Annotated in this window: 43 protein-coding genes and 5 tRNA genes (1 of these 48 cut by a window edge); 18 read left to right on the top strand and 30 right to left on the bottom strand. The window is 52.6% G+C overall.

Annotated elements, in window-relative coordinates:
* Position 1 precedes the first annotated feature (1 nt).
* The 10 genes from OGY15_RS02895 to nagB all read right to left on the bottom strand — a co-directional run bounded on the left by OGY15_RS02895 (position 2) and on the right by nagB (position 6,776).
* Positions 2-78, bottom strand: a tRNA-Met gene (locus OGY15_RS02895).
* Positions 79-98: 20 nt separating this feature from the next.
* Positions 99-173, bottom strand: a tRNA-Gln gene (locus OGY15_RS02890).
* A gap of 37 nt (positions 174-210) precedes the next feature.
* Positions 211-285: transfer RNA gene (locus OGY15_RS02885), tRNA-Gln, on the bottom strand.
* A 23-nt stretch (positions 286-308) separates the two neighbouring features.
* A tRNA-Leu gene (locus OGY15_RS02880) sits at positions 309-393 on the bottom strand.
* 8 nt (positions 394-401) lie between these two features.
* Positions 402-478, bottom strand: a tRNA-Met gene (locus OGY15_RS02875).
* Positions 479-701: 223 nt separating this feature from the next.
* Entirely contained in the window at positions 702-2,366 is a 1,665-nt protein-coding gene (gene asnB / locus OGY15_RS02870; RefSeq protein ID WP_286538146.1) for an asparagine synthase B, read from the bottom strand.
* A 252-nt stretch (positions 2,367-2,618) separates the two neighbouring features.
* Complete coding sequence (gene nagD, locus OGY15_RS02865; RefSeq protein WP_005121413.1) at positions 2,619-3,371, bottom strand: ribonucleotide monophosphatase NagD; 753 nt, start codon at positions 3,369-3,371, stop codon at positions 2,619-2,621.
* A 166-nt stretch (positions 3,372-3,537) separates the two neighbouring features.
* Positions 3,538-4,758 carry a DNA-binding transcriptional regulator NagC gene (gene nagC / locus OGY15_RS02860; RefSeq protein WP_151219518.1) on the bottom strand — a complete coding sequence of 407 codons (1,221 nt, stop codon included), beginning with the start codon at positions 4,756-4,758 and terminating at the stop codon, positions 3,538-3,540.
* An 8-nt stretch (positions 4,759-4,766) separates the two neighbouring features.
* Positions 4,767-5,915, bottom strand: a complete 1,149-nt coding sequence (gene nagA / locus OGY15_RS02855) for an N-acetylglucosamine-6-phosphate deacetylase (protein WP_151224925.1) — start codon at positions 5,913-5,915, stop codon at positions 4,767-4,769.
* 60 nt (positions 5,916-5,975) lie between these two features.
* On the bottom strand, positions 5,976-6,776 hold the full coding sequence (gene nagB, locus OGY15_RS02850) for a glucosamine-6-phosphate deaminase (protein ID WP_085047509.1): 801 nt from the start codon (positions 6,774-6,776) through the stop codon (positions 5,976-5,978).
* Positions 6,777-7,118: 342 nt separating this feature from the next.
* Here nagB and nagE point away from each other — a divergent pair, with 342 nt between their 5' ends.
* The 4 genes from nagE (at position 7,119) to OGY15_RS02830 (ending at position 13,142) form a co-directional block, all read left to right on the top strand.
* Entirely contained in the window at positions 7,119-9,068 is a 1,950-nt protein-coding gene (nagE, locus tag OGY15_RS02845) for a PTS N-acetyl glucosamine transporter subunit IIABC (protein WP_151219520.1), read from the top strand.
* Between the two features lie 187 nt (positions 9,069-9,255).
* A complete protein-coding gene (gene glnS / locus OGY15_RS02840) occupies positions 9,256-10,923 on the top strand; it encodes a glutamine--tRNA ligase (protein ID WP_210904821.1) in 1,668 nt (555 codons plus the stop codon).
* A gap of 430 nt (positions 10,924-11,353) precedes the next feature.
* On the top strand, positions 11,354-12,760 hold the full coding sequence (chiP, locus tag OGY15_RS02835; RefSeq protein ID WP_151219521.1) for a chitoporin ChiP: 1,407 nt from the start codon (positions 11,354-11,356) through the stop codon (positions 12,758-12,760).
* Positions 12,761-12,809: 49 nt separating this feature from the next.
* On the top strand, positions 12,810-13,142 hold the full coding sequence (locus OGY15_RS02830; RefSeq protein ID WP_003022817.1) for a ChiQ/YbfN family lipoprotein: 333 nt from the start codon (positions 12,810-12,812) through the stop codon (positions 13,140-13,142).
* Between the two features lie 51 nt (positions 13,143-13,193).
* Here the strand turns inward: OGY15_RS02830 and OGY15_RS02825 are convergent, their stop codons facing one another.
* The 9 genes from OGY15_RS02825 to ybfF all read right to left on the bottom strand — a co-directional run bounded on the left by OGY15_RS02825 (position 13,194) and on the right by ybfF (position 20,837).
* Positions 13,194-14,489, bottom strand: coding sequence for an MFS transporter (locus OGY15_RS02825; protein WP_187252810.1), 1,296 nt, complete (start codon positions 14,487-14,489; stop codon positions 13,194-13,196).
* 53 nt (positions 14,490-14,542) lie between these two features.
* Entirely contained in the window at positions 14,543-15,682 is a 1,140-nt protein-coding gene (tcuB, locus tag OGY15_RS02820) for a tricarballylate utilization 4Fe-4S protein TcuB (RefSeq protein ID WP_151219522.1), read from the bottom strand.
* Entirely contained in the window at positions 15,669-17,072 is a 1,404-nt protein-coding gene (gene tcuA, locus OGY15_RS02815; RefSeq protein ID WP_286538134.1) for an FAD-dependent tricarballylate dehydrogenase TcuA, read from the bottom strand. The genes tcuB and tcuA overlap by 14 nt, the downstream gene beginning before the upstream one ends.
* Positions 17,073-17,169: 97 nt before the next feature.
* Positions 17,170-18,096, bottom strand: coding sequence for a tricarballylate utilization LysR family transcriptional regulator TcuR (gene tcuR, locus OGY15_RS02810; RefSeq protein WP_151219523.1), 927 nt, complete (start codon positions 18,094-18,096; stop codon positions 17,170-17,172).
* Between the two features lie 129 nt (positions 18,097-18,225).
* Positions 18,226-18,672: a ferric iron uptake transcriptional regulator gene (fur, locus tag OGY15_RS02805; RefSeq protein WP_003022836.1), complete on the bottom strand. Its 447-nt coding sequence runs from the start codon at positions 18,670-18,672 to the stop codon at positions 18,226-18,228.
* A complete protein-coding gene (locus tag OGY15_RS02800) occupies positions 18,665-18,751 on the bottom strand; it encodes a ryhB-regulated fur leader peptide (protein ID WP_049259739.1) in 87 nt (28 codons plus the stop codon). The genes fur and OGY15_RS02800 overlap by 8 nt, the downstream gene beginning before the upstream one ends.
* Before the next feature lie 210 nt (positions 18,752-18,961).
* Positions 18,962-19,492 carry a flavodoxin FldA gene (gene fldA / locus OGY15_RS02795; protein ID WP_003022839.1) on the bottom strand — a complete coding sequence of 177 codons (531 nt, stop codon included), beginning with the start codon at positions 19,490-19,492 and terminating at the stop codon, positions 18,962-18,964.
* A gap of 155 nt (positions 19,493-19,647) precedes the next feature.
* Positions 19,648-19,935 (bottom strand): LexA regulated protein, encoded by a 288-nt coding sequence (gene ybfE / locus OGY15_RS02790; RefSeq protein WP_151225090.1) that lies wholly within the window; start codon positions 19,933-19,935, stop codon positions 19,648-19,650.
* Positions 19,936-20,063: 128 nt separating this feature from the next.
* Entirely contained in the window at positions 20,064-20,837 is a 774-nt protein-coding gene (gene ybfF / locus OGY15_RS02785; RefSeq protein WP_286538129.1) for an esterase, read from the bottom strand.
* A 193-nt stretch (positions 20,838-21,030) separates the two neighbouring features.
* Between ybfF and seqA the strand changes: the two genes are divergently transcribed.
* Positions 21,031-21,573, top strand: coding sequence for a replication initiation negative regulator SeqA (seqA, locus tag OGY15_RS02780; RefSeq protein ID WP_151219526.1), 543 nt, complete (start codon positions 21,031-21,033; stop codon positions 21,571-21,573).
* A 24-nt stretch (positions 21,574-21,597) separates the two neighbouring features.
* Positions 21,598-23,238 carry a phosphoglucomutase (alpha-D-glucose-1,6-bisphosphate-dependent) gene (gene pgm, locus OGY15_RS02775; protein WP_286538127.1) on the top strand — a complete coding sequence of 547 codons (1,641 nt, stop codon included), beginning with the start codon at positions 21,598-21,600 and terminating at the stop codon, positions 23,236-23,238.
* A gap of 69 nt (positions 23,239-23,307) precedes the next feature.
* On the opposite strand, the gene potE is transcribed toward pgm, so the two are convergent.
* The 9 genes from potE to kdpF form a co-directional block, all read right to left on the bottom strand.
* Positions 23,308-24,627, bottom strand: a complete 1,320-nt coding sequence (gene potE / locus OGY15_RS02770) for a putrescine-ornithine antiporter (RefSeq protein WP_151219527.1) — start codon at positions 24,625-24,627, stop codon at positions 23,308-23,310.
* Complete coding sequence (gene speF, locus OGY15_RS02765; protein ID WP_286538125.1) at positions 24,624-26,822, bottom strand: ornithine decarboxylase SpeF; 2,199 nt, start codon at positions 26,820-26,822, stop codon at positions 24,624-24,626. The genes potE and speF overlap by 4 nt, the downstream gene beginning before the upstream one ends.
* Before the next feature lie 380 nt (positions 26,823-27,202).
* Positions 27,203-27,307: a leader peptide SpeFL gene (speFL, locus tag OGY15_RS02760; protein WP_114149115.1), complete on the bottom strand. Its 105-nt coding sequence runs from the start codon at positions 27,305-27,307 to the stop codon at positions 27,203-27,205.
* A 277-nt stretch (positions 27,308-27,584) separates the two neighbouring features.
* Positions 27,585-28,262: a two-component system response regulator KdpE gene (gene kdpE / locus OGY15_RS02755; protein WP_005121396.1), complete on the bottom strand. Its 678-nt coding sequence runs from the start codon at positions 28,260-28,262 to the stop codon at positions 27,585-27,587.
* Complete coding sequence (gene kdpD / locus OGY15_RS02750) at positions 28,259-30,943, bottom strand: two-component system sensor histidine kinase KdpD (RefSeq protein WP_286538122.1); 2,685 nt, start codon at positions 30,941-30,943, stop codon at positions 28,259-28,261. The genes kdpE and kdpD overlap by 4 nt, the downstream gene beginning before the upstream one ends.
* A 10-nt stretch (positions 30,944-30,953) precedes the next feature.
* Positions 30,954-31,520 (bottom strand): potassium-transporting ATPase subunit KdpC, encoded by a 567-nt coding sequence (gene kdpC, locus OGY15_RS02745; RefSeq protein ID WP_187252804.1) that lies wholly within the window; start codon positions 31,518-31,520, stop codon positions 30,954-30,956.
* 8 nt (positions 31,521-31,528) lie between these two features.
* The gene (gene kdpB, locus OGY15_RS02740; RefSeq protein ID WP_151219531.1) at positions 31,529-33,577 is read right to left on the bottom strand and encodes a potassium-transporting ATPase subunit KdpB; all 2,049 of its coding nucleotides are present in this window, start codon (positions 33,575-33,577) and stop codon (positions 31,529-31,531) included.
* A gap of 20 nt (positions 33,578-33,597) precedes the next feature.
* The gene (kdpA, locus tag OGY15_RS02735; RefSeq protein WP_151219532.1) at positions 33,598-35,277 is read right to left on the bottom strand and encodes a potassium-transporting ATPase subunit KdpA; all 1,680 of its coding nucleotides are present in this window, start codon (positions 35,275-35,277) and stop codon (positions 33,598-33,600) included.
* Entirely contained in the window at positions 35,277-35,366 is a 90-nt protein-coding gene (gene kdpF / locus OGY15_RS02730; RefSeq protein ID WP_001670793.1) for a K(+)-transporting ATPase subunit F, read from the bottom strand. Before kdpF ends, kdpA begins: the two co-directional genes overlap by 1 nt.
* Positions 35,367-35,674: 308 nt before the next feature.
* Between kdpF and OGY15_RS02725 the strand changes: the two genes are divergently transcribed.
* The 3 genes from OGY15_RS02725 to OGY15_RS24780 all read left to right on the top strand — a co-directional run bounded on the left by OGY15_RS02725 (position 35,675) and on the right by OGY15_RS24780 (position 37,517).
* Positions 35,675-35,881: a YbfA family protein gene (locus OGY15_RS02725; RefSeq protein ID WP_151219533.1), complete on the top strand. Its 207-nt coding sequence runs from the start codon at positions 35,675-35,677 to the stop codon at positions 35,879-35,881.
* A gap of 125 nt (positions 35,882-36,006) precedes the next feature.
* Positions 36,007-37,425: a deoxyribodipyrimidine photo-lyase gene (gene phrB, locus OGY15_RS02720; RefSeq protein ID WP_286538110.1), complete on the top strand. Its 1,419-nt coding sequence runs from the start codon at positions 36,007-36,009 to the stop codon at positions 37,423-37,425.
* A gap of 8 nt (positions 37,426-37,433) precedes the next feature.
* Positions 37,434-37,517: an Rpn/YhgA-type helix-turn-helix domain-containing protein gene (locus tag OGY15_RS24780; RefSeq protein ID WP_497496740.1), complete on the top strand. Its 84-nt coding sequence runs from the start codon at positions 37,434-37,436 to the stop codon at positions 37,515-37,517.
* 48 nt (positions 37,518-37,565) lie between these two features.
* On the opposite strand, the gene dtpD is transcribed toward OGY15_RS24780, so the two are convergent.
* Complete coding sequence (dtpD, locus tag OGY15_RS02715; protein ID WP_151219535.1) at positions 37,566-39,047, bottom strand: dipeptide permease DtpD; 1,482 nt, start codon at positions 39,045-39,047, stop codon at positions 37,566-37,568.
* A 289-nt stretch (positions 39,048-39,336) separates the two neighbouring features.
* Between dtpD and ybgI the strand changes: the two genes are divergently transcribed.
* The 8 genes from ybgI to nei are packed head-to-tail and all read left to right on the top strand — an operon-like array spanning position 39,337 to position 45,630.
* Positions 39,337-40,080: a radiation resistance protein YbgI gene (gene ybgI / locus OGY15_RS02710; RefSeq protein ID WP_071696195.1), complete on the top strand. Its 744-nt coding sequence runs from the start codon at positions 39,337-39,339 to the stop codon at positions 40,078-40,080.
* A gap of 15 nt (positions 40,081-40,095) precedes the next feature.
* Complete coding sequence (gene pxpB, locus OGY15_RS02705; protein WP_286538105.1) at positions 40,096-40,752, top strand: 5-oxoprolinase subunit PxpB; 657 nt, start codon at positions 40,096-40,098, stop codon at positions 40,750-40,752.
* Positions 40,746-41,678 (top strand): 5-oxoprolinase subunit PxpC, encoded by a 933-nt coding sequence (gene pxpC / locus OGY15_RS02700; RefSeq protein WP_151219537.1) that lies wholly within the window; start codon positions 40,746-40,748, stop codon positions 41,676-41,678. The genes pxpB and pxpC overlap by 7 nt, the downstream gene beginning before the upstream one ends.
* Positions 41,668-42,402: a 5-oxoprolinase subunit PxpA gene (gene pxpA / locus OGY15_RS02695; protein ID WP_187252802.1), complete on the top strand. Its 735-nt coding sequence runs from the start codon at positions 41,668-41,670 to the stop codon at positions 42,400-42,402. Before pxpC ends, pxpA begins: the two co-directional genes overlap by 11 nt.
* A 53-nt stretch (positions 42,403-42,455) precedes the next feature.
* Positions 42,456-43,178 (top strand): DUF969 domain-containing protein, encoded by a 723-nt coding sequence (locus tag OGY15_RS02690; RefSeq protein WP_151219539.1) that lies wholly within the window; start codon positions 42,456-42,458, stop codon positions 43,176-43,178.
* A complete protein-coding gene (locus OGY15_RS02685; RefSeq protein WP_187259439.1) occupies positions 43,175-44,170 on the top strand; it encodes a DUF979 domain-containing protein in 996 nt (331 codons plus the stop codon). Before OGY15_RS02690 ends, OGY15_RS02685 begins: the two co-directional genes overlap by 4 nt.
* A gap of 9 nt (positions 44,171-44,179) precedes the next feature.
* Positions 44,180-44,824, top strand: coding sequence for a pyroglutamyl-peptidase I (pcp, locus tag OGY15_RS02680; protein WP_286538099.1), 645 nt, complete (start codon positions 44,180-44,182; stop codon positions 44,822-44,824).
* Between the two features lie 14 nt (positions 44,825-44,838).
* A complete protein-coding gene (gene nei, locus OGY15_RS02675) occupies positions 44,839-45,630 on the top strand; it encodes an endonuclease VIII (RefSeq protein WP_286538097.1) in 792 nt (263 codons plus the stop codon).
* Between the two features lie 2 nt (positions 45,631-45,632).
* Here nei and OGY15_RS02670 read toward each other — a convergent pair whose 3' ends face one another.
* The gene (locus OGY15_RS02670; protein WP_151219542.1) at positions 45,633-46,481 is read right to left on the bottom strand and encodes an AraC family transcriptional regulator; all 849 of its coding nucleotides are present in this window, start codon (positions 46,479-46,481) and stop codon (positions 45,633-45,635) included.
* A gap of 191 nt (positions 46,482-46,672) precedes the next feature.
* Here OGY15_RS02670 and OGY15_RS02665 point away from each other — a divergent pair, with 191 nt between their 5' ends.
* Positions 46,673-47,576 carry the 5' portion of a DUF2264 domain-containing protein gene (locus OGY15_RS02665; protein ID WP_286538094.1) on the top strand. Its footprint extends 878 nt past the window's final position, so the window shows 904 of its 1,782 coding nt (coding positions 1-904); it begins with the start codon at positions 46,673-46,675; its stop codon lies beyond the right edge, outside the window.

The following is a 47,576-nucleotide window of genomic DNA, read 5'->3' as shown; positions in this document are numbered from 1 at the left end:
ATGGTGGCTACGACGGGATTCGAACCTGTGACCCCATCATTATGAGTGATGTGCTCTAACCAGCTGAGCTACGTAGCCATATACTACTTAATCTTCGATGGCTGGGGTACCTGGATTCGAACCAGGGAATGCCGGTATCAAAAACCGGTGCCTTACCGCTTGGCGATACCCCAATGACCGTTGCGGTGAACCGCTATATCGAAGAAAAAATGGCTGGGGTACCTGGATTCGAACCAGGGAATGCCGGTATCAAAAACCGGTGCCTTACCGCTTGGCGATACCCCATCCGTGCAACGCTTACGGGTGAATGGTGCGGGAGGCGAGACTTGAACTCGCACACCTTGCGGCGCCAGAACCTAAATCTGGTGCGTCTACCAATTTCGCCACTCCCGCAAAAAAGATGGTGGCTACGACGGGATTCGAACCTGTGACCCCATCATTATGAGTGATGTGCTCTAACCAGCTGAGCTACGTAGCCATCTTTTTTTCGCGTAACCTTATCGGCGTTGCGGGGCGCATTATGCGTATTGAGCCTTGAAGCGTCAACCCCTTTTTCATTGAAAATAGCTGGAATGTGACTGTTTGGTTAGGTTGCGAACAGCATGACGCAATATTCGGCAATTATTAGTTATTAATTGTTTTTTTGCACAGAAAACAGACATAAAAAAAGAGCCCCGCAGGGCCCTTTTCCAGGGATTAACTTATTTATAAGCGGATTGGTGTACGCCAACTGCACGACCTGAAGGATCGTTCATGGTTTTAAACGCTTCATCCCATTCGATCGCTTTGGCCGAAGAACAGGCAACCGACGGCCCGCCAGGTACACATTCCGCCGCGCTCGCAACCGGGAACAGCTCTTCGAAAATTTCACGATACAAATACGCCTCTTTAGATGATGGCGTGTTGTACGGGAAACGGAAGCTGGCGGTTTCCAGTTGTTGGTCAGAAACTTGTTCAGCAGCGACTTCTTTCAGTGTATCAATCCAACTGTAACCGACACCGTCAGAGAACTGCTCTTTCTGCCGCCATGCGACGCTTGCCGGCAGGTAGGATTCAAAACATTCGCGCAGAACATGTTTTTCCATTTTGCCGTTGCCGCACATTTTATCCTGCGGGTTGATGCGCATCGCCACATCAAGGAATTTCTTATCCAGGAAGGGCACACGAGCCTCCACGCCCCAGGCTGACATGGCTTTGTTGGCGCGAGCGCAGTCGAACATATGCAGCGCCTGTAGCTTGCGCACGGTCTCTTCATGCAGCTCTTTTGCATCCGGCGCTTTGTGGAAATAGAGATAGCCGCCAAACACTTCGTCCGAACCTTCACCCGACAGCACCATTTTAATGCCCATCGCTTTAATTTTACGCGACATTAAGTACATTGGCGTCGAGGCGCGAATGGTTGTGACATCGTAAGTTTCAATGTGATAAATCACGTCGCGGATAGCATCCAGACCTTCCTGCACGGTGAAGTGGATCTCGTGGTGCACGGTACCCAGATGGTTCGCCACTTCTTGTGCGGCTTTCAGATCTGGTGCGCCCTCCAGGCCGACGGCGAAGGAGTGCAGTTGCGGCCACCATGCTTCGCTACGTTCCTGATCTTCAACACGACGTGCCGCGTATTTTTTGGTGATTGCGGAAATGACCGAAGAATCCAGACCGCCGGACAGCAATACACCGTAAGGAACATCTGACATCAGGTGACTTTTCACCGCATCTTCCAGCGCCTGACGCAGCTCGTTTTTATCGGTAACGTTGTCTTTAACCGCATCATATTCAAACCAGTCGCGCTGGTAGTACTGACGAATTTCGCCGTCTTTGCTCCATAAATAGCTACCTGCCGGGAATTCTTTGATCGTGCGGCATACAGGAACAAGGGCTTTCATTTCAGACGCGACGTAGAAGTTACCGTGCTCGTCGTAACCCATATATAGCGGGATGATCCCAATATGATCGCGACCGATCAGATAAGCGTCCTGCTCGCTGTCGTACAGGGCAAAAGTAAACATGCCTTGCAGGTCATCCAGGAACTCTGGGCCTTTTTCCTGGTACAGCGCGAGGATAACTTCGCAGTCGGAACCGGTCTGGAACTGGTAGCGATCGCCGTATTCAGCGCGCAGCGCCTGATGGTTATAAATTTCACCGTTAACTGCCAGGATATGCGTTTTCTTTACGTTGTACAGCGGTTGAGCTCCGGCATTGACGTCGACGATGGACAGACGTTCATGCGCCAGAATGGCGTTATCATCGGCGTAAATACCCGACCAGTCCGGGCCGCGATGGCGCATCAGACGAGACAATTCCAGGGCTTTTTTACGCAGTTCAACTGCGTCAGTTTTAATATCGAATACGCCAAAAATAGAACACATAACCTTCTCCGTTAACCTGTTGCGTGATGCTTTTTTTTGTTTGCTTGATAAAGAAAATGCCGCAAAGCGGGAGAGGGCGCAAGCGAATTACGGGTCAGAAAATAAAAAACGCAATGGTCATTGTGGATTGGTGAAAAAAGATTATGTAATGAACATTGTTATTGATGAATCAGCAATGAAATGGTGATTTTATTGAATGGATGGATTTTTCAGGCCGGGTAACTTGCAGGTGGTGTTATCCGGCCAGGGGGATTAAATGACGTCTATCTCAGCAACGGACGGGTAAATCCAGCTCGGTCTGAACGGCATGCTGTCGATGTCATCAAGCGTCGATACGCCAGATAATACCAGGATGGTTTCGAGACCCGCCTGGAAGCCCGCCAGAATATCGGTACGCAGGTTGTCGCCAACGATAACCGTCTCTTCCGAGTGCGCCTGCATTTTGTTGAGCGCTGCACGAATAATCCACGGGCTGGGTTTCCCCACATAAAACGGCTTACGGCCAGAGATTTTTTCGATACCGGCGCACAGCGCACCGCAGGCAGGATAAAAGCCACGGCCGTGAGTATCCGGGTTTGTGGCGATGAAACGGGCGCCGTTAGCCACAAAATAGGCGGCTTTATGCATCATGTCCCAGTTATAGGAACGCGTCTCGCCAACAATCACAAAATCCGGGTTCACGTCGGTAATCGTAAATCCGGCTTTATACAGTTCGTGGATCAGCGCTCCTTCACCTACCACATAGGCCTTTTTACCTTCCTGGCGACGAAGAAAATCAGCGGTAGCCATGGCAGAAGTATAAAAGACGCTATCGGGGACATTCACACCTGCGGTGGCGAAGCGGTTGGCCAGATCTTGCCCGGTCTGTGAAGGGTAGTTAGTCAGCAAAACGAGCGGCAGACCTTTTTCCAGAATCCCGGTCAGAAATTCTGCCGCACCCGGTACGGCAACATTGTCGTGCATCAGCACGCCGTCGATATCACAAATTACATTCTTAATGGCCATGGACAATCCGACATTAAAAAAAGAAGGCATTACTATACACAAAATACACGACATCATTCGAGTTGCATCAAGGCGGCAAGTCTGCGAACCCCTGGAACTTACTGAAGTAAGTGACCGGGCTGAGCAGATGCAGCTAACGCAGAGGCAGCTTGAAGGATGACATGTATTAGCTTTCCAGCAAACGTTGCAGCAAAGTCCCGTTGAGCATTGCACGCTTCACCAGCGCAAAGGCGCCAATGGCGGAGCGGTGATCCAGCGTGGAACGAACCACCGGTAAATTGTGACGAAACGCCTTCAACGCCTGCGTGTTGATACAGCTCTCTATGGCTGGTAGTAGCACTTTATCCGCTTCGGTAATTTCGCCTGCAATGACGATTTTTTGCGGGTTAAACAGGTTGATGGCGATAGCGATGGTTTTACCCAGGTGTCGACCAACGTGCTCGATGACTTCTGCTGCCAGATTGTCGCCTTTATTCGCTGCCCTGCAGATGGCTTTGATACTGCAATCATCCAGCGTGAGCCGACTTGGATAGCCTTGTTTTAGCAAGTTTTGTACGCGGTGTTCGATAGAAGCATTAGCCGCAATGGTTTCCAGACAGCCGAAATTACCGCAGTGACAGCGCTCACCCAGCGGTTCTACCTGAATATGACCAATCTCACCTACGTTGCCATTGCGACCGATGAAAATGCGACCATTGGAAATAATTCCCGCGCCGGTTCCGCGGTGAACACGCACCAAAATGGAGTCTTCGCAATCCTGACTTGCCCCGAAATAGTGCTCGGCCAGCGCCAGACTGCGAATATCGTGACCGACAAAGCAGGTGACCTTAAAGCGTTTTTCAAGCGCTTCGACCAGCCCCCAGTTTTCAACCTGAATGTGTGGCATATAGCGAATAACGCCGCTTTCAGGGTCAACCAGGCCTGGCAGGATGACGGAAATCGCAATCAGCTCGCGGATTTTCCGCTGGCAGCTCTCAATAAAGGAGGCAATGGTGTTGAGCAGCGCATACTCCAGCGTTTCCTGGGTACGCTCCGGGAGAGGGTAGTGCTCTTCAGCGACCACTTTACTGCTCATGTCATAGAGCGTGAGCGTGGTATCGTGACGGCCCAGTCGCACACCAATCGCGTGGAAATTGCGGGTTTCGGTGACGATGGAGATAGCGCGGCGGCCCCCGGTGGAGGCCTGCTGATCGACTTCTTTGATCAACCCGCGTTCGATCAACTGACGCGTAATTTTGGTTACGCTGGCGGGGGCAAGCTGGCTTTGCTCGGCAATTTGAATTCGCGAGATTGGCCCATGCTGGTCAATCAGGCGATAAACCGCCGCGCTGTTAAGCTGTTTTACGAGGTCAACATTACCTATTTGAGCTTGTCCGCCTGGTGTCATTCTTTCTCTTACTCAGTAACGACCTCGTTGCCATTAACGATGGTCTTGATAATTTTAAAGTCGTGCGTGAACGCAGTCAGGTTGGCTACTTTGCCTGGCGCGATGCTGCCGAGTTGTTTGTCGACGCCAATGGCGCGAGCAGGGTAGAGCGTTGCCATGCGCAGGACTTCGTCGAGAGCGATATTCGCATGTTCGACCAGATTGCGTACGCCTTCAATCATGGTTAATGATGAACCGCTCAACGTACCGTTCTCATCAACGCACAATCCATTGCGGTAGTATATTGTTTTACCAGCGAAAATGAACTGTTCAATGTTTGCACCTGCTGGCGCGGTCGCGTCGGTGACCAGGCACAGCTTGTCGCCTTTCAGGCGCTTGGCATTACGAATGTTAACGTAGTCAACGTGCAGGCCATCGGCGATGATACCGCAGTAGATATCGGCTTCATCAAGAATTGCGCCCGCCAGTCCCGGTTCACGACCGGTAATGTACGGCATCGCGTTGAACAAATGGGTCGCAAAGGTGATGCCTGCGCGGAAGCCGATTTTGGCTTCTTTGACCGTTGCATTTGAGTGACCCGCAGAAACCACAATACCGGCATTCACCAGTTTGGTGATGACCTCTACCGGAACCATTTCTGGCGCCAGCGTCACTTTAGTGATGACATCGGCATTATCGCACAGGAAATCGACAAGCGCAGCGTCCGGTTGACGGACAAATCCCGGATTATGCGTGCCTTTTTTCACCAGATTCAGCCAAGGACCCTCCAGATGAAGCCCTAATGCCTGATTCGGGTGTTTCGCCAGGTATTCACGCATGACGCGAACGCCCTGCTTCATCAGGTCATCGCTGGTGGTGATAAGCGTTGGCAGGAAGCTGGTGCAGCCCGATTTTTCATTGGCTTTCTGCATGATTTCCAGCGTTTCAACGGTTACGGCTTCTGCCGTATCGTTAAACTGTACGCCGCCGCAGCCGTTTAGCTGTACATCGATAAAACCGGGGGAAATAATGGCCCCATTCAGTGAGCGCTGTTCAATTCCTGACGGTAACTCAGCCAGTGGGCAAACGCTGTCAATCAGGCCATTGGCGACAACAATCGCATGGTCATCAAGAATTTCGTGACCGGTAAAGATCCGGCCCTGGGTTAAAGCATACATTCCGACCCCCGATTTCAAAAAATGCCGCCCTGCAACTCATCGACAGGGCGGAGACATCAATTACAGACCTTTAATATTTTCCGCTTCTAACTCGTTAAAGTATTTCAGCGTTTTCACTTTCAGTTCCATGGTGGAAGGCTCATCGCAGACCACAACGGCTTTCGGATGCAACTGCAGGCAACTGATGGTCCACATATGGTTAACATTGCCTTCAACGGCGGCTTGTAGGGCCTGCGCTTTCTGGTGACCCAGAACCAAAATCATCACTTCTTCAGCATCCAGCAGAGTACCCACGCCAACGGTCAGCGCATATTTAGGCACCTGGTTTACGTCACCGTCAAAGAAGCGTGAGTTAGCAACACGCGTGTCGTGAGTCAGCGTTTTGATGCGGGTACGGGAAGCCAAAGAGGAAGCCGGTTCGTTGAACGCGATGTGACCATCATTACCTACACCGCCCATGAACAGGTGGATTTTACCGTAAGAACGGATTTTTTCTTCGTACTGACGGCATTCTGCATCAATATCCGGCGCATTACCATTGAGGAGGTTGATGTTTTCTGCTGGAATATCAACGTGATCAAAGAAGTTACGATGCATGAAACTATGATAGCTTTCCGGATGTTCCTTCGGCAGGCCTACATATTCATCCATGTTGAAAGTGACAACATGTTTGAAGCTCACCTGGCCCGCTTTGTGCATTTCGACTAATGCTTTATAGGCTGTCAGCGGAGTACCGCCAGTCGGCAGGCCCAGAACGAACGGACGATCTGCCGTTGGTTTGAACGCGTTAATACGGTTAACGATATGGCGAGCAGCCCATTTGCCGACTTGTTCAGCGGTATTCAGGGGGATCAGTCTCATTCTTCACCTCAAAAGTAAATGTAAGCAATTGGCGGATTGAGTCTCTGTGCAGTATTAAGCGTAACTTGGTTTTGCATCGGTAAGGATCAATCCGTTTCGATTTTTTGAATGATAAAATAAGTTTTCGTAGTTAGCCAGTGAAAGGGAGGGTTAATAACGATATTTGGTGACTGGAATCACAAAAAACATGCTTTTAATTTGCGATACGAATTAAATTTTCACACACTCTGAATGTAGATGAATGGTTAATATCGTTGTTCCAGAATCTTGTTGTCAGGAATGGTCGCACAATAAAAATATGGCTTCAAAGAAGCCTAATCGGGGTCTCGTAGGGGGAATAAAATGAATATTTTAGGTTTTTTCCAGCGGCTGGGTAGGGCGTTACAGCTCCCCATCGCTGTGCTGCCAGTCGCGGCACTGCTGCTGCGATTCGGCCAACCAGATTTACTTAACGTACCCTTCATCGCGCAAGCGGGTGGGGCCATTTTTGATAACCTCGCGTTAATTTTCGCGATCGGTGTGGCATCCAGCTGGTCAAAAGACAGCGCAGGTGCGGCAGCGCTGGCGGGTGCGGTCGGTTATTTCATATTGACCAAAGCAATGGTTACCATTAACCCAGCCATCAACATGGGTGTGCTGGCGGGTATCATTACCGGTCTGGTCGGCGGCGCCGTCTATAACCGCTGGTCTGGTATCAAACTGCCTGACTTCCTGAGCTTCTTTGGCGGCAAACGCTTCGTGCCGATCGCCACTGGCTTTTTCTGTCTGGTGCTGGCTGCAATCTTTGGCTACGTGTGGCCGCCGGTGCAGAACGCCATCCACGCGGGTGGTGAGTGGATCGTAGGCGCTGGCGCGCTGGGTTCAGGTATCTTTGGTTTCATCAACCGTCTGCTGATCCCAACCGGTCTGCATCAGGTTCTGAACACCATCGCCTGGTTCCAGATTGGCGAATTTACTAACGCCGCAGGAACCGTATTCCACGGTGACATCAACCGCTTCTATGCGGGTGACGGTACTGCGGGTATGTTCATGTCTGGCTTCTTCCCGATCATGATGTTTGGTCTGCCGGGTGCGGCGCTGGCGATGTACTTCGCGGCTCCAAAAGCACGTCGTCCGATGGTTGGCGGTATGCTGCTGTCCGTGGCGATCACTGCATTCCTGACTGGTGTTACCGAGCCGCTGGAATTCCTGTTCATGTTCCTGGCTCCGCTGCTGTACCTCCTGCACGCAGTGTTAACGGGTATCAGCCTGTTCGTTGCGACACTGCTGGGGATCCACGCGGGCTTCTCCTTCTCCGCAGGTGCTATCGACTACGTGTTGATGTACAACCTGCCGGCAGCAAGTAAGAACGTCTGGATGCTGGTGGTGATGGGGCTGGTGTTCTTCGTTATTTACTTCGTGTTGTTCAGCGCGGTTATTCGTCTGTTTAACCTGAAAACGCCGGGCCGCGAAGATAAAGAAGACGATATCGTCACTGAAGAAGCGAACAGCAATACTGAAGAAGGTCTGGCTCAACTGGCAACCAGCTACATTGCAGCGGTTGGCGGTACCGATAACCTGAAAGCGATTGATGCCTGTATTACCCGTCTGCGTCTGACCGTTGCCGACTCTGGTCGCGTAAATGATGCGATGTGTAAACGCTTAGGCGCTTCTGGTGTGGTTAAGCTGAACAAGCAAACTATTCAGGTCATCGTGGGTGCAAAAGCTGAATCCATTGGCGATGAAATGAAGAAAGTTGTCGCGCGTGGTCCGGTGGCGGCAGCGTTTGGTGAAAGTGCGCCAGCGGCGGCAGCTCCAGTTGCAAAACCGCAGGCTGTCGCGAACGCGGTAACCGTTGAAGCGTTGGTTTCTCCTATTACCGGTGATGTGGTTGCACTGGAACAGGTTCCTGATGAAGCCTTCGCCAGCAAAGCAGTAGGTGACGGCGTGGCGGTAAAACCGACCGATAAAATCGTGGTTGCTCCGGCTGCGGGCACTATCGTGAAAATCTTCAACACTAACCATGCGTTCTGCCTGGAAACCGTGAAAGGCGCGGAAATTGTGGTCCATATGGGCATCGATACTGTAGCGCTGGAAGGTAAAGGCTTTAAGCGTCTGGTTGAAGAAGGTGCGGAAGTAACGGCAGGTCAACCGATTCTGGAAATGGATCTGGAGTTCCTGAACGCCAACGCACGTTCCATGATTAGCCCGGTTGTGTGCAGCAACAGCGATGATTTCGGCGCGCTGGTCATTAAAGCCGAAGGTCATGTGGTTGCTGGTCAGACACCGCTGTATGAAATTAAAGGTAAATAACTGCTCCTGAGTAAAGTAAGTTAAGTGCCTCAAGCGGCGGGGGATAATCCTCCGCCGCTTTTTTTTACAGCAAATACCCTCATATATCCTGCTGAAACACCTTTTTTGTGCAACTAATAGTTGTCTCCTGACGTCGCTTATAAGATCATGTTCCGTTATACGTTGTTTACGCTTTGAGGAATCCACGATGAGTGAGGCTGAAGCCCGCCCGAGTAACTTTATTCGTCAGATCATCGATGAAGATCTGGCCAGTGGTAAGCACACCACTATCCATACACGTTTTCCGCCGGAGCCAAATGGCTATCTGCACATTGGCCACGCGAAATCCATTTGTCTGAACTTTGGCATTGCGCAAGATTACCAGGGCCAGTGCAACCTGCGTTTTGATGATACGAACCCGGTTAAAGAAGATATCGAGTACGTTGAGTCGATTAAAAACGACGTTGAATGGTTAGGTTTCCACTGGACTGGCGACATTCGCTACTCTTCGGATTACTTCGATCAGCTTCACGCCTATGCGGTAGAGCTTATTAATAAAGGCCTGGCGTACGTTGACGAACTGTCAGCGGACGAAATCCGCGAATACCGTGGCACGCTGACTCAGCCGGGCAAAAACAGCCCGTTCCGCGATCGTAGCGTCGAAGAGAACCTCGCGCTGTTCGAAAAAATGCGTACCGGTGGTTTTGAAGAAGGTAAAGCCTGTCTGCGCGCGAAAATCGATATGGCTTCGCCATTTATCGTGATGCGCGATCCGGTGCTGTACCGTATCAAGTTCGCTGAACACCACCAGACCGGCAATAAGTGGTGCATCTACCCGATGTACGACTTTACCCACTGCATCAGCGATGCGCTGGAAGGCATTACGCATTCACTGTGTACGCTGGAGTTCCAGGATAACCGTCGTCTGTACGACTGGGTGCTGGACAACATCACCATTCCGGTTCATCCGCGCCAGTACGAATTCTCGCGCCTGAATCTGGAATACACCGTGATGTCCAAGCGTAAGCTAAACCTGCTGGTGACCGACAAGCACGTTGAAGGCTGGGACGATCCGCGTATGCCAACAATTTCTGGCCTGCGTCGTCGCGGTTACACCGCTGCCGCGATCCGCGAGTTCTGCAAACGCATTGGCGTAACTAAGCAGGACAACACCATTGAGATCGCTTCTCTGGAATCCTGTATCCGCGAAGATCTGAACGAAAACGCTCCGCGCGCGATGGCGGTTATCGATCCGGTGAAACTGGTTATCGAAAACTACCCACAGGGCGAAAGCGAGCTGGTCACTATGCCTAACCATCCGAACAAACCGGAAATGGGCAGCCGTGAAGTACCGTTTAGCGGTGAAATTTGGATCGATCGTGCAGACTTCCGCGAAGAAGCGAACAAGCAATACAAACGTCTGGTGATGGGCAAAGAAGTGCGTCTGCGTAACGCTTACGTGATCAAGGCCGAACGTGTCGAGAAAGATGCGGAAGGGAATATCACCACCATTTTCTGCACCTATGATGCCGATACCCTGAGCAAAGATCCGGCTGATGGTCGTAAAGTTAAAGGTGTTATTCACTGGGTGAGCGCGTCCCATGCGCTGCCGATTGAAATCCGTCTGTACGATCGCCTGTTTAGCGTTCCAAACCCAGGCGCGGCGGAAGACTTCCTGTCCGTCATTAACCCGGAATCGTTGGTTATTAAGCAGGGCTACGGTGAGCCATCGCTGCAGGCTGCGGTTGCAGGCAAAGCGTTCCAGTTTGAGCGTGAAGGTTACTTCTGTCTGGACAGCCGCTATGCAACAGCAGACAAGCTGGTGTTTAACCGCACCGTTGGTCTGCGCGACACGTGGGCTAAAGTCGGCGAATAAGTCGCAATACCTCCAGTCTAAACGCCGCGTCATGCGGCGTTTTTTTTCGCAAAAAAACCGTACGCCAGGCTCCGTTTGCGGAGCGAATTAATTACATGTCTGTAATAATGGAATGGCTGAATATTTTTACGTTTAAATAACTTACCTCAATATGAAATAGGCTGAAACCGATTTCATCCTCATGGAAAACAAGCGATTTTTTCAACTTTTCAACGCTTTTTTATCTGTCGATGAAAATGTAACAGAAAGCAATCAAATATGTGCGGTTGCTCATACTATTACATACTCGTTACAGAAAGAGATTGATAATTCGCGTCGCGAAAAATAGTCTATTCATTGTAGTCACTGAGGTTTTCTTAGCGCTACTTTTTTTATTTTTTTCGCTGTCCGCTTTTGTCGGCAGCATTTTTATGTCAAAGAGGATTAACATATGCGTACGTTTAGTGGCAAACGTAGTACGCTGGCGCTGGCTATCGCCGGTATCACAGCAATGTCGGGTTTTGTTGTCGCTCCCCAGGTACACGCCGAAGGATTTATTGATGACTCTACCTTAACCGGCGGCATCTACTACTGGCAGCGTGAGCGTGACCGTAAAGATGTGACCGATCACGACAAATACAAAACCAACCTTTCTCACTCCACCTGGAATGCTAACCTCGACTTCCAGTCCGGTTACGCGGCTGATATGTTTGGTATTGATATCGCAGCATTCACTGCTATTGAAATGAACGAAAGTAGCGAAAGCGGCCATCCAAACGAAATTGCATTCTCTTCCAAAAATAAAGGCTATGACGAAGATTACTCCGGCGATAAGAGCGGGATTAGCCTTTATAAAGCAGCAGCTAAATTTAAATATGGTCCAGCCTGGGCGCGTGCCGGTTACATTCAACCAACCGGACAGACTTTGCTGGCTCCGCACTGGAGCTTTATGCCAGGTACCTATCAGGGTGCTGAAGCTGGCGCCAACTTCGACTATGGCGATGCTGGTGCGCTGAGCTTCTCCTATATGTGGGCCAATGAATATAAAGCACCGTGGCACACCGAAGTGGATAAATTCTATCAGGCCGATAAGAAAACCAGCGTAGATTACCTGCACTCAATCGGTGCGAAATATGATTTCAAAAATAACCTGTTACTGGAAGCAGCATTTGGCCAGTCAGAGGGCTACGTCGATCAGTACTTCGCCAAAGCCAGCTACAAATTCGATTTAGGGGGTAATCCGTTTACCACCAGCTATCAGTTCTACGGCGCACGTGACAAAGTTGACGATCGCACCGTGAACGATATTTATGACGGTACGGCCTGGCTGCAGGCGCTGACCTTCGGTTATAAAGTAGCGGAAGTGGTTGACCTGCGTCTGGAAGGTACCTGGGTTAAAGCGGACGGGCAGCAGGGCTACTTCCTGCAGCGTATGACCCCGACCTACGCTTCATCAAACGGTCGCCTGGATATCTGGTGGGATAACCGTTCTGACTTCAACGCCAACGGCGAAAAGGCAGTTTTCTTCGGCGCAATGTATGATCTGAAGAACTGGAACCTGCCTGGCTGGGCAGTGGGCGCGTCCTACGTTTACGCATGGGATGCCAAACCAGCGACCTGGCAGCTCAACCCGGATGCGTACTACGACAAAAACCGCACTATCGAAGAGTCCTCTTACAGCCTGGATGCGGTCTACACCCTGCAAGATGGTCGTGCGAAGGGCACTATGTTTAAACTGCACTTCACCCAGTACGACAACCATTCAGACATTCCGAGCTGGGGCGGTGGTTACGGCAACATCTTCCAGGATGAGCGCGACGTGAAGTTCATCGTTATTGCTCCATTCACCATCTTCTAATGCCAATAGCGGCAGGACGGGCGCCTGCCGCCTCGTTGAGGAAAGTGCTATGAAAAAACTGATACTCATCGCCGTTATGGCATCAGGGCTGGTGGCTTGTACGCAATCCCCTGCACCGAAAGAAGACAGCCGCCTGAAAGAAGCCTACAGCGCGTGTATTAATACCGCGCAAGGATCGCCGGAAAAAATAGAAGCCTGCCAAAGCGTGTTGAATGTACTGAAGAAAGAAAAACAGCACCAGCAGTTTGCCAATGAAGAAAGCGTACGTGTGCTGGATTATCAGCAGTGTATCCAGGCCACACGTACGGGGAACGATCAGGCCGTTAATGCTGATTGTGACAAAGTTTGGCAGGAAATTCGCAGCAAGAATGCCGCGCAGTAATTCAAAAAATGAAAAAGACAACGGGCGGAGATTTCTCCGCCCGTTTGCATTTCAGAGTTTATGTTCGAGCGGCTGATAACCCCGGCTCAACCGGATAAACAGCATTGCTGTAGCGGCGAGTCCGCAAAGTGCCGCACACATCAGCCACCATCCTGGTGAACTTTTATCCCCGGTTAGCTGGACCAGCGCTGTGGATATAACGGGTGTAAGGCCGCCAAAAATAGCTGTGGCAAGGCTGAATGCCAGTGAAAAACCCACTGTACGGACGTAGACAGGCATCACCTCGGTGAGTGCGGCAACCATTGCCCCGTTGTACATACCAAAAAAGAACGAAAACCAAAGCAGAACCAGTGTCATGCGCGTGAAATCTGGCGCGGCGGTGAGCCAGTGCATTACCGGCCAGGTGGTGATCAGTGCAAGTACAGTTATACCCATCAGCACCGGACGACGACCAATTCGGTCAGAAATCGCTCCGCCAATCGGCAGCCAGATAAAGTTAGAAATCCCGACCAGCATAGTGACTACCAGGCTGTCGCGCGCGCTCAAGTGGAGTACAGCCCTGCCGTAGGTCGGGGTATAGACGGTGATGAAGTAAAACGTTGTTGTGGTCATCGCCACCAGCAGCGTGCCTGCAGCGATGAGACGCCAGTTTTTGACGATAGTGGTGAAAATTTCCCTGGTGTCGGGACGGTGCGTGCGTTGTAAAAATGCCTCGGTTTCCTGCAGCGAGCGGCGGAGCACGAAGATCAAAGGAATAATCATGCAACCAATAAAGAAGGGAATGCGCCAGCCCCATTCCGAGATCTCATCATGTCCCAGGGTGGCGTTCAGGCCATAACCAATCAGCGCCGCCACCACAATGGCGACCTGTTGACTGGCGGATTGCCAGCTGGTGTAGAAGCCTTTATTGCCAGGCGTGGCGATTTCAGAAAGATAAACTGAGACGCCGCCTAACTCCACGCCTGCAGAAAATCCCTGTAATAATCGTCCAAGTAATACCAGCACGGGAGCCAGCAGACCAATACTGTGATAGCCGGGTACCACGGCTATCAGCAGAGTACCGCAGCCCATAATCGCCAGCGTTACCATCAGACCTTTACGACGACCAATTCTGTCGATGTAAGCACCCAGTACAATGGCGCCAACGGGTCGCATTAAGAAACCCGAACCAAAAACGGCGAAAGTTAACATTAGCCCGGCAAATTCACTCTCCGCGGGAAAGAAGGTCTTTGCGATATAGGTGGCGTAAAACCCGAACAGAAAAAAGTCGAACTGTTCGAGGAAATTACCGCTGGTTACCCGCAGTATTGCGCCGAAAGTTCCGGCACGCGATGGATGTTGTGTCATTGGGTTTGCTCCACTGTCTTATCATAATATTTATAGAGGTAAGAGTGTGCGGGTTAGTTGTCTGTGATCCCCGCCTGTTTGCCGCGCCGTTTCTCAATCGCCCACTTGAGTAAGGCTGCGCAGCGGTAAAATCCATGGGCAAATTTTCCGTAAGGAATGGTCAGAAAGAGCGCCATGACCACGCCGAGGTGAATGGCGAGTAAAACAGCCATCCATGACGTGTCTCTTCCCGCCAGAAGCGCTAAACCGGTCAGACTGGTCAGCAGCAGCAGTAAAATAAAACCGCGATCCATCGGTTTTTGCCGTGCGTCGCCATGCAGCGGTGAACGCTTAACGTTCAGCCATAACAAACCCGCTGGGCCGATAATCAGGCCAATACCGCCTAATGTGCCCAATATTACCGGCACGCTGAGGAACGGATAGGGCGCTTCAATACCTGCGAAATAGTGATAGCCCGTCGCCACCACGGTGGCGGCAAAGCAGAGCATAAAACCGTAGAAGGTAAAGTGATGGTAACGGCGGCGCATCAGGGTGAAGGCATCATCTGCTTCGTTACACCCTTTGCCGTGCCCACCATCGAGATATTTCAGCGTCAGCGCATTGTGTGAGGCTTCAGCAATGTCGGTGGAAAGCGGTATTCCCGGAGAAATTTCGCGCCAGAATCGGATAACGCCCGCCATTAGCAGAACGATTGCCAGAATAAAGACTGAACCAAACATCCAGGCCAGCAGGTTATGCGGGAAAATTTGATAGAAATCACCGGCCAGTGGAGGATGGAGTAACGAGCCCTTTAACCCCATGGCGAGAAGTAAAAACAGGATCAGACCGAAAACCAGTGCCAGCGTCACGGTGACGCCAGCACGACGATAAAGCGCACCAAAGGCGGCGGGTTGTGCGTAGTGCTGATAGGTTTCCAGCCGGACTTCCGCCATTGCCTTCGGCACGTTGATGGCAAATTCATGAGGCGGGGCATACTGACACGCGTGCAGGCAGGCGCCGCAGTTATGGCACAGGTTCGCCAGATAGTTGATATCCGCTTTACCGAATTCCAGACGCTGCGTCATTGCCGGGAACACGGCGCAAAATCCTTCACAATAGCGGCAGGCGTTACACACCTGCATCACACGTTCAACTTCAGCTTCCGACTCGGTGATGATTTGCGCGTCGATGATCAATTTCTCAAGCTGTTTCATAACGTACCTCCTTCTGTGCTGCCAGAGCAGCCTCCTTTCCGGCAATGCGGCCAAAAGTGGTGCCGATCGACATCCCCACGCCTGCGGTGTAGCCCTTGCCCAGCACATTGCCTGCCATCATCTCTCCGGCGACGAACAGGTTGCGGCTTGGAAGCCCTGCAAAGTGTACGGCAGCGCGTTCATTCACTTTCAATCCGAGATAGGTGAAGGTGATCCCTGGCCGCAGGGCATACCCGTAGTAAGGCGGCTGGTCCAGCGGTCGCGCCCAGTGTGTCTTTGCGGGGGCTAACGCTTTCGTCGTGCAGTTATCCAGAATGGTATGGTCGAAATGGCCTGGCTGGCAGGCGTTGTTATACTGCGTTACGGTGTGGGTAAAACGTTCAGCATTGAGACCCAACTGATGCGCCAGATCCGCCAGCGTATTGGCCTGTGCGCCAGGAAAGACTAGTGGCATGAAGTGGCCGATGGCCTTACTGTCGATAATGGAGTAACCAATCTGCCCTGGCTGTTGGGCGACCAGTCGTCCCCAGATGGCGTAGCGTTTGGGCCAGAAATCTTCGCCTTCATCATAAAAACGCTCAGCGTCACGGTTGACGACAATGCCAAGCGAAACGCAGTCCACGCGGGTGCATATTCCGCCGTCATATAATGGTGCTCTGGCATCAATGGCTACACAGTGTGACTGGGAGGGGTCGCCGATGATGTCCGCCCCGGCGTCGATCATAAATTTGAGCAGTACGCCCTGATTAAAGCGTGTGCCGCGAATCAGGAAGTTATCCGCAGGCCACTCACCGCGTTCATTTTCCCCCCAGGCTTCACGTAGCCATTCGCGGTTTGATTCAAACCCGCCAGCGGCAAGCACGCAGGATTTCGCTGTAATACGCTCTTTGCCCGCCAGCGCCGCCACGAATTTGCCGTTATGCAGTTCAAGCGCCTGTACCGGGGTGTTATAGCGGATTTGCACACCTAACTTTTCTGCGCTGCGATAATAGGCATTCACGAGGGCTTTCCCGCCGCCCATAAAAAAGGCGTTGGTTCGCGCCACGTGTAAAGCGCCAGAGAGGGGAGGTTGAAAATTCACGCCGTGTCGGTGCATCCAGTCGCGGCATTGTGAAGAGGTGCGGATCACCAGACGTGCCAGGGCTTCGTTGGTATTGCCCTCCGTGACACGCTGCAGATCCTGCCAATACTCCTCTTCAGGGTAGCTTTCCACCAGCACATCCTGCGGCGCATCATGCATACAGCGCAGATTACGCGTGTGTTGGGAGTTTCCCCCGCGCCATTCCCGGGGGGCTGCTTCGAGCAGGAGTACCGAAGCTCCTTGCTCCCGGGCGGTTAGGGCAGCACATAACGCGGCATTGCCACCGCCAATCACCAGAACGTCAACCATCGTATACTCCATTACCATTTAACTAATTGTTAAATTTGTAATTGAAATGTATACGTGCAGCTTGTGCGGGCGCTATAACGCAGTGCTAAAGGGGGTTTTAGTTATTGTAAAGGATAGCGCCAGGCCAGCGTCCCGCTTCTACCAGTTGATGCATCACTTTCGTCAGCACCACGCGGGCTGCGAGCCCCGCCGGGGTGAGTTCATCGTCAGAGAGGCTGACCAGAAAGTTGGGGCGACTCAGTATTGGATTATGGACGCCGATCACTCTTAGCGTCTCTTTATCGAGATGGGAAATTGCCGCGCCGGGCTGGAGGGTAGCGCCGATCCCACTGCGAACGGCGCGCATTAGTAGCGCCAGACCATCAATTTCTGTTGCGATCTCAATGCGTAGCGCGTGTTCCTGACAAATCGCTTCCAGCCTGCCGCGCAGACCGTGGCCTGGGCTAGGCATTATCAATGGAATATGTGCCAATTGGGCTGGAGCAATATTGTCATCAGTAATATCAGCCAGTAAAGCATGGGTGCCAATTAAAAACAGCCGCTCTTCGAGAATCGGTCTGGCGCTCCAGCGCAGGAGCTTTTCTTTTTGAAACACAACGGCCAGGTCAATCTGACGAGTGCTGATCATTCGTTCCAGGTTACCAGAGAGGCTTTCCACCACATGCAGACGGACATCACTATAGGTTTCTCGCATGGCGTTGATAAAAGGCATGCCGAGAATGGAAGCGGTACTGGGGGCCATGCCGACGCTGACGTGTCCGGAAAGGCGGGATTCTCGTGCTGCGAGGATTGCATCGTCTGCGTGACGGAGCGCCAGCTGCGCCTGGGCGTAAAATGCCAGCCCGGCGCTGGTGGGCGTCACGCCACGCGAGGTGCGTTGCAGCAGGCGAATAGCAAGTTCATTTTCCAGGCGGGACATTTGCTGGCTGAGTGCCGAAACCCCAATATTGAGATCGAGCGCCGCACTACCCATGCTGCCAGTTTCGACAATGCGAACAAAATAACGTAGCTGGCGAAGTTCCATTTCGATTCTCCGGAAGGGACAATTGATTTTTACATTAAAGCAACACAAGAGTGGAGGGAAGGGGGGAACGGGCTGAAAACGTGCATAAAAAAAGCCAACCGGATGGTTGGCTTTTCAGAAAGCATCACATTACTTGCCGTCGTGCGCGTGCTCATCTTCGCGACAATCACCTTCGGCGCAGTGACCGTAAAGATACAGGCTATGGTTGGTTAAACGAATACCATGTTTAGCCGCAATCTCACGCTGGCGCGCTTCGATGGAATCATCGCTGAACTCGACCACTTTGCCGCAGTCGAGGCAAATGAGGTGATCGTGATGATGCTGTTGAGTCAGTTCGAAGACGGATTTACCACCTTCAAAATTATGGCGGGTCACGATACCGGCATCATCAAACTGGTTCAGCACGCGATACACGGTCGCCAGACCAATTTCTTCACCCATATCGATCAGGCGTTTGTACAAGTCTTCCGCACTGACGTGATGGTTATCCGGTTCCTGAAGAACTTCCAGAATTTTTAAACGAGGAAGCGTTACTTTCAGGCCAGCCTTCTTTAATGCGGTATTGTTGTCAGTCATGCGGAATCTGTCCTGTAGCTAAACGATTCACTTCATTAACAGAAGTGACAGAAATTGCACTTGAGATAATGCGATTCATTATAGAACTGCCATGGCTAAATGAAAACTGCAAGTCTCTGGCAAATATTGTTAATCAAAACGTGGTATCGCCGACAAACACACTGTGCAACACCCGATTGGCATCCAGCCATTGTACAGGGTCAGACGGAAAAGTTACAAATTTGTAGCAATTATTTTGATTGGTTTTATCTATTGATGCGGCGCAGATAGAAATCTACGCCGTACAAAATCAGGCATTGATGATTTCGTCGAGGTGCAGCTCTTCAGAGATCTGCTTAACCCATTTTTCTACGCGCTCTGCGGTCAGCTCAGGCTGACGGTCTTCATCGATAGCCAGCCCGACAAAGTGGTCGTCGTCAGCCAGACCTTTGGACGCTTCAAAGTGATAACCTGCAGTCGGCCAGTGACCAACGATGGTTGCGCCGCGCGGTTCGATGATGTCGCGAATGGTACCTAACGCGTCGCAGAAGTATTCTGCGTAATCTTCCTGGTCGCCGCAGCCGAACAATGCAACCAGTTTGCCGTTAAAATCAATGTCTTCGAGGGTAGGGAAGAAATCGTCCCAATCACACTGTGCTTCACCGTAGTACCAGGTTGGAATGCCAAGCAGCAGAATGTCATACCCTTCGAGATCTTCTTTGCTGCTTTTTGCAATGTCATGAACGTCGGCAACGTCTTTACCAAGCTGTTTTTGAATCATTTTTGCGATATTTTCGGTGTTACCGGTGTCGCTGCCGAAAAAGATGCCAGTGATTGCCATGAGTAAAATAACCTCTTGAAACTTATTGAAATGGTGGTGGCGCATTGCCCACGGATAAGGGCAATCATAGCAGAACAGTCAGGCATGCGGAAACAGCAAACACACAGGACTGCACTCTGTGCTACACGATTTATGATTTAGAGCAGAAATTCAGACTATGCCTGATCGCGCAACGCGCTGAGTTGGGTCATCAGCATCTCTTCGATGAGTTCACTGCGACTCATGTTGCGCGCCTCGGCCAGCTCGTTCAGAGCGTCAACGGCATCAGCGTTCAGTTTCAGTTCGACACGCTTAAGCCCGCGAACTTTATCGCGTTTAAGCTGATTACGTTTGTTAATACGTAACTGTTCATCACGCGAGAGCGGATTAGTTTTGGGTCGTCCCGGGCGACGCTCCTGCGCGAACAGATCTAATGTCGTACGGTCCGTTTGTTCTTTGGCCATGATCTTGGTGACTTCGGGGAAACAATCAGCCAGGCGTCTGCCCGGATGGATAGCGCGCCATAATACATCAGCAGGGGAGACACGCCAACGTCCACGCGCGTAATCGCGCACAGACGCTGAGTTTTTAATCAGTTAGCCTGTTCATTCAGATAACGATGGATGGCACGCAGCACCGCCTCCGGTTTTTCTGCATGCACCCAATGCCCGGCACCTGCTATAACGTGCGCCCGAGCCTGCGGGAATTGCGCCAGCAGTTGGTCACGATACGCTTCGGTAACATACGGTGAATTACCACCCGGGATAAACAGCGCCGGGAGCTCCCATGCCGGAATGGTCTCCCAACCGACGATATGAGGATATTGATCCCACAGCACAGGAACATTAAAGCGCCACTCGCCGTCAACAAAGGATTTCAGCAGAAACTGGATCACACCTTCTTCTTGCAGGTGCTGACGCATAACGCTCGCCGCCTGCTGACGTGAAGAGGATTGTGCGTCAGTTACCGCGTTAATGGCAGCAAAAATCTTATCGTGGCGGCGAACATGGTAGTCAACGGGAGCAATGTCGATGGCGACCAGCCGTTCGACACGTTCAGGGGCCAGCGCGGTCAGCGCCATGACGGCTTTGCCACCCATCGAGTGACCAATAAAGATCGCTTTTTCGATTTGCCGATCGTCCAGCGTATCCAGCAGATCTTGCGCCATAGCCGGATAATTCATCTCAGGTGAACGAGGGGAGAGGCCATGATTTCGCATATCAACCTGGATGATATCGTGATCGGCCACTAGATCGCGTGCCAGGATCCCGAGGTTATCCAGACTGCCAAACAGGCCGTGAACCAGGACGATGGGAGAATTATTGTGCAGGTTTTGCGCAGATTGCGCTCGGATATTCAATTTCATGGCAAAGTTCTTTTTTTCACACTGACGGGTTAGGGTATCATGTTGACCATTCTGCCACATGGCTGCAACAACTACGGTTACTCCGAGTTTTGCGTGCCACCAGGCTTGACGCTATCCGCTGTTGGGATTTGCCTTTACACTACGCGTGTTGACCCAACAACTTGTATTCAGCTAAACACTGCACTGGATTAAGATGAAAACGATTGAAGTTGATGATGAACTCTATAGCTATATTGCCAGCCACACCAAGCATATCGGCGAGAGCGCATCCGACATTTTACGGCGTATGTTGAAATTTTCCGCCGCATCACAGCCTGTCATTCCGGTAGTAAAAGAAGTCCGCGCTGTGCAAGCTGTCGTGGAAGCCAAGCCGGTTAACCCCGTAAAAGATAAAGTGCGCGCGATGCGTGAACTGCTGCTGTCCGACGAATACGCTGAACAGAAGAAAGCAGTAAATCGCTTTATGCTGGTGCTGTCTACACTCTATTCACTGGATCACAACGCGTTCGCCGAAGCAACGGAATCGTTGCACGGACGTACGCGCGTTTATTTTGCAGCGGATGAACAGACGCTGTTGAAAAATGGTAATCAAACCAAACCGAAGCACGTGCCAGGCACGCCGTACTGGGTGATCACCAATACCAATACCGGCCGTAAATGCAGCATGGTTGAGCACATCATGCAGTCAATGCAATTCCCTGCGGAATTGATTGAAAAGGTTTGCGGAACAATTTAATCCTTGCATTAGAAGGACCAGGCAATGGCAATCCACAACCGTGCAGGTCAACCTGCGCAACAGAGTGATTTGATTAACGTCGCCCAACTGACGGCACAGTACTACGTACTGAAACCAACGGCAGGGAACGCTGAGCACGCCGTCAAGTTCGGTACGTCCGGACATCGCGGCAGTGCAGGTCGTCATAGTTTTAACGAGCCGCATATTCTGGCTATCGCTCAGGCGATTGCTGAAGAGCGTGCGAAAAACGGGATTACTGGCCCGTGCCATGTGGGCAAGGACACCCACGCGTTGTCTGAACCGGCTTTCATCTCTGTACTGGAAGTGCTGGCGGCGAACGGCGTTGATGTCATCGTGCAGGAAAATAACGGCTTTACGCCAACGCCTGCCGTGTCGAATGCAATCCTGGTCCATAATAAAAAAGGCGGCCCGCTGGCTGATGGCATTGTGATCACGCCGTCTCACAACCCGCCGGAAGACGGCGGTATTAAGTACAATCCGCCTAACGGTGGTCCGGCTGATACTAATGTTACCAAAGTGGTTGAAGACAGAGCCAACGCGCTGCTGGCCGACGGTCTGCAAGGCGTGAAGCGCATGTCGCTGGATGCTGCGTTGGCATCCGGTCATGTTAAAGAACAGGATCTGGTGCAGCCTTTCGTGGAAGGACTGGCTGACATCGTCGACATGGCGGCGATTCAGAAAGCGGGCCTGACGCTGGGTGTCGATCCGCTGGGCGGTTCCGGTATCGAATACTGGAAGCGTATTGCGAAGCACTACAACCTGAACCTGACTATTGTTAACGATCACGTTGATCAGACTTTCCGCTTTATGCATCTCGACAAAGACGGTGCGATCCGTATGGACTGCTCCTCCGAGTGCGCGATGGCGGGCCTGCTGGCGCTGCGCGACAAGTTCGATCTCGCTTTTGCCAACGATCCGGATTACGACCGTCATGGCATCGTCACGCCCGCTGGTCTGATGAACCCGAACCACTACCTGGCGGTGGCGATTAACTACCTGTTCCAGCACCGTCCACAGTGGGGCAAAGACGTTGCCGTCGGTAAGACGCTGGTTTCTTCGGCGATGATTGACCGCGTGGTGAATGCTTTAGGGCGTAAACTGGTTGAAGTCCCGGTTGGCTTTAAATGGTTCGTTGACGGTCTGTTTGATGGCAGCTTTGGTTTTGGCGGTGAAGAGAGCGCGGGTGCCTCTTTCCTGCGTTTCGATGGTACACCGTGGTCAACGGATAAAGACGGCATCATCATGTGTCTGTTGGCGGCTGAAATTACCGCAGTGACCGGTAAAAACCCGCAAGAGCACTACAACGAGCTGGCTGCTCGTTTTGGCGCGCCGAGCTACAACCGCCTGCAGGCCAGCGCGACCTCTGCGCAGAAAGCGGCGCTGTCTAAGCTGTCTCCGGAAATGGTGAGTGCCAGCACGCTTGCGGGTGACCCGATCACCGCACGTCTGACGTCGGCACCGGGTAACGGTGCTTCTATCGGTGGTCTGAAAGTGATGACCGACAACGGCTGGTTTGCCGCACGTCCTTCTGGTACAGAAGACGCTTACAAGATCTACTGCGAAAGTTTCCTCGGTGAAGAGCACCGCAAGCAGATCGAGAAAGAGGCGGTCGAGATTGTCAGCGAAGTGTTGAAAAACGCGTAAGTACTGTTCGCACTGACGCGTTTTATAGGCCCGGTAAGCTAGCGCTACCGGGCTTTTTTGTGCCGATATTTAACTATGTTTATTTTTCAGTTCAAAACGCGGTGAGACCAGGCCATACAGCGTCCAGCCGAGGAAAGTCACGATAGAACCATACAGCATTGCTTCTTCGCCAGAGGAGTAGAGTGCATAGAAGCTGTATAATGCGCCAATAAACGCGACAAAGTTTGCTGGTTTCGCTTTTGACGATGGGACATTCGCCATCTTCTGAATAATAACCAGTGCGGCCATCGACAAGATATACGGGATGATATTCGTCACGACAGCCAGGTTGACCAGCACGTTGAACTGGCTGTTCAGCGACGGGCTGATGGTCATCAGCGATAAGCCACTCTGGATTATTACGATGGTCAGCATTCCCTGAACCGGCGCATCCACTTTAGTTACACGGGAGAAGATTTTCGGGAAGTAACCTTCATCAGCCGACGATTTAAAGACCTGAGCGATAGTAAACTGCCAGCCCAGCAGTGAACCACAGCAGGACATCACCATCAACGCCATGATCACTTTACCGACTTCCGGGGTGAACATCTGCGCAAAGGCCAAACCGAAAGGCGCAGTGGAGTTAGCCAGATCCATATTTGGCACAATCCCGGCGATCACATTGGTCGAAATGATGTAAATCACTGCCGCGCCCAACGTACCGCCCAGTACAGCGATGGGTACATTGCGCTCCGGATTTTCAACCACTTCGGCGTTAGCGCAGGCCGATTCCAGACCGAGAAAAGCCCACAGGGTCATCGCAATCGAAGAACCGACCGCCGTGAAGAACGGGACGTGGTGTGGGTTCCAGGAGTTAGCGTACAGCGTCGGACTGAACCAGAACCAGCCGATGATGCACAAACCGACAACCGGAATAATAACGCCCCAGACGGTGATACTGCTGAGCTGCCCAGTAATACGTGCCCCGCCAAAGTTAGCGACGGTGCAGATCCACAGCACGCCGATAGTGGCCAGGCCAATCTGCACGGGTGTCAATGTGGCACCAAACAGTTCGGTACCGTAGCCCACGGCGGAGATAGCGATAGCCACGTTGGCAATTAACAGCGAAACGCCATAGGTGTAGTTCGCCATAAAGTTACCAGATTTGCCAAAGGCATATTCAGCATAACCGCCCATACCACCGGATTTACGACTGAACATACCGCATTTTGCGAAGGCCCACGCCAGTGCCATTGAACCGACAGCGGTCACCAGCCACGAGATGATCGAAATGGTGCCGACTTCTGCAAGTTTGGTAGGCAACATGATGATCCCTGAGCCCATCATATTGACCATGGTCAGGATGGTGAGCTGGACGACACCCATTTTGTTGGATTTGGCTTTGCTCATAACATTTCCCCTTTCAACAGATCGTCTTGCGCGTCTTTTGGCTTAATGACATAGCACCACACCTGTTTACGCCCGTCGTGTTCTTCGATGTAGACACCCTGAAGTTCAGGCGCAAAACCCGGCAGCAGATTGATTCCCTCTTCCAGCGCGCTAAAGTAACGCAATACTGAACCACCCCAGATTTCACCCGGAACCACACACAGCACGCCAGGAGGATAAGGCAACGCACCTTCCGCGGCGATTCGGCCTTCCGCGTCCGGTAGTCGCACCAACTCAACTTCACCGCGCAGATAGGCGTAGTTGGCCTCCTGGGGATTCATGCTGACGCGCGGGAAATGATCCTTACGGAACATCTCTTTCTGAAGCTGTTTCACGTTGTGACGGGCGTACAAATCGTGCATTTCCTGGCACAGCTGACGCAGGGTATAACCGGCATAACGGGCTTCATGTTGTTTGTAGAGAGAGGGCAGAACCTCAGCCAGCGGGGCATCGGCTTCCAGCAGTTTTTCGAAACGCACCAGCAGGGCGACAAGTTGCTGCATCTTCGCCATATCTTCTGCCGGGGTCATCAGGAACAGGATGGAGTTAAGGTCGCATTTTTCGGGAACTACGCCATTTTCCCGCAGGAAGTTAGCCAGAATGGTGGCCGGAACGCCGAACGTGTCATATTCGCCGTTACGCGTTTTGATCCCCGGTGTGGTGAGCAGCAGTTTGCATGGATCCACAAAGTACTGGTGTTCGGCGTAGCCTTCAAAGGCATGCCAGTGTTCACCAGGAACAAAATGGAAGAAACGTAGATCGCTGGCAATTTCAGCGGTGGAATAAGCCTGCCACGGTTTACCTTCCACCATCTCAGGCACAAATGGCCGGATATGGTGGCAGTTTTCCAGGATCAATTTACGCGTATCAATTCCGTTGACGACGCAGTCCATCCACATGTTGCGCCCGCTGACGCCTTCATGCATTTTGGCGTTGATGTCGAGCGCGGCAAAGAGCGGATAGAACAGGCTGGTGGAGGCGTGCATCATGAACGCGTTATTCATTCGTTTATGGGGCACGTAGCGAGACTGGCCTTTAATATGGCTGTCTTTTTTGTGGATCTGCGATGTCTGGGAGAAACCCGCCTGCTGTTTGTGTACCGACTGGGTGACCAGAATACCAGGATCGTTTTCATTCAGATCCAGCAACAATGGAGAACAATCGGCCATCATCGGAATGAACTGCTCATAGCCCACCCACGCGGAGTCAAACAGGATGTAGTCGCACAGGTGACCGATGTTATCCACTACCTGACGCGCGTTATAGATAGTGCCATCGTAGGTACCTAACTGAATCACGGCCAGTCGGAATGGACGGACATCATTTTTACGTTTTGGCGCGACTTCACCGATCCTTTCTCGCAGATAGCTTTCTTCAAAGCAGTGAGCGTCAATCCCGCCGATAAAGCCGTACGGGTTGCGTGCAGTCTCCAGATAGACCGGCGTGGCCCCAGCCTGTAATAACGCGCCGTGGTGGTTTGACTTGTGGTTGTTGCGGTCAAACAACACCAGATCGCCTGGGGTGAGCAGCGCGTTAAGCACCACTTTGTTTGATGATGAGGTTCCGTTCAGGACAAAGTAGGTCTTATCCGCGTTGAACACTTTGGCCGCATGCTGTTGGGCGATGCAAGGCGCACCTTCGTGGATCAACAAATCACCCATTGCCACATCGGCATTACACAAATCAGAGCGGAAAAGCGTTTCGCCGAAGTACTCCACAAACTGATTACCCGCAGGATGGCGACGGAAAAATTCGCCCCCCTGATGACCAGGACAATCAAATGCGCTGTTACCCTGATTGACGTAATCGACCAATGCGCGGAAGAATGGGGGACGTAGCTGCGTTTCGTAGTGGCTGGCGGCGGTTTCTAACTGACGACCATAAAATGCTGAGCGGGCTTCATTGCATTCGAATACGCCGGAGATCCGTGGCAGATACTCTGCTGGAACACGCTCTTCATTTTCGGTGGCGATAAAAACGGGAATGCCGTAGCCGGTGGCGTCAATTTCATCGAGTTTTCCTCGTTCAATATCATTGATGGATAACACGATGGCAGCAACATCAATGAAATTACTTTCATCGATATTTACGCAGGAACGCTGCGTAGAAAAACAATCAGGACAGGAACGGCTTACGGCAATTTTTAATTCAGACATTTTCATCTCTTTATTTTAGGTAATAGCAGGTCCTCAATTTCTCAAATGAGAAATTGATAACTCCGGAAAAAAAAGCAAAGTAATACCGCTGATAAATAAATCAGTAAATTGCTTTTTTGAAGATGCAATAAACCCTAACCGGTCCGGTCACAGGTAATACAGGGTTATGCAGGGAGAGCACTGTGGATACAGGCATTATACCCGTCGTCTTTCAAGCTGCATCTGTGTTGGCTTTACTCGCTTATCCCAGTCACGTACTGATGTACGCTCCCGGGCTTCGCTGCATCGCCGTCTTGATGCAACTCGAAATCTATTGGGTATATATCTGCGATACAGAGAGTCAGGATGACCTGTATACTGGAGTGCCCTTAGTCGGAAGACTAACGGGCATTAAAGAAATGAAAGTCGAAACTATTGCGGTGGGCAAACATCATAATATGCGTTGTTCGCCTTATATGTGGCATTGTACGGCTATTATTTTCCATTTTGGTTACCTTTACTGGATAAGTGGAAGGTGTGGGTATTTTATCCAGGAAATGGCTATGAACTGTGAAGAAGATCAATAAAAAATGATCGTTTCCAAAATATTTAGTCGCCGATTATGCATATCGTGAGATAAGATACTGTTTTGTTGTTTATATGTTATTTATTTGTATTTTATTATTTTGAGTATAACCTTATCGGCTGCGTAATAAATATTATGCAGCCTTAAGGATAATAGATAATATATTTGTTATTTAATCAAAATAAATGAATAAAAATTCAAGGCATAAACCGATAACCAATTCCGGTCTCGGTCAGAAAATGACGCGGGCGGGCCGGGTCCAGTTCCAGCTTCTGGCGCAAGTGTCCCATATAAATGCGCAGATAGTGACTGTGTTCGACGGCGTTTGGTCCCCAAACCTGATTCAATAACTGACGTTGCGTCAGTACCTTCCCGGCATTATTCAGCAGTACCGCCAACAGGCGAAACTCAATCGGCGTCAAGTGAATTTCTTCATCACCTCGGTGTACGAGGCGAGCAGCGATATCCACTTTAACATTAGAAAAATGTACGACCGGTTCGGGAGACGTCCCACTGGCGTGGCGACGCAATGCCACGCGCAATCGCGCCTGTAGCTCGCCAATACCAAAAGGTTTGCTGAGATAGTCATCGGCTCCGGCATCCAGCGCGGCGATTTTATCGCTTTCCTCACTGCGGGCTGAAAGCACAATCACTGGAATCGCGCTCCATTGACGCAGGTCGCGAATAAAATCAATGCCGTCGCCATCCGGCAGGCCAAGATCGAGAATGATGAGATCGGGTTTCCGCGTGGCGGCTTCCAGCAGACCGCGTTGCAGCGTTTCTGCTTCAAATACACGTAGGCCATCGGCCTCCAGCGCGGTGCGCAGAAAGCGGCGAATGGCCTGTTCATCTTCAACAATCAGTACGTTCGTCACATATCCTCATGAAAATCTTCAAGTTGAGGGGGGATTTCCTGGGGCAGTGTAACACGAAAACATGCTCCTCCCTGCGCGCGATTGTGGACAGAAATAGTCCCGCCATGCACGTCCATAATGGCCTGACAAATTGCCAGCCCCAGCCCGACGCCTGGCACCGATGACTCTTTATTCCCTCGGGAGAACTTGTCAAAAACGCGCTGTTCCATACCCGACGGAACACCCGGCCCATTATCCCAGACGTCTAATTGCAGGTGTTCTCCATTGACGCTGGCATCAATACCGATCTGCGCCTGTGGACCCGCGTATTTGACGGCGTTTTCCAGCAGGTTAATCAGCACCCGTTCAAAGAGTGGGCCATCGACGTGAATCAATGTCAACGGTTCTGGTAACGACAGATTTATTGGGGCAGAGAGACCTGGCTCCAGCATCTGCAGGGCGCTACCCACCACCTCTTCCAGCGTTAACCACTCCTTCTTAAGATTAAAGCCGCCAGACTGAATTCGCGCCATATCCAGCAGGTTATTCACCAGTCGGGTCGTGTTCAGAACGTGCTGGCGAATCTCGCTGGCCTGGCGTGCGTGCGGCGATCCCTCGCTTGCCAGATCCAGCGTTAAGATTTCTGCCTGGCCGAACAACACCGTCAATGGCGTGCGCAAATCGTGGGACAGGGCTGCGAGCAGGGCGTTGCGAATACTTTCGCGCTCGCTGGCAAAGCGAGCCTGCTCTTCGCTGGCAGTCAGCGTCAGGCGCTCCAGCGCACTGGCGACCAGCAACGTGAAGGTTTCCAGCAGGCGTTGCTGTTCAGGGATCATCAGTTGGCGTAAATTTCCCGGTTCCACGATCAGCAATCCATGCGTTTTGTCGGCGCTTTTTAACGGTAAAATTTGATACGGCACGCCGGGTAACGTATCGGTGCCTGCGCCGGCGGGTTGCCCTTTATCAAAGCTCCATTGAGCAATGGCGTCATCCCACGGTGTCATGCCCTGTTGATGAGTGAGAGGGGCCAGCTTACCGTTTTCGCCGGGCAGTAAAACCTGGCTACGAGCCTGAAACGTTGAAGCGATAAACTGTTCGCTGGTGGCGGCGATATCCGTCTGACTGCGTCCGACGGCCAACGCTTTGGACATCTCATACAAATGACGCGTACGCTGTTCACGATAACGCGCTACCCGTGCCTGATACCGCACCCCGGCGGTCAGATTTCCGATAACCAGCCCTACCGTGAGCATTACGGCAAAGGTAAGCAGGTACTGGACGTCGGAAACGGCCAGCGTCCCGCGCGGAGCAATAAAGAAGAGATCGAAGCTGGCGACGTTAATAAAAGTGGCCAGAACGGACGGCCAGCGTCCGTAAAAGAGTGCGATAACCACCACGCCCAATAAATAGATCATCACCAGGTTGGCGGCGTCAAACGCCATCAGCCACTGCATGGCGATTAGCGTAATGATGGCGCATAGCGTAACAGCGACCACGCACCCCTGAATTTGTACCCGCCATTTATCCTTAAAGGTACGGCTGTCTGCGGTTTGCAGCACAGGACGTGAAGGAGGCTCATCGAGGGCGACAATCATCAGGTCGAGATCGGGTGCGCGGTGGGCCAGTTTGTCGGCAAAGGAGTCGCTGCGCCACCAGCGTCGCGTCGTTGGACGCCCGAGCACAATTTTTCCCAGATTATGCTCGCGGGCATAGCGGATTACCGCTTTGTCTTCGGCGGGATCGGAAAGGGTGGCGGTTTCTGCGCCTAACTCCTGGGCCAGTCGCAGAGCGCTTAAAATCGCGCGGCGCTGTTTTTCAGGCAGTCGGTGCAGCGCTGGCGTTTCGACATACACCGCATGCCAGACGCTACCCAGACGCGCTGCCAGACGTGCGGCGGCACGTACCAGTTTTTCGCTGCCGGTGTTGTGCCCAATGCACAGTAAAATAGCGTCGCGGGTATGCCAGACTTTTTCTTCACCCGGACGTCCCCGCCAGGCGCGCATCTGATCGTCCACCCGATCGGCCGTACGGCGCAGGGCCAGTTCACGTAGTGCAATCAGATTACCTTTGCGAAAGAAATGCTCGATGGCTCTTTCCGCCTGGCCGGCGATGTAGACCTTGCCTTCGTTCAGACGCTGGCGTAAATCGTCGGGGGGAAGATCGACCAACACCACATCGTCGGCGGCATCGAAAAAAGGATCGGGGACGGTTTCGCGAACCTGAATGCCGGTAACGCCGCTGACCACATCATTGAGACTTTCCAGATGTTGCACGTTGACGGTAGTAAAAACGTCAATGCCAGCTTCCAGCAGCTCTTCAATGTCCTGCCAACGCTTAGGATGCCGTGAGCCTGGCGCATTACTGTGCGCCAGTTCATCCATCAAAATGAGCGCCGGACGGCGGGCCAGCGCAGCGTCAAGATCGAACTCGCTGATATGACGACCATGACGTGACTGCCGCTTGAGCGGCAGGATGCTGAGACCGTCCAGCAGCGCGGCGGTCTCTTTGCGCCCGTGGGTTTCCACCACGCCAATCAGCACATCTAACCCTTGCGCCCGCAGTCGCTGGGCCTCCGCCAGCATGGCCCAGGTTTTGCCGACGCCCGCGCAGGCACCGAAGAAAATTTTCAGTTTTCCCCGGTGCGGAGCGGTGGTCTGCTCCAGCAGGCGATCGGGGTCGGGGCGTAACGGTTCGTTATGCATGTCCTTTTTCTCAGTGCTTATCCAGCGCTAAATTAAGTTCCACCAGGTTCACCACCGGCTGGCCGATAAAACTGACCAACGGCTTTTGCGTATATTGTGCAACCAACCGCGTAACCTCTTCAACGCTGAGGTTGCGAGCCTGCGCCACGCGGGGAATTTGCCAGGCTACTGCGGCTGGCGTCAGGTTGTTATCCAGTCCGCTGGAAGAAGCTGTTACCAGTTCAACCGGAACCGCAGGATTTGCCTGCGGGTTGGCGGCACGCAGCGCGGCAATCCGGCTTTGTAGCTGTTTATCCAGTTCCGGGTTGCTGGCTGCCAGATTACTGCCGCCTGAAGCCATTGGATTATAGGGCATTTCCGCTGTCGCTGAGGGGCGTCCCTGAAAATAACCGGCAGCGGTAAACTGTTGCCCAATAAGCTCAGAGCCGCGAACAGTCTGACCTTCGCGCAGAAGCGAACCGTTAGCCTGGTGGGGAAACCACCATTGCCCCAACGCAGTGGTCAGCAGCGGATAAGCACCACCGGTGATAAGCATCAGGAAAATCAATGTTGATAATGCAGGACGTAATCCACTCATCTGAAACCTCACACCAGACCCAGCAGGGTCAGCAGTAAATCAATCGCTTTGATACCGATAAACGGCACAACCAAACCACCCAGACCATAGATCCACAAATTGCGGCGCAACATCGCGGATGCGGACAACGGTTTGTAGCTCACGCCTTTCAGTGCCAGTGGGATTAGAAAGACGATGACCAGCGCGTTAAAGATGACCGCGCTGAGGATCGCCGAGTCCGGCGAATGCAGCCCCATCACGTTCAGCGCGTTGAGCTGCGGGTAGGTGGCGGCGAATGCGGCCGGGATGATGGCAAAATACTTCGCTACGTCGTTGGCGATACTGAAGGTGGTCAGCGAACCGCGCGTCATCAGCATCTGTTTACCAATGTGCACCACTTCAATCAGTTTGGTGGGATTGGAGTCGAGGTCCACCATGTTGCCCGCTTCTTTCGCTGCCTGGGTTCCGGAGTTCATGGCAACGGCAACATCGGCCTGCGCAAGGGCTGGAGCATCGTTGGTTCCGTCGCCGGTCATCGCCACCAGACGACCTTCCGCCTGATACTGACGAATTAGCGCCAGCTTGGCTTCCGGTGTGGCTTCCGCTAAGAAGTCATCCACACCGGCTTCTGCGGCGATTGCTGCGGCGGTCAGGCGGTTGTCACCGGTGATCATCACCGTTTTGATCCCCATTTTACGCAGTTGGGCAAAACGTTCTTTAATTCCGCCTTTTACGATATCTTTCAGGGCAATCACACCCAGTACGTGAGAGCCTTCGGCCACCACCAGCGGCGTTGCGCCAAGACGAGCGACGTTTTCGACCTTCTGCTCCACATCGGCAGGAAAGTGGCCGCCGTTGGCTTCAACGTGACGACGAATGGCATCAACCGAGCCTTTGCGGATCATACGGTTGTCAATGTTGATGCCGCTCATCCGGCTTTGGGCGGTAAACGGCACAAAGGTGGCGTGCAGCGATTGCACGTCGCGAATACGCAGATTAAAGCGCTGTTTAGCCAGGACAACAATGCTGCGGCCTTCCGGTGTTTCATCGGCCAGGGATGAAAGCTGCGCGGCATCGGCCAGCGTTTTGACGTCCACACCCTGAGCGGGCAGAAAATCTGAAGCCTGACGATTACCCAGCGTAATAGTGCCGGTTTTATCCAGCAGTAGTACGTCCACATCACCTGCCGCCTCTACGGCACGTCCGCTGGTGGCGATGACGTTCGCGCCCAGCATACGGCTCATCCCGGCGACGCCAATCGCGGAGAGCAGCCCGCCTATCGTCGTAGGGATTAAACACACCAGTAGCGCAACCAACACCGTGACGCTGACTGCGCTTCCTCCCCAGGCGGAAAACGGCCATAGCGTGGCGGTCGCCAACAAAAAGATAATGGTCAGGGCAATCAGCAGGATTGTCAGGGCGATTTCATTGGGCGTTTTACGCCGCTGTGCGCCTTCAACCATGGCGATCATCCGGTCGAGGAACGTTTCACCGGGGTTTACGCTGCATTCGATAACCAGCCAGTCGGAGAGAATGCGGGTGCCGCCAGTGACGGAGGCGAAATCACCACCGGATTCACGAATCACAGGTGCGGATTCACCGGTAATGGCACTTTCATCTACCGACGCGCCGCCTTCGATCACCTCGCCGTCACACGGAATAATATCGCCAGCTTCCACCAGCACGATGTCGCCTTTACGTAAATCATCTGCGGGGACGTGATCCATCGCCGCGCCGTATTTCGGTTCGCGAAGTTTGCGGGCGAAGGCGGTTTTTTTGACGCCTTTCAGGCTGTTGGCCTGAGCTTTACTGCGTCCTTCCGCCAGCGCTTCAGCAAAATTGGCGAACAGAACGGTAATCCACAGCCACAGACTTATCGCGCCGGTAAACCTCGGGCTGCCCGGCATATGGCCTGTTGCCATCGCCACGGTTAACAGGGTCGTTAACAGACTGCCCAACCAGACGATAAACATCACCGGATTACGCCACTGGGTATGTGGGCTTAATTTTTTCACGGCGTCCATCAGCGCTTGTGCGACCAGAGAGGGTTCGAACAGCGCCAGTTGCTTGCGACTCATAGTAATGTGCTCCGCATCACTTAGTGTAATGACAGGTATTCTGCGACTGGGCCAAGCGCCAGGGCAGGAACAAAGGTGAGAGCGCCAACCAGTAACACCGTACCGATTAACAACCCAACAAACAGTGCGCCATGGGTAGGTAGCGTGCCGGGGCTGGCTGGCTGGATCTTTTTACTGACCAGCGATCCGGCAATCGCCATCACGGGAATGATCACGCCGAAGCGGCCGAAGAACATGCACAAGGCCAGCAGGCAGTTCCAGAACGGGCTATTGGCGCTTAATCCGGCGAATGCGCTACCGTTGTTGTTCGAGGCAGACGACACGGCATACAGCACTTCGCTAAACCCGTGTGGACCCGGGTTTAGCATGGCGCTGCGGCCAGCTTCGGACATCATCGCTATCGCCGTACCGAGCAGAACCAGCGTAGGGGTGACCAGAATCGCCAACGCGGTCATTTTCATTTCGCGCACGTCGATTTTCTTACCCAGATATTCCGGCGTGCGGCCAATCATTAACCCAGCGATAAATACCGCCAGCAACACGAATAACAGCATGCCATACAGACCTGAACCCACACCGCCGAAGACCACTTCGCCAATCTGCATTAACCACATCGGTACCATGCCGCCCAGTGCAGTGAAGGAGTCATGCATCGCATCAACAGCACCGCAGGATGCGGCTGTCGTGACGACGGCAAACAGACTCGTGGCCAGCACGCCAAAGCGGTTCTCTTTACCTTCCATGTTGATATTGCTGTCTGCACCGAATGCCATCAGGTGCGGGTTGCCCTGAACTTCGGCCCACATCACGACGGCTACGCAGACCACAAAAATCAGTGACATGGCCCACAGTAGGGTCCGCCCCTGGCGGCGATCGCCCACCACATCACCAAAGGCAAAACACAAGGCGGTGGGAATTAAGAAAATGGCCAGCATTTGGACCAGGTTGGTCAGCGCGGTTGGGTTTTCAAACGGATGTGATGAGTTTGCATTAAAGAAACCACCGCCGTTTGTACCGAGCATCTTAATCGCTTCCTGTGAGGCGACCGGCCCCATTGGCAGCAGTTGTTTCACCCCTTCAAGGGTAGTAATGGGCTGATAAGGCAATAGATTTTGCAACGTACCTTGCTGAATGAAGAAAAGAGCAATGATCAACGCGATGGGAACCAGGATCCACAGCGTAATGCGAACCAAATCGACCCAGGCGTTGCCCAGCGTATTCATACTCTGGCGCGTGAAGGCGCGAGTCAGGGCAAAAATCACCGCAATACCGGTCGCCGCAGACAGGAAGTTCTGCACGGTCAACCCGGCCATCTGGCTGAAATAGCTTAAGGTGGTTTCGCCAGCATAGGATTGCCAGTTGGTATTAGTGACAAAACTCACTGCGGTGTTGAGCGCCAGATCCCACGAAAGCCCTGGCAGTTGCTGTGGATTTAACGGCAGCAGGTTTTGCGCCATCAGCATCGAAAACAGGACCAACAGGCCAAGCACATTGAGCGCGAGGATAGCCAGCAAATACTGCCGCCAGTTCATCTCCTGCTGCGAGATGCCCAGACCGCGCCAGAGCAGATGCTCCACGCCAGCCAGACCCGGCAGGGATGTATTGTTGATCAGTCGAGCCAGCCCGAACCCTAACGGTCTGGCGATGACAAACAGCACCAGCAAGAAACTGGCAATAAGTAAGAATCCTTGGGCCGCCATCAGAACGCCTCCGCATTAATCAGGGCATACACCAGGTAACCTAATAATAAAAAGACCAGCACAATGCCGGTTATCACGCCTGCACTCACAGTGCACCTCCAGTGGCATAAATGTGATAACCAGAGCGTAGATTTTTACCTGCAAAGATTTCGCAAAAATCAGCGGGCGGGGTATAAAAAAAGTATAAAAATGGTAAAAACCATTATTTAACTAATGATTAGTATTAATTTAACTTTTATGTAACTTAATTACAGTTTTAAGCTAAACGGAGCATCAATAGATAAAAATAAGTGGTCGGATGAGTAGCAAAATTACACACAAGGCGGTATTATTTTCATCAGTTAACCAAATCTATTTTTCCGGTGCGATTCACCGAACAGATATATGGGAGAGGATTATGGACTTATATAAAGAGTATCCAGCACACATTGTTTTCTTACGCCGTACCTTTGCCGTTGTGGCGGGCGTGCTGGCGCTACCGGTCATGCTTTTCTGGAAAGACCGCGCCCGTTTTTACAGCTATCTGCATCGCGTATGGTCTAAAACCAGCGATAAACCGGTGTGGATGGAGCAGGCTGAAAAAGCCACCTGCGATTTCTACTAAGTTATCGTTCTTGCTCAAAAAAACCGCTCACAGCAATGTGGCGGTTTTTTTTTATGTGCAGATGTCTACACTTGTCGGTGTAATGAACAAAGCGTGGCAATGACTAATTTATATCCGGGAGTATTATGACCACCCATCTGGTCTGGTTTCGACGTGATTTACGTCTGCATGACAACCTCGCGTTAGCGGCAGCCTGTCGCGATCCTTCCGCGCAAGTTTTAGCGCTCTATATCTCTACTCCTGAGCAGTGGAAAGCCCACGAAATGGCCCCACGTCAGGCTGCGTTTGTGAATGCGCAGTTGAATGCCTTGCAGGCGGCGTTGACGGAAAAGGGCATCCCGCTCTTGTTTGATGAAGTTGCAGATTTCGCGGCCAGCGTAGAAACCGTCAAAAACGTCTGCGCACAGCATAACGTCAGCCGGTTATTTTATAACTATCAATACGAAATAAACGAACGTCAGCGTGATGCCGCCGTCGAGAAATCATTACTCCATGTGGTGTGCGAAGGTTTTGACGACAGCGTGATCCTGCCTCCGGGGTCAGTCATGACCGGCAATCATGAGATGTATAAAGTCTTTACACCGTTTAAAAATGCCTGGCTGAAGCGAGTTAAAGAGGGGGTTCCAGAATGCGTTAGCGCGCCGAAGGTGAGAGAAAGCGGTGCGCTTGATGTTCCGTTAACATCAATAACGCTGAGCTATTCGCAGCAAGATTTTGATGCGCAGCTATTTGCGGCAGAAGAGAAATTAGCGATCGCGCAATTACGTCAGTTTTGCCAGCAGGCCGCGGGAGAATATGAGCAACTACGTGATTTTCCGGCGGTTGACGGTACCAGCCGATTGTCCGCGAACCTGGCGACAGGCGGGCTTTCGCCGCGCCAGTGCCTGAATCGACTGATCGCGGAGCAGCCGCAGGCTCTGGAGGGCGGGGCGGGCAGCGTCTGGCTGAACGAACTTATTTGGCGTGAATTTTATCGTCATCTGATGGCTTATCATCCGGCGTTGTGCCGGCATCAGCCGTTCATCCGTTGGACCGATCGTGTGCAATGGCAGAATAACCCGACACATTTGCAGGCCTGGCAAACGGGGAATACCGGATACCCTATTGTCGATGCGGCGATGCGTCAGCTCAACGCTACAGGCTGGATGCATAATCGATTACGCATGATTACGGCCAGTTTTTTAGTCAAAGATCTGCTAATCGACTGGCGTAAAGGCGAGCAATATTTTATGTCGCAGCTGATCGATGGCGATCTGGCGGCCAATAACGGTGGCTGGCAGTGGGCTGCCTCAACCGGAACCGACGCTGCGCCGTATTTCCGTATCTTTAACCCTACAACTCAGGGCGAAAAATTTGACCGTGACGGCGAGTTTATCCGCCAATGGCTGCCGGAACTGCGTGAAGTGCCGGGGAAAGCCATTCATGACCCGTGGACGTGGGCTGAAAAAGCGCAGGTGTCGCTCAACTATCCTCGTCCAATTGTCGATCACAAACAGGCAAGGCTGGCAACGCTGGCGGCCTATGAGGCGGCACGTAAAGGATAGCGTAAACCATGTTGGAGCAGGGAATAGATCGCGAAATGGTAAAACTGGTGACAGGTGTTTCTGAAACGGATTTGGCTGTAAGCCATGCATAATCGCCAAAAAACAGGCCCGAATCTTATCACATCATCGGGCCTGTACATTCAGGACTCTACTGCCAGCGGACGGTTTCTGAATTTAAGCGACTGGTATAACCAAATCAGCAGCACCAGCACCACGCAGGCCAACGCGCCCCAGGTAATTTCGCTAAAGACATCAATATACGCATTGATCGAATAGTTGATCGCCCCCGCACTGTCAAACGAGCCTTGCGACGTCTGATCGGCGATAACGCCTGCCAGATAGTTGGCGATGGCGCCGGAAAGCAGCATATAAATGCCTGTTAATACGCCGGTCACCCCAGGGATCTCGATACGCGTAATTTGCGACATCGCCACCGGGTCGATAAACAGTTCGGCAAAGCCCATGACCGCCAGCCCCAATACCATCAGCGGCATGGAAGAGTGGCCGTAGGCTGCGGACCAGCGGGCGCTTAAGGTCAGAATGCAGAACCCTGCGCTCATTAAACCGAGGCCCAGGGCGAATTTACCCCAGATACGTACGGTTCGATTGCCGCCAACGCTTTCTTTGACTACCCAGGCCAGCACGATACCGCACAGCATAACGGCAAAGGCGTTAACCGACTGGAACATCGCGGTCGGGACGGAATACCCCAAAATATCGCGATTAACGAAGCGGTCAATATACAGGCTAATCGAGCTGCCGCCCTGTTGAGCAAAGGCCCAGAACAGCAGGCTGAAGAAGGTCAGCGTCACGATAAGCCCCAATTCTTTGCGCTGCTTCTGGTTTTGCGCCTGACGGTAAATCTTCGCCAGAACCGCCAGACCAATAACCGTGGCAACGATCAGTGCGTAAACGGACCACTCTTTCCAGAACAGGACGGTAATCAGTAACGGTGCTGCAACCAGCAGAACTAACAGCCAGGCCCAGTTTGGCAGCATATACTTTTTCGCACACAGCACGGTTTTGTTGACGCCAGTGGTATGAGCGAAATGGCGATTACCGCATAAGAAAATCACCAACCCTGCCAGCATGCCAATCGCAGCCAGCGCAAAACCCATCGCCCAACTGTACTCTTCCTGCACGTAACCGCAGGCAATGGGCGCAATGATCGAACCGATGTTACCGGCAGCGTAGAGCAGAGAGAATCCACCGTCGCGGCGCGGATCTTCAGGCTGATACAACTCGCCCAGCAGGCAACTGATATTGGATTTAAACAGACCGTAGCCGCAGACAATAATCGCCAGCGACAAATAAAGGAACGCCGGAGCCATTTCACTGGCACCCAGGACCAGATGTCCCACCGCCATTAAAAATGCGCCGATCATTACCGCCATACGATTGCCGAGCACCTTATCGGCCAGGTACCCCCCGAGAATAGGCGTGACGTAGACCAGAGAGCAATAGGCGCTGAACAGTTCATATGCGTGATTATCGTCGTACTTCAGCTGGTTGGTGAGATACAGGATCAGCAGTGCACGCATGCCGTAAAAACTGAAGTATTCCCAGATTTGTAGCGCGACGACGTAGTAAATCGCCCGCGGTTGAGATGCTTGTTTATTCATTATTTTCTCGAAGTCAATGCCTCGCGACTGGCCTAACGTGTTGCGCGAGTGTGTTTCCTTAAAGTTGTAACTTTGATACAGATCTGATTATTTTTGCAATATGCTGTCTGATTGCATAAATATACATGAATTAGATCGCGTGAGGGGAAGCAAATTGCCTTCAAAGATGGTGTGATTGTTTCTTGATGTGTCAGTGAAATGGCTATCGACGAATGCTGGCGGGGACGCTATTTTAACCTAAGCTGTGATGCTGATTGGGCAGGCAGAACTAATGACTACGAGGACGACGATGAAAAACACCGAACTGGAACAACTGATCAACGACAAACTGAACAGCGCCGCCATTAGCGACTATGCGCCGAATGGTTTGCAGGTTGAGGGCAAAGAAACGGTGCATAAAATCGTGACCGGCGTGACCGCAAGTCAGGCGTTACTGGACGAGGCGGTACGCCTGCAGGCGGATGCGGTCATCGTTCATCATGGTTATTTCTGGAAAGGTGAATCCCCGGTAATTCGCGGCATGAAGCGCCATCGTCTGAAAACGCTGCTGGAAAATGATATCAACTTGTATGGCTGGCACCTGCCGCTGGACGCTCATCCCGAGCTGGGGAATAACGCGCAACTGGCCGCGCTGTTGGGGATTACTGTGATGGGGGAAATCGAGCCCCTGGTGCCATGGGGAGAACTCTCCATGCCGGTTCCGGGGCTGGAACTGGCATCGTGGATTGAAGCGCGTTTAGGCCGTAAACCGTTATGGTGCGGTGATACCGGGCCGGAAACCGTTCAGCGCGTCGCCTGGTGTACGGGAGGCGGTCAAAGTTTTATTGATAGCGCAGCCCGGTTTGGCGTCGACGCTTTCATCACCGGTGAAGTTTCAGAGCAAACCATTCATTCGGCCCGCGAACAAGGGCTGCATTTTTATGCTGCCGGCCACCATGCGACCGAACGTGGTGGCATTCGCGCATTAAGTGATTGGCTCAATGAAAATACCGATCTGGACGTGACCTTTATCGATATTCCTAATCCGGCGTAATAAAGAGGGACGAAAGTGCAGCGAGCGCGTTGTTATCTGTTAGGTGAAACAGCGGTGGTTCTAGAACTGGAACCGCCCATTACGCTGGCGACTCAGAAACGCATCTGGCGTCTGGCGCAGCGTCTGGTTGATGCCCCTAATGTACTGGAAGCTATTCCGGGTATGAACAATATCACGGTGACCTTGCGCGACCCGCAAACGCTGGCTCTGGATGCGATTGAACGCCTGCAGCGCTGGTGGGAAGAGAGTGAGGCGCTGGAGCCGGACTCACGCTTTATTGAAATACCCGTTATCTATGGCGGTGAGGCCGGCCCCGATCTGGCAGAGGTCGCCCGGCACAGCGGATTAAGCGACAAGCAGGTTGTTGAGCTTCATGCGTCGGTTGATTACGTGGTGTGGTTTATCGGATTCCAGCCCGGATTTCCCTATCTGGGGAGTTTACCTGAACAGCTCCATACACCCAGGCGTGCAGAACCGCGTCTGCTTGTTCCGGCAGGTTCTGTAGGTATTGGCGGATCCCAGACGGGGGTCTATCCGCTTTCCACGCCTGGCGGGTGGCAATTGATTGGCCGTACCTCCGTTGCATTATTTGATCCAAAACGGCAAGAGCCGATTCTGTTACGGGCTGGTGATACCGTGCGGTTTGTCCCGCAGAAGGAGGGGGTATGTTAAACATTATTCGCGCTGGCATGTATACCTCAGTCCAGGACGGGGGACGCCATAGTTTTCGTCAATCCGGAATCAGTCACTGCGGCGCGCTGGATAAACCGGCACTGAACGTTGCCAACCTGCTGGTGGGCAACGATGCGAATGCCGCTGCGCTGGAAATCACGCTGGGGCAGCTGGTGGTGGAATTTGAAGCCGATGGCTGGTTTGCCCTGACCGGTGCAGGATGCGAAGCGCAGCTGGATCGTACTCCCGTATGGAGCGGATGGCGGCTACCGGTGAAAGCCGGGCAGCGCCTGACGCTAAAACGTCCGCATCACGGCATGCGCAGCTATCTGGCGGTAGCGGGCGGTTTTGATGTTCCCGAAGTTATGGGTTCGCGCAGTACCGATCTCAAAGTGGGCATTGGCGGGCTGGAAGGGCGCCTGCTATGTGATGGCGATCGGCTGGCAATTGGCACTTCAACCCGGCAATTCAGCGGGCCGCAGGGCGTAAAACAGCTGATGTGGGGAAACAATATTCGTGCGCTGCCCGGGCCTGAATATCAGGAGTTCGACGAGGTATCGCAGGCTTCTTTCTGGCGTTCGCCGTGGCAGCTCAGCCCACAAAGTAACCGGATGGGGTATCGTCTGCAAGGGCAGCCGCTGACGCGCACGACCGATCGCGAGCTGCTGTCACATGGTTTGCTTCCCGGTGTGGTGCAGGTTCCGCATAACGGCCAGCCGATCGTACTGATGAACGATGCGCAGACGACAGGCGGCTATCCGCGCATCGCCTGTATCATCGAGGCGGATATGTATCATCTGGCGCAGATCCCGCTCGGCCAGCCGATTCATTTTGTGCAGTGTTCGCTGGAGGAAGCGCTCAAGGCGCGCCAGGATCGGCAGCGTTATCTGGAACAATTAGCATGGAGACTAAACAATGAAAATTGATCTCAATGCAGACCTCGGCGAGGGATGCGCTAACGATGCCGCGTTGCTGCAACTGGTCTCTTCAGCCAACATTGCCTGTGGGTTTCACGCTGGTGATGCGCAGACAATGCTCTTAAGCGTGCGTGAAGCGCTAAAAAATGGCGTGGCGATAGGTGCGCATCCGAGCTTTCCGGATCGGGAAAATTTTGGCCGTAGCGCTATGACCTTGCCTGTGGAAACGGTGTATGCGCAAACGCTGTATCAAATTGGTGCGTTGGCTGCTATTACGCGGGCTGAGGGTGGCGCAATGCGTCATGTCAAACCGCACGGTATGCTGTATAACCAGGCCGCTAAAGATCCTCAGTTAGCCGATGCGATTGCCAAAGCGGTACATGCCTGCGATCCGTCGCTGGTTCTGGTGGGCCTTGCAGGCAGTGAGCTGATCCGTGCCGGAGAACACTATGGCCTGGTAACGCGCCAGGAAGTGTTTGCCGATCGGGGTTATCAGGCTGATGGCAGTCTTGTACCGCGCAGCCAGCCAGGCGCACTGATTGAAGATGAAGAGCTGGCGCTGGCGCAAACGTTAGAAATGGTGCAATCCGGCAGAGTAAAAAGCCAGAGTGGAACATGGGCGAGCGTGACGGCCCAGACGGTATGCATTCATGGGGATGGCGAGCACGCACTCGCTTTTACCCGTCGCTTGCGTAGCGCCTTTGAAGCATGCAATATTCAAATTAGCGCATAAAATTATTCATACAAAACAATAACATATTACACAACAACATAAGGGATTTAATTATGGGAGAGGCTATTTCTCTCTGGCCATTGACGGGGATCGCCGTCATCGTGGTCGGATTTCTTTTACGTTTTAACCCGGTATTGGTGGTTATTATTGCCGGGATCGTCACGGGACTGGCGGCGCATATGCCTATCGCCACTATTCTCGAGAAACTGGGTGAAGGTTTTCTTAACACACGCAACCTGCCGTTTATCCTGCTGATCCCACTGGCGGTAATCGGTCTGCTGGAGCGTCACGGTCTGAAAGAACGTGCACAGACGTGGATCGCAAAAATTCGCAGCGCAACCAGCGGCCGTCTGCTGATTGTTTATTTGTTCATTCGCGAAGCGACCGCTGCGTTAGGGCTGACCAGTCTGGGGGGACATCCGCAAATGGTGCGTCCGCTGCTGGCGCCGATGGCGGAAGGAGCCGCTGAGAAAAATCACGGCGAGATACCTGGGGCGGTACGCTATCGACTGCGCGCCATGTCCGCTGCGACCGATAATGTCGGGCTGTTTTTCGGTGAAGATATCTTTGTTGCTTTCGGCGCCATCATCTTCATGCACAACTTTATGCTGGAGTCCGGCGGGATCCAGACTGAACCGTTACACATTGCCCTGTGGGGGATCCCGACGGCAATTTGTGCCTTCTTGATCCATGGCGCACGTCTGTGGCGTCTGGATAGCTATTTGCAACGTGAAGTGGCGAAAGCGAATGCCGTAGCGAAAGGGGAAGCACAATGAATTTTCAACAAAGCTACCTCTACTGGCTGGCGGGCGCGGTATTACTGATTGTGGCCGTCATGTCCTGGCAGGATAAAGCGAACCCGCGTCGTTTCACCACTGGTCTGTTTTGGGGCATATACGGCGTACTGTTTCTGCTTGGTGACTGGACATACTCGCTGTTTGGCGACAAACGCGCGGTACATATTGCCGTCGGTGTTGCGGTGGTCGTCCTGGCGCTGATTGCCGGTTTTGGTGGCGTGAAGCTGGGAAGCTACCATCAACGTACACAACAACAGCGTGAAGAGAGCGCCAGCCGACTGGGTAACCGCTTGTTTTTCCCTGCGCTGGCTATCCCGGTGGTGACCGTTATCGGCGTGCTGATGTTTAATCACATTCCGGGCTTACAGGATGCGCTATTTGGGCCGGGCAATCACGCCACGCTGGTGACGCTGTTTTCGATGACCGCAGGTTCATTAATTGGTCTGGCAATGGCGGTTAAAATGACCCATGAGCGGGCGCATCAACCGATCCAGGAGGCGCGTCGCCTGCTGGATTCCATTGGCTGGGCTTTCATCTTGCCGCAGATTCTGGCTACGCTCGGACTGTTGTTTACGGCAGCGGGCGTAGGCAGCGGCATTTCATATCTGACGCAGGAATATCTGGCGGTAGACAGTCGTTTTATCGCGGTGGCAGTGTACACCATCGGCATGGCATTGCTGACGATGGTGATGGGTAATGCGTTTGCAGCTTTTCCGATCGTGACCGCCGGGATTGGTATTCCGATCCTCGTGCTGCAGCACGGCGGTAATCCGGCGGTAATGGCGGCAATTGGTATGTTCTCCGGTTATTGCGGGACATTGATGACACCGATGGCGGCGAATTTTAACATTGTCCCTGCTGCGCTACTTGAGCTACCGGACAAAAACGCGGTGATTAAGGCGCAGGTGCCAACCGGCATACTGCTGCTGCTGGTCAACGTGTTCCTGATGTATTTCCTGATGTTCTTGTAAGGTGACAGGATGAAAACAGTACTCATCACGGGATTTGAACCCTTTGGCGGCGAGTCAGTTAACCCTTCTTGGGAAGTGGTCTCGGGTCTCGACAATGCTATCATCGGTGGGTGTCGCGTCGTCGCCCGCCAGTTGCCGTGCGTCTTTGGCGAGGCTCTTGTCGTACTCAATGGCGCGATTGACGCGCTGTCGCCATCGCTGGTGCTCGCAGTCGGGCAGGCCGGGGGCCGCACGGATATCACCGTGGAACGCGTGGCAATCAACGTGGACGATGCGCGTATCGCGGACAATAAAGGTCAACTGCCGGTAGATGTGCCGATTGTGGCCGATGGTCCGGCGGCATGGTTTAGTACACTGCCGATCAAAGCGATGGTTGTGGCGTTGCGCAACGCGGGAGTTCCGGCCTCGGTTTCCCAGACCGCTGGCACTTTCGTGTGTAACCACGTGATGTATGGCCTGCTGCATAAACTACGCGACGCACCGGCGGTGAAGGGCGGCTTTATTCATATCCCTTATTTGCCGCAACAGGCCGCACAGCATCCCGGGGCGCCAAGTATGGCGGCTGAAACAGTACGCCGGGCGCTGGAAGTCGCAATTGCCACAGCATTGCAGGTGGAAAATGACATCGCAGTGACGGGCGGCGCAACACATTAACAAAGGACAGTATTATGCCTGAAGGCCCGGAGATCCGCCGCGCGGCGGATAACCTGGAGGCGGCAGTCAAAGGCAAACCCCTGACCGATGTCTGGTTTGCCTTTGAGCAGCTAAAACCGTATCAATCTCAACTGATTGGGCAGCGTGTTACTCAGCTTGAAACGCGGGGGAAAGCATTACTGACCCATTTCTCTAATGGTCTGACGCTGTACAGCCACAATCAGCTCTATGGTGTGTGGCGAGTGGTGGAGACGGGCAACATCCCACAGACCTCACGGGTACTCCGTGTCAGTTTGCAAACACAAGACAAAACTATCCTGCTCTATAGCGCGTCTGATATCGAGATGCTGACGCCAGAACAACTTACCACCCATCCGTTCCTGCTGCGGGTTGGGCCGGACGTACTGGATCTACGTTTAATGCCCGATGACGTTAAAGCACGTCTGTTATCCCCGCGTTTTCGCAACCGGCAGTTTTCTGGCCTGCTGCTCGATCAGACATTTCTCGCCGGATTAGGTAACTACTTGCGGGTAGAGATTCTCTGGCAGGTAGGGTTGACCGGGCAGCATAAAGCGTCGCAGCTTGCCGATGAACAGTTGGATGCGTTGGCGCATGCGCTGCTTGATATTCCACGTCTGTCCTATAACACCCGCGGGCTGGTGGATGAGAACAAACATCACGGCGCGCTGTTTCGCTTTAAGGTCTTTCACCGCAATGGCGAAGTCTGTGAGCGCTGTGGCGGAATCATTGAGAAAACGACGCTCTCTTCGCGACCCTTTTACTGGTGTCCGGGATGTCAAAGATAGGTCTATACCGAAGCATAGGTTTTGCGATATTGCAGCGGCGTTTTACCCATGTTTTTGCGAAAGCTGGTAATAAACCAGGCATATTCGGAGAAGCCGACCTGGGCGGCGATATCGCGTACCGAGCCGTTGGTATGTAACAGCAGTTCGCAGGCCTGACGAATACGCCGCATCATCAGGTATTCCTGAATAGTGCCCCCGGTCTCTTCGTGAAAACGGCGCGAGGCATGACCTCGTGAACACCCCATTTCACTGGCGATATCTTCCAGCGAGCAGCGCTGATGAAAGTGTGTTTCGATCCAACGGATAATGCTTACCGAAAATGTATTTTGCCCCGTGGCCTGCGCCTGATGTGGCAGTAGGCTAATAAGTTGCATCACCAGGAATGCGCTGTCACTGATGCTAAAGGTCTGGCTTTTGATCTGTTCTTCAAACCGGCTCAGCAACGTTTCAATGACCGGCTGAACGTCGCCTACGTCAAATACCCTCGCTTTCTCTCCCCTGGCGCACAGCTGGCGCAGCAGCATTTGCTGTCGAGGAAAGTCCCGCAGGTACTGCTCAATCTGCGGGGCGTTAAAGTGCAGCGTTGTGCGGTGATAAATATTGCGTGCATTCTGTTCGACAAACACTTTATGCAACTTTCCTGGCGGGAAAATAAAGATTCGCCCAGGTTTAACGGTGTACTGCTGGTGCTCCATAAGCGCGATACCAACTCCCTGAGAGACCGATAGTATCTCCACGCACTGATGCCAGTGATAGTAGTTGGCAGGCATATTCTTCATACGATTAAAGTAAATCGACTTATCGTTGATATTAATGTGTTCAAGATAGCTGCTGTCTTCAGTCTGCTGCATAACTGTCTCATTGGGTGATGTTAACAAACTTAAGTTTTTATCACTGTAATCGAATTTTTGCTGTGAAATGCAGATGAATGTTGTTCTTCATCACCAGTGTTGTGCGGAAATACGACAATTATCACATTTGTATGTCAGGCCAAATCCTTATTATGCGCCCAACACTTCATCAAATGAAACGAGGTTTCATTATGCGGGCAAGGCAAGAATATGTAGAAATGGCGCGGAAATGGTTGGTATCAGCCATTCCTCATCTCACTCGCGATAATACGCGGTTGGACGTTGGAAATACGTCAGCACAATATCCGGCAGACATTGCCGGAATAGAGGGGTTCGCGCGTTTGCTGTGGATCCTATCGCCGTTGCTGAGCGGAGGAGAGGCGAGTGATTATCGTGAGACATTTATTCGCGGTATTCGTCATGGCTGCGATCCCAAACATCCGGACTATTGGGGCAATCTGGTCGATAACGATCAGCGCTGCGTGGAAATGGCCGCTTTTGGCGTTGCGCTGGCGCTGCCTAATACGGGGTTGTGGAACGAGTTAACAGCCGATGAGCAGGGCAATCTGGAGCGCTGGTTACGGCAAAGTGCTGAAATCCAAATCCCGGATAATAACTGGCACTTTTTCCCGGTATTGGTGCAGGTCGGGCTTAAATGTGTCGGACGCCACTACGATATGATGGTTATTGATAAACATCTGAACGCGATTGAGTCGTTCTGGCTCGGTAACGGCTGGTATTCCGACGGTGCAGGCAAACCGCGCGATTACTATATCTCCAGTGGGTTTCATTTTTACAGTTTGCTATATAGCCATTTTATGCAGGACGCTGACCCTGAACGTTGCCTGCGCTATCGCCATCGCGCGCGTCAGTTTGCCAAAGATTACATCTATTACTTTACCAGTGACGGGAATGCGATTCCGTTTGGTCGCAGCCTGACTTATCGCTTTGTCCAGGTTGCGTTCTGGAGCGCTGTCGTCTGGACAGGGCTGGATGTTTTTACGCTCCCTATCGTAAAAGGCGTTATTTTGCGCCACCTCGACTGGTGGTTAGCGCAGCCTTTCATTGATCCGGAGGGGTTATTCTCGCTGGGAT

Origin of the sequence: Citrobacter sp. Cu231 (assembly GCF_030332265.1) — a bacterium.
In the GTDB taxonomy this organism is placed as follows: Bacteria; Pseudomonadota; Gammaproteobacteria; order Enterobacterales; family Enterobacteriaceae; genus Citrobacter; species Citrobacter meridianamericanus.
The sequence above is the reverse complement of the archived record's forward strand: the minus strand, read 5'-3'. Positions and strand labels throughout refer to the sequence as shown.

Bases quoted from the DNA above. Each gene is read 5' to 3' on its own strand.
- phrB (WP_286538110.1), top strand. From the start codon at position 36,007: ATGACCACCCATCTGGTCTGGTTTCGACGTGATTTACGTCTGCATGAC.
- speFL (WP_114149115.1), bottom strand. From the start codon at position 27,307: ATGGAAAATAATAGCCGTACAATGCCACATATAAGGCGAACAACGCAT.
- pgm (WP_286538127.1), top strand. From the start codon at position 21,598: ATGGCAATCCACAACCGTGCAGGTCAACCTGCGCAACAGAGTGATTTG.
- asnB (WP_286538146.1), bottom strand. From the start codon at position 2,366: ATGTGTTCTATTTTTGGCGTATTCGATATTAAAACTGACGCAGTTGAA.
- kdpB (WP_151219531.1), bottom strand. From the start codon at position 33,577: ATGAGTCGCAAGCAACTGGCGCTGTTCGAACCCTCTCTGGTCGCACAA.
- fur (WP_003022836.1), bottom strand. From the start codon at position 18,672: ATGACTGACAACAATACCGCATTAAAGAAGGCTGGCCTGAAAGTAACG.
- nagE (WP_151219520.1), top strand. From the start codon at position 7,119: ATGAATATTTTAGGTTTTTTCCAGCGGCTGGGTAGGGCGTTACAGCTC.
- nei (WP_286538097.1), top strand. From the start codon at position 44,839: ATGCCTGAAGGCCCGGAGATCCGCCGCGCGGCGGATAACCTGGAGGCG.
- tcuB (WP_151219522.1), bottom strand. From the start codon at position 15,682: ATGAAACAGCTTGAGAAATTGATCATCGACGCGCAAATCATCACCGAG.
- ybfF (WP_286538129.1), bottom strand. From the start codon at position 20,837: ATGAAATTGAATATCCGAGCGCAATCTGCGCAAAACCTGCACAATAAT.
- chiP (WP_151219521.1), top strand. From the start codon at position 11,354: ATGCGTACGTTTAGTGGCAAACGTAGTACGCTGGCGCTGGCTATCGCC.
- dtpD (WP_151219535.1), bottom strand. From the start codon at position 39,047: ATGAATAAACAAGCATCTCAACCGCGGGCGATTTACTACGTCGTCGCG.
- OGY15_RS02670 (WP_151219542.1), bottom strand. From the start codon at position 46,481: ATGCAGCAGACTGAAGACAGCAGCTATCTTGAACACATTAATATCAAC.
- kdpC (WP_187252804.1), bottom strand. From the start codon at position 31,520: ATGAGTGGATTACGTCCTGCATTATCAACATTGATTTTCCTGATGCTT.
- seqA (WP_151219526.1), top strand. From the start codon at position 21,031: ATGAAAACGATTGAAGTTGATGATGAACTCTATAGCTATATTGCCAGC.
- OGY15_RS02825 (WP_187252810.1), bottom strand. From the start codon at position 14,489: ATGACACAACATCCATCGCGTGCCGGAACTTTCGGCGCAATACTGCGG.
- nagD (WP_005121413.1), bottom strand. From the start codon at position 3,371: ATGGCCATTAAGAATGTAATTTGTGATATCGACGGCGTGCTGATGCAC.
- kdpA (WP_151219532.1), bottom strand. From the start codon at position 35,277: ATGGCGGCCCAAGGATTCTTACTTATTGCCAGTTTCTTGCTGGTGCTG.
- kdpD (WP_286538122.1), bottom strand. From the start codon at position 30,943: ATGCATAACGAACCGTTACGCCCCGACCCCGATCGCCTGCTGGAGCAG.
- OGY15_RS02685 (WP_187259439.1), top strand. From the start codon at position 43,175: ATGAATTTTCAACAAAGCTACCTCTACTGGCTGGCGGGCGCGGTATTA.
- glnS (WP_210904821.1), top strand. From the start codon at position 9,256: ATGAGTGAGGCTGAAGCCCGCCCGAGTAACTTTATTCGTCAGATCATC.
- pxpC (WP_151219537.1), top strand. From the start codon at position 40,746: ATGTTAAACATTATTCGCGCTGGCATGTATACCTCAGTCCAGGACGGG.
- ybfE (WP_151225090.1), bottom strand. From the start codon at position 19,935: ATGGCCAAAGAACAAACGGACCGTACGACATTAGATCTGTTCGCGCAG.
- pcp (WP_286538099.1), top strand. From the start codon at position 44,180: ATGAAAACAGTACTCATCACGGGATTTGAACCCTTTGGCGGCGAGTCA.
- OGY15_RS02690 (WP_151219539.1), top strand. From the start codon at position 42,456: ATGGGAGAGGCTATTTCTCTCTGGCCATTGACGGGGATCGCCGTCATC.
- tcuR (WP_151219523.1), bottom strand. From the start codon at position 18,096: ATGGAACTTCGCCAGCTACGTTATTTTGTTCGCATTGTCGAAACTGGC.
- potE (WP_151219527.1), bottom strand. From the start codon at position 24,627: ATGAGCAAAGCCAAATCCAACAAAATGGGTGTCGTCCAGCTCACCATC.
- pxpA (WP_187252802.1), top strand. From the start codon at position 41,668: ATGAAAATTGATCTCAATGCAGACCTCGGCGAGGGATGCGCTAACGAT.
- OGY15_RS24780 (WP_497496740.1), top strand. From the start codon at position 37,434: ATGTTGGAGCAGGGAATAGATCGCGAAATGGTAAAACTGGTGACAGGT.
- OGY15_RS02800 (WP_049259739.1), bottom strand. From the start codon at position 18,751: ATGAATCGCATTATCTCAAGTGCAATTTCTGTCACTTCTGTTAATGAA.
- nagB (WP_085047509.1), bottom strand. From the start codon at position 6,776: ATGAGACTGATCCCCCTGAATACCGCTGAACAAGTCGGCAAATGGGCT.
- tcuA (WP_286538134.1), bottom strand. From the start codon at position 17,072: ATGGTTGACGTTCTGGTGATTGGCGGTGGCAATGCCGCGTTATGTGCT.
- OGY15_RS02830 (WP_003022817.1), top strand. From the start codon at position 12,810: ATGAAAAAACTGATACTCATCGCCGTTATGGCATCAGGGCTGGTGGCT.
- nagC (WP_151219518.1), bottom strand. From the start codon at position 4,758: ATGACACCAGGCGGACAAGCTCAAATAGGTAATGTTGACCTCGTAAAA.
- ybgI (WP_071696195.1), top strand. From the start codon at position 39,337: ATGAAAAACACCGAACTGGAACAACTGATCAACGACAAACTGAACAGC.
- OGY15_RS02725 (WP_151219533.1), top strand. From the start codon at position 35,675: ATGGACTTATATAAAGAGTATCCAGCACACATTGTTTTCTTACGCCGT.
- nagA (WP_151224925.1), bottom strand. From the start codon at position 5,915: ATGTATGCTTTAACCCAGGGCCGGATCTTTACCGGTCACGAAATTCTT.
- speF (WP_286538125.1), bottom strand. From the start codon at position 26,822: ATGTCTGAATTAAAAATTGCCGTAAGCCGTTCCTGTCCTGATTGTTTT.
- fldA (WP_003022839.1), bottom strand. From the start codon at position 19,492: ATGGCAATCACTGGCATCTTTTTCGGCAGCGACACCGGTAACACCGAA.